Here is a 57671-nt window from a genome sequence, read left to right as displayed (position 1 = left end):
AAATTAAATGCAGCAACAGAAATGCTACCTTTAAGTTGGCCAAATTGGGGAGTTATGCATCCTTTTGTTCCAATCGAACAAGCACAAGGCTACCAAGAGGTTTTTAAAGAAACAGAAGCTGCTTTAAATGAAATTACAGGTTTTTACGCTACTTCATTACAGCCAAATTCTGGTGCACAAGGTGAATATACAGGTTTAATGGTTATAAAAGCATTCCACGATTCTCAAAATAATCATCATAGAAATATTTGTTTAATTCCTGCTTCAGCACACGGAACCAATCCTGCTTCAGCAGTAATGGCTGGTATGGAAGTAATAGTAACTAAATCTACTGATGAAGGAAATATTGATGTAGATGATTTAAGAGAAAAAGCTGAATTGCATAAAGATAATTTGGCAGCTTTAATGGTTACGTATCCATCAACTCACGGAGTTTTTGAAAGTACCATAAAAGAAATTACAGAAATTATTCATGAAAGAGGTGGGCAAGTGTATATGGATGGCGCAAATATGAATGCCCAAGTGGGATTAACAAACCCAGCAACAATTGGTGCAGATGTTTGTCATTTAAATCTTCATAAAACTTTTGCCATTCCGCATGGTGGAGGTGGTCCTGGAGTTGGTCCTATTTGTGTAGCTAAACATTTAGCACCTTTTTTACCATCTAATCCAATAATTCCAACTGGTGGAGAAAATGCTATTACTGCTGTTTCCTCGGCTCCTTGGGGTTCTGCATTGGTTATTCTAATCTCGTACGGATATATAAAAATGTTAGGCACAAATGGCTTAAAACAAGCTACAATTAATGCTATTTTAAATGCAAACTATATTAAAGCGCGTTTAGAAAAAGAATACAAAATTTTATATAGTGGTGAAAACGGATTTGCAGCCCATGAAATGATTGTTGACTTTAGAGAATTTAAAGCTAAAGGTATTGAAGTTACCGATGTTGCAAAACGTTTAATGGATTATGGTTACCATGCGCCAACAGTTTCATTTCCTGTTGCTGGTACTTTAATGATTGAACCTACCGAAAGTGAAAACAAGGCTGAACTAGATCGTTTTTGTACTGCTTTATTAAGTATTAAAAATGAAATAGACACAATGGAAGATGGTGATACAAACTCACCCTTAAAAAACGCTCCTCACACTCAGGAAATGTTAACTTCTGATAATTGGGAGTTACCATATTCAAGAGAAAAAGCTGCTTTTCCATTGCCATATATTAAAGAAAATAAATTTTGGCCTTCTGTTAGAAGAGTGGATGACGCTTATGGTGATCGTAATTTAATATGCTCTTGTAATCCTATTGAAGATTATATGAATTAAAAGTTCTATAAAAAATAATTAAATTAAATAAGGCCTTTAAGAAATCATCTTAAAGGCCTTTTCTAATTTTTAACTTCAATAAAAGTAATAATATTTTCGTCCCCACAACGGTAGTATATTATTGTATACTCTTTTATAACATTTGAAATTAGAACCTATTAACTATAATAAATTAAAGGTATAGTCGTCCCTAAACTGTAGTATAAACTTTAATTATTAGCAATTATAACCAACAGATATTCAAAAATATTAAATTTTTTTCACACAAAAACACTTTATGTAAAAAAAAACAGTTGATATTTTTTAAATATATAGCAATATAGTACTTTTGCAGACGAATTAAAAACTAATCTTTTTTAATAAATGAAAAAAATAACAAAAGAAACCTACATCAACTGGTATAAGGATATGCTTTTTTGGAGGAAATTTGAAGACAAATTGGCGGCCTTATATATCCAACAAAAAGTTAGAGGATTTCTACATTTATATAATGGACAAGAAGCCGTGTTAGCTGGTGCATTGCACGTTATGGGTAAAAATGACAAAATGATTACAGCGTACCGTAATCACGTTCAACCAATTGGTTTAGGCGTTGATCCTAAAAGAATTATGGCTGAATTATTAGGGAAAGATACTGGTACTTCTCGAGGAATGGGTGGATCAATGCATATATTTTCTCCTGAACACAACTTTTATGGAGGACATGGTATTGTTGGAGGTCAAATTCCATTAGGTGCTGGTTTAGCTTTTGCAGATAAATATTTTAATAGAGATGGTGTAACATTAACCTATTTTGGGGATGGTGCTGCTAGACAAGGTTCTTTACACGAAACTTTTAACATGGCAATTAACTGGAAATTACCAGTAGTATTCATTTGTGAAAATAATGGTTACGCAATGGGAACATCTGTAAAAAGAACTTCTAACCATGAAGATATTTGGAAGCTTGGTTTAGGGTACGAAATGCCTTGTGGGCCTGTTGATGGTATGAATCCTGTTAAAGTTGCAGAAGCCATGGAAGAAGCAATTGAAAGAGCTCGTAGAGGAGATGGACCAACGTTATTAGATATTAAAACATACAGATATAGAGGACACTCCATGAGTGATGCTCAACACTATAGAACCAAAGATGAAGTTGATGAATACAAAAAAATTGATCCAATTTCACAGGTTTTAAAAATTATAAAAGATAAAAAATATGCAACTGATGCCGAAGTGAAAGCTTGGGATAATGAAGTAAAAAATAAAGTTGAAGAATGTCAAAAATTCGCTGAAGAATCTCCATTCCCAGACAAACAACTTTTATATGATATAGTATACGATCAAGAAGATTATCCGTTTTTAAAACATAGATAAATGGCAGAAATAATTACAATGCCACGTTTAAGTGATACAATGACTGAAGGAGTTGTAGCACAGTGGTTAAAAAAAGTAGGTGACAAAATTTCAGAAGGCGATATATTAGCCGAAATTGAAACAGATAAAGCCACCATGGAATTTGAATCTTTTAATGAAGGTACATTACTTTTTATCGGTTTAAAAGACGGTGAAAGTGCCCCTGTAGATTCATTGTTAGCAATTATTGGCGAAGAAGGCGAAGATATTGATTCCTTAATAAAAGGTTTTAAGGTTGAAGGCGCTAAAAGCAATACTTCTGAACCAAAAAAAGAAACTAAAGTTGAAAATCCAGCTCCTTTAGTAAAGGAAACTGTTGTTGATATTAAAGCCTCAGCCCCATTTGCAGCTCCTGCTCCATTAGCAAATACTACAGGAAGAATTGTAGCATCTCCATTAGCTAAAAAAATAGCTGAAGATAAAGGAATTAATATTGCAAATGTTCCTGGTTCTGGTGAAAATGGTAGAGTTATAAAAAGAGACATTGAAAATTATGTTCCTGTTGTTGCAAGTGCAACTAACTCAATGCCTGCTATAGCTTTAGGTGAAGAAAGTTTTGAAGAAATTTCAAACTCTCAAATGCGCAAAACTATTGCTAAAAGATTAGGTGAATCTAAATTCACCGCTCCACATTATTATTTAATGTTGGAGATCCATATGGATAGCGCAATGGAAAGCCGTAGAGTTATAAATGAATTACCTGATACAAAGGTTTCATTTAACGACATGGTTGTAAAAGCGTGTGCAATGGCATTGAAAAAACATCCACAAGTAAACTCACAATGGTTTGATGATAAAATTAGAATTAACCACCACGTTAATATTGGTGTTGCTGTTGCCGTTGAAGATGGTTTATTAGTACCTGTTATTCCTTTTACAGATCAAAAGAGTTTAACTCAAATTGGAGTTGAAGTGAAAGATAAAGCAGTTAAAGCTAAAACCAAAAAGTTAACTCCTGCTGAAATGCAAGGAAGTACTTTTACTGTTTCTAACTTAGGTATGTTTGGTATTTCAGAATTTACTTCTATTATTAATCAACCTAACTCAGCAATTTTATCAGTTGGTGCAATTATTCAAAAGCCAGTTGTAAAAAACGGTGAAATTGTTGTTGGAAATACAATGAAAGTAACTCTAGCTTGTGATCATAGAACTGTTGATGGTGCTACTGGTGCAGCATTTTTACAAACGTTGAAAAATTATATAGAAAATCCTGTTACAATGTTAGCGTAACATTTTTATACCTATTTAAAAAGCCTATTATTTAAACATAATAGGCTTTTTTTATACATTTAAACTGAGTTTTATTGGTTTTATTTGTTTGTTTGCACACTTCGCCTAACGCTCAAGACAATGAAGCTATAGAGAATTTTTAGTTAAAAAAGAGGTTTCGAATGCGCTAAACTTGACAACTTTACTACACTATATTTTTGATAAAACATAACTACCGACCTCTAGCATTCTATAAACTTTTGAGTTGTTTTTAAATATCCAACAAAGCTATATTGAAAAACTACGTATTTAAAGCGTTAAGGATTGAAGCAAGCTACCGTGTAGCGCATAAAGCCTGACCCGCAGGGTAACGCCCAAATAGTAAAGCGTATAAAAAAACCTTCAAAAGATTTGAAGGTTTTAAATATTTTTAAATTATAGAAATCTAACTATTTTTTGAATTTAGCATATTTAGATTTGAACTTATCAATACGTCCTGCAGTGTCAATTAACTTAGACTTACCTGTGTAAAATGGATGTGATGTTCTTGAAATCTCTAATTTTACTAAAGGATACTCAACACCATCTACATCTAGAGTTTCCTTTGTATTCACTGTAGAACGAGTCAAAAACACGTCTTCATTAGACATATCTTTAAATGCTACTAATCTATAATTTTCTGGGTGTATACCTTTTTTCATCGTGAACTCGTTTTAAATCTATTTTTATTTTTCAGACTGCAAATTTAACTATATTTTTGAAACTTCAAACAAATTATTTATTTTATTTACATAAATATTCTATTAATCTATGTTTAAAGCTATGTTATACAGATCAATTCTAGGAATTTTCATTATTTCACTACTAATTTCCTGTAAAAGTGAGTACAAATTTATACTAAATTCTCCAACTAAAATTCAAATTAACGAAGAATTAACCTTCTCGGTGACTGAAAAAGAGAACAAACCAATTGATTCTGTTCAATTTTCAATTGATAATATTAAAATTAAAGGAAATAGTAATTCCGCTTCTACAGCAATTAAAAACTTTAAATTAGGTAAACATACCATAACTGCTGTTCTATTTTTTGAAAATAAAACAGAAAAAGTAACAAGTACCATTTATTTTATGGCTGATACCGCACCAGAAATTTATACTTTTAAAATAATAAATACGTATCCACACGATAAAAACGCGTATACACAAGGATTAGAATATTATAATGGTTATTTATATGAAGGAACTGGTAGAAAAGGAACCTCATCTATTAGAAAAGTAGAATTAACAACCGGAAAAGTTGTACAACAAGAAGATTTAGATGCAGCATATTTTGGTGAAGGAATTACTATTTTTAACAATCAATTACACCAATTAACTTGGCAAGATGGTATTGGAATTGTTTATAATTTAGAAACTTTTAAAAAAGAAAAAGAATTTAAATATACTAAAAGTAGAGAAGGTTGGGGATTAACCCATAATGGAGAAAAACTAATTAAATCTGATGGAACGGAACGTATTTGGTTTTTAAATCCGGAAACACATATTGAAGAAAGTTTTATAGAAGCCTATACAAATCAACAAAAAGTTGAAAAACTAAATGAACTAGAATATGTAAATGCTAAAATTTACGCAAACATTTGGCAAAAAAATTCTATTTTAATTGTTGACCCAACATCTGGTAAAGTTTTAGGAGTTGCTGATTTAAATGGTTTAAAAGAGGAAGTTTTAAAAACGCAACAATTAGAAGATCAAGATGAAGTATTAAATGGCATTGCTTTTGACAAGGAAAACAACAGACTTTTTGTAACTGGTAAAAATTGGGGTAAATTATTTGAGATTGAATTGATAAAAAAATAATTGTAAATAATTTATTTTTAAATTTACAGAAAACTAATAAATGCGCTATTTATCGTTATTTCTAATTGCTATACTAATTTTAATTACTAGTTCTTGTAGAAAAGATTTTTCTTCAGAATTTAGTACTGGTAAATTACAGTTTTCAAAAGATACTGTATTTTTAGATACCGTTTTTACTAATATAGGTTCTAGCACCTATAATTTAAAAGTATATAATAAAAGTAATAACGCCATTAATATTCCATCAGTAAAATTGGGAAGAGGAGAAAACTCAATGTATCGTTTAAATATTGATGGAAAACCTGGTAAAGTATTTGAAAATATTGAAATTTTAGCGAAAGACAGTATTTATATTTTTATTGAAACAACCATTAATTATAACACCGTAACAAACCCTATTTATACCGATTCTATTGTTTTTGATAGCGACAGTTATTTACAAGATGTTAAATTGGTTACTTTGGTTAAAGATGCGTACTTTCTATTTCCTTCAAAAAATTCCCAAGGAATAATTGAAACTATTAAAATTGGCGTTGATGGAACTGGTGAAAACATGAATGTAAATGGCTTCTATTTAAATGAAAACACCACATTTACCAACGAAAAACCTTACGTAATATATGGTTATTGCGCTGTGCCATCTGCAAAAATTTTAACTATTGAAGCTGGTGCAAACATATTTTTTCATTCAAATTCTGGACTTATAATTTCTAAAAATGCCACTTTAAATATTGAAGGCGAATTAAGCAATGAAGTAATTATTGAAGGTGACAGACTAGAACCACAGTTTAGTAACATTCCCGGTCAATGGGGCGCCATATGGTTACGCGCTGGAAGCAAAAATAATTCTATAAAAAATACTATTATAAAAAATGCTTCGGTTGGTATTATTTCAGACTCTATTGGAAGTGCCTCCTCTCCTACTTTAACAATTAAAAACACACAAATTTATAACAGTGCTAACTTTGGAATTTTAGGTAGAGAAACCAATATTAATGGTGAAAATTTAGTAATAAACAATAGTGGTCAATCCTCTTTAGCATGCACTATTGGTGGAATCTATAATTTTACACACTCAACATTTGCAAATTTTTGGAATAATAGTTTTAGAGAATTTCCAACAGTTATCATAAATAATTATTATACTTATTCAGATAACAACAATCAAATTATAGTTGCAAAAGATTTATTTGATGCAAATTTTACAAATTGTATTATTGACGGAAGTAATAACATTGAATTAATAATTGATAAAGCTGAAGGTGCTGCTTTTAATTTTTCATTTAAAAATAACTTGCTAAAATTTAACGATTATAACAACAACTATGCTGAAGTAGCTGAATACGATTTTACAAATACAACGTATTATCAAGACAATATTTTAAATGGCAATTCTCATTTTAAAGCAACACAAAATAACCAATTAATAATTGGTGAAACATCTGATGCCATTGGGAAAGCAAATTTACAAGGCGCACAATTGGTTCCAAAAGATATTTTAGGAATTTTAAGATCATCTCCGGCAGATATTGGTGCTTACCAACATATAACTTTTGACAACTAACAATGAAAAATATAATTATTACAGGAACAAGTAGAGGAATTGGGTTTGAATTGGCTCAACTTTTTGCAAAAAATAATTACAACGTTTTAGCTATTTCTAGAAACGTTCAGCCTTTAGAAAAACTGAATTTAAAAAATATAAATACTTTATCAGTAGATTTATCTAACGAAAACGATTTTAAAAAAGTAACTGATTTTGTTTCAAAAAACTGGCAAAAAGTGGATGTTTTAATTCATAATGCTGGAAAATTAATAAACAAACCTTTTAGTAAACTTTCATCAAAAGATTTTTTTGAAGTTTATAATGTAAATGTTTTTGCTGTAGCTGAATTAACACGTGTTTTAATTCCATATTTATCAAAAGGAAGTCATGTAGTCACAATTAGTAGTATTGGGGGCGTGCAAGGAAGCATGAAGTTTCCTGGTTTAGCAGCCTATAGCTCATCAAAAGGTGCTGTAATTACACTTTCTGAATTACTTGCCGAAGAATACAAAGAACATGAAATTTCGTTTAATGTATTAGCCTTAGGTGCCGTTCAAACAGAAATGCTAGAAGAAGCATTTCCTGGTTATAAAGCCCCAATTTCAGCTGAAGAAATGGCAGATTATGTTTTTAATTTCGCTTTAACTGGCAACAAATTTTATAACGGTAAAATATTGGAAGTTTCTTCAACTACGCCATAATTTATGATACAAAAACTTTCAAAATATATTCCAAAAAACGCTATAAATTTAGTTGAAGAAATTTTAGAAGAGCATCATATTAAAATTAAAATAGTTAATAAAAGAACCAGTAAACATGGTGATTTTAAAAGGTTTCCAAATGGGTCTTTTCAAATAACTATAAATAATAGCTTAAATGAATATCAATTTTTACTAACTTTAATTCATGAAATTGCTCATTTTGTAACCTATAAGCAAAGTAAAAGAGTGAAACCTCATGGAATAGAGTGGAAACGTAATTTTCAACATTTAATGTTGCCTTTTGTGCAACCAACAATTTATCCTGAATCGGTTTTACCCTTTTTAGCCAATTATTTAAAAAATCCAAAAGCGAGCACCGGATCTGATGTAAAATTAACATATGCCTTAAAACAATATGATGAATTGTCTGGAAAGAATTTTATCTTTGAACTAAATGAAGGTAGTTTTTTTAGTTTTAATGGTAAAACATATAAAAAAGGAAGTACAAGAAGAACCCGAATTGAATGTTTAGAAACAAGTAGTAATAAAATTTACCTATTTAATCAAAACGCAGAAGTAGAAATTTAATACAAAATCTATGAATAAAAATTATTATGCTGTTATTATGGCCGGTGGTATTGGGTCTCGTTTTTGGCCTATGAGTACAAAACAATATCCAAAACAATTTCATGATATTTTAGGAACAGGAAGTTCTTTAATTCAACAAACATGCAAAAGGTTTGAAAAAATAATTCCATCAGATAATATTTTAATTGCCACAAATAAAGATTACCAAGCTTTGGTACAAAAACATTTACCAAATATTCCAGTAGGTAATATTTTACTAGAACCAGCTATGCGTAATACCGCTCCATGTATTTTATATAGTGCATTGAAAATTTACGATCAAAATCCGGATGGAATTATGATTGTAGCACCTTCTGATCATTTAATTGAAAATGAGACTGCTTTTATAAATAATATTGAAACTTCCCTAAACTTTTGTTCTAATAATGACGTTTTAGTTACCTTAGGAATAAAACCTACATTTCCAAATACAGGTTATGGCTACATAAAATATGTTAATTCTGAAAAAAATATTAAACAAGTTGATTCATTTACTGAAAAACCTAATTTAGAAAAAGCAAATGAATTTTTTAATGATGGAAGATACCTTTGGAATGCAGGAATATTTGTTTGGAGTGTAAAAGCTATTATCAAACAATTTCAACTTAATTTACCCAAAATGTTTGCGCTTTTTAATTCAGGAAATAGTGATTACAACACTACTAATGAAGCTAATTTTATAAATTCAATTTATGAAACTTCTGAAAATATTTCAATAGATTTTGGAATTATGGAAAAAGCAACCAACGTTTTTGTTATACCAGCTACATTTAATTGGAATGATTTGGGAACATGGCTATCGCTCTATGAAAATTTAGACAAAGATGAAAGCGAAAATGCAACGGTTGGAGGACAAGTAATTTACAATAATTCCAACAATAATATGGTAAGAACGCAAACTCATAAAAAGGTTGTAATTGAAGGCTTAAGTGACTTTATAGTTATAGAAGAAAATGATGTTTTATTAATTTGTCCAAAAAGTAAAGAGCAGGAAATTAAAGAAATTAGAAACCAAGTAAAAAATAAATTTGGTAATGATTTTGTTTAAAAACAACTAGAAATGGAAATTACTAATAACTCAGAAAAAGAACAGGGAAATTTACCACCTGTTAATAATACAGACATACTTAAAAGCATTAAATTATTTTTACATGATATTTTAGATATTAGAAAAGATACAAATGCTAAAGGTACCATTGAAGATATTAAAGGAAATATCTCCATGAAAGGTCATACTGCTTGGGTGTTGGTTTTTTCAATTTTAATTGCATCAATAGGATTAAATGTTAGCTCTACTGCTGTTGTAATTGGAGCTATGTTAATTTCGCCTTTAATGGGTCCAATTTTAGGTGTTGGACTATCTATTGGAATTAATGATTTAGATACTTTAAAACGTTCCTTAATAAATTTAGGCGTTATGGTATCTTTAAGCTTAGCTACTTCATTTTTATTCTTTTTAATTCCTTTATTTAGAAATGAAACACCTGAATTATTAGCAAGAACCGCGCCGGACGTTCGTGATGTTTTTATTGCAATGGCAGGTGGTTTGGCATTAATTATAGCTTTAAGTAGAAGAAGCCAACAAACAAATACCATAGCTGGTGTTGCAATTGCTACAGCCTTAATGCCTCCTTTATGTACCGCCGGATATGGATTAGCAGTAGCAAATTTAAGTTACTTTGCTGGCGCTATGTTTTTGTTTACCATAAATACCATTTTTATTGCCTTAGCAACTTTTGTAATTGTTAAGTTTTTAAAATTTCCAATGGTAAAATATATTAATTCTGAAAAAAGAAAAAGAGTTTCTAGAATAGCTTCTTTTGTAGCATTATTAGTGTTTGCAGGTAGTATTTTTATGTTTTTTAACTTATATAAAGAAAATAGATTTAAACAGCACGCCCAAGATCTTATTAATGATATAAAGAAAAGTGGCATTAGTATCATTGATGAAGTTGCTGAAAATATTAATTACTCAGAAAAAAGTATTCAGGTTTTTATTTATGGGAATAAACTATCTCCTGATGAAATAGAAAAATGGAAATCTAAATTACCAGATTACAACCTAGATGGCACTCAACTTATTTTAAAACAAGGAGTTGACGACTCTGATTTAAGACATGAAGTAAAAAACTTAACCGATCTTTATAGTCAAAATCAAAAAATAATTTCATCTAGAGATGAATCCATCAAAGAAAAAGAAGAAAAAATACAACTTTTAGAAACAGAACTCTCTAAATATTACAAATCACAAATTCCTTTTATTCAAATAAGTGAAGAAGCTAAGGCTAATTATAACGGATTAAAACAAATTAGTTATGGTAACATTATACAAACTAACTTTAATAAAATAGATACATTAACCGTTTTTAACACCCAATGGTACGATTCTATTCCAAAATCTAAGGAACAACACGTTTTGTTAAAAAAATGGCTTAAAATCCGATTAAATAAAGATAATATTCAGGTAAATTAAAAATCTATTATCACTCCAAAACGAGGTAAAACAGTTCCTGAAGAATTATCAATTTCTTCTAAAACATATTTTGAACTATCATTTGCATCAATAATTCTAGTTCCATTTGCATCAACAGATGGAATTAAATAGGATTGTTGTGTGCTTTCACTTCCATAAATATTTTGAATATCAAAATAAAAATTCAACGAAAAATGCTCCCAATACCACGTTTTATCAACTCTAACATCTAGCTGATGATAATTGCTATAACGTTCCGTATTTAATGCATTGTAATTTAAAATTCCACTGTTTGAAATATTATAATTTTCAATAGTTGATGATGCAGCCAAATCATATGGTGTAAATGGACTTCCTCCCACAAAACGAAACTTACCTCCTATTTCCCAATTTTTCTGTAATTTTTTTCCTCCAGTAATTGTTAATAAGTGCTTATTATCCCAAGATGAAGGAATACAACTGTCGTTTTTATCTTTAAATTCACTAACAACAAACGTGTAAGAAACTAAACCATACAAACCATTATACGATTTTTTTTGAGCAAAAATTTCAAAACCATAAGATCTTCCTTTTGAAGTTGAAGTAACTTCTTCATTCCCAATAACACCAAAATCTGAACCTAAATTTGCCAAACTTATTTGATCTCTCAAAGAAAATGGATAGTTGTTATAAGATTTATAAAATCCTTCTAATGAGATTCTTGCATCTTGCGAAGGTTTCAATTCTAAACCTGTAACCAAATGTTTGGCATTTATATATTTTAAATTATTATTTTTATTAACCAACGTGTTTGACGCTTCTCTATAACCCAAAATTGTGTAGGCAGGAAGTTGATTGTAACTACCCGCAGAAGCATTTAACAACAATTTAGAAGATAATTCATAAGATAATGAAATTCTTGGTGAAAACTGATTAAAAATATTCTTCATTTCATCATTGTAATCAATGCCATCAAACCGAACTCCAAATGATGTTCCTAATTTTGAATTTAAATGTTTTTTTGAAATTTGTCCAAACAAACTGTATTTCATCAACGACAAATCAGAAGAAAAATCAATTTCTGATACACCATTTGAATTGGCTATTTTCTGAAAAGTGGCATTACTATATGCTGCATTTTGCAACCCAACACCCATATTAATTTTATAACTATTTTTAGAATTTATGGTGTTTTCAAACCTTATTTTATTTTCTGTTTCTCTAGATTTATAATTCAATAATAAATCACTTGCATTTGCGGTGTTGTTAAAATACTTTTTAGCATTGTTTTCCCATTCATTTCTACTAATCACCAACTGTTGTGTAGAATTTTCAGAAAAGTGCTTGTAAGATGCTCCAACGGTGTAATTCCATTGTTCCTGCACTGGAATAGTACTTAAAATATAATTGTTTCGTTTAATCACATCAATATCCGTAACATCGTTATTAACAGATTTGTTTAATTTAAATTTATCAATAGCGCCTAAACCAATAAGGCTAATTTCACTTTTTGACGATAATTGATGCTTTACTTTAAATTGAAAATCATTATAAGTGGGTAAAAAAGGCAATTTTATCAACTTAAATAAAAATTGTAAATACGATTGACGCGCAGAAACTATAAATGTTGTTTTATCATTTATCGGTCCATCTAACGTAATACCAGCATCCGATGTTCCCAAAGTTGCTCTTGTATTTAATTTATCTGGATTTCCATCTTTTTGCGTAAATTCAATTATGGAACTTAATGCATTTCCTTTATTCGCTTGAAAAGAACTTGTGTAAAAATCTACATTACGAATTAAATCGGCGTTCATAATCCCAACGGGACCTCCGGTTGAACCTTGTGTTTGAAAATGATTTATAACAGGAACTTCAATTCCATCTAAATAAAATTTATTTTCAACTGGTGAACCTCCACGAATAATAATATCATTTCTAAATCCTGGGTTTGAAGCTACTCCTGGCAACGATTGAATCACTTTTAAAACATCTCTATTTCCACCAGGATTTCTTTCAATTTCTGCAATACCTAAAGATTGTTTAGATAATGGAGTTTCAATAGTTTTTCTAAAGGGACTACTTACAATGGTAACTTCGTTTAAAACCTCGTTATTTTGAGTTAATTCAATTATAATAAATGGTGTTTTTTCATTTGTTACTAAATAATCTTCAGAATACGCTGTTAAATACCCTAAATAAGAAACTTGTATAGAATTATACCCTAAAGGTATTTTACTCACCTCAAACTCTCCATTTTCATTAGAAACCGACCCTATAGTTGTTCCTGTAACCAACACATTAACATATGGCAATACTTCTCTTGTTTTAGCATCTATTATTTTCCCTTTTATGATTCCTGAATTTTGAGAAAACATTATAGTAAAGAAAAACACAAAAATTAAAGGTAGATATTTTTTTATCATAACATATTTTATTCTAATACTGCAAATATAATTATTTTGTTTAACTTTTTAACTTTTTAGTTGAACATTTTAATTTTATATATAAAAAAAACCTCAAACATAAAATGTTTGAGGTTTTAGTGGTGAGAGAAGGATTCGAACCTTCGAAGCTTGCGCAGCAGATTTACAGTCTGCCCTCGTTGGCCACTTGAGTATCTCACCGCTTTAAAAAATTAAAAAACTTCTCTAATATTTTGAGAAGTTTTTTGTGACCGGGCTGGGGCTCGAACCCAGGACCACCTCCTTAAAAGGGAGGTGCTCTACCAACTGAGCTACCAGGTCATTCTTTTCCTTTTTAGCGGCTGCAAATATAAGGGTATATTTTAAAAAAACAAACAACTTTGCTATTTAGTTTCATTTAAATATGCTTCTCTAACTTTCTTAAATAAATTTGAAGAATATACAAAGTTCACAATTGCTTCATTTTCAGTTTTAAAGATCTCTTTATTTGTCCCTTCCCACGCTTTTACACCATTTTTTAAAAAAACAATTTTTTCTCCAATTTCCATCACAGAATTCATATCATGTGAATTAATAATGGTAATTATTTGATATTCTTGTGTAATTTCTTGTATTAAATTATCTATTACGGTTGCAGTATTTGGATCAAGTCCTGAGTTTGGTTCATCACAAAATAAATATTTTGGATTCATAACAATTGCTCTTGCAATGGCTACACGTTTTTGCATTCCTCCTGATAATTCTGCTGGAAACTTTTTATTTGCATCGGTTAAATTAACCCGTTTTAAAACAAAATTAACACGATCTAACATTTCAGTCATGGGTTGATCGGCAAACATTTTTAATGGAAACATAATATTTTCTTCAACAGTTAAAGAATCGTATAATGCACCTCCCTGAAATACCATTCCAATTTCTTGGCGTAATTGTCGTTGCGTTTTAATATCAAGTTCGGTATGTTTTCTTCCATCAAAAGAAATAATGCCACTATCTGGCTTATGCAAACCCAATAAACACTTTAAAAAAACGGTTTTACCTGATCCACTTTGACCAATTATCATGTTTGTTTTGCCTTTTTCAAAAGAGGTTGAAATTCCTTTTAAAACTGGCGCTCCATTAAATTCTTTATATAAATCGGTAACTTCAATCATTATCCTAAAAGCATTTGAGTTAAGAAATAGTTCAATAAAATAATTACAACACTTGTCCAAACTACCGCTTGCGTGCTTGCTCTACCAACTTCTAACGAACCACCTTTTACATAATAGCCGTGATATGCTGGAATTGTTGCAATTACAAAGGCAAATACCAAGGTTTTAGTTAAGGCGTATTTTACAAAATACGGATTAAAATCTAATTGAATTCCGTAAATATAATCTTCTGTATAAAATAAATCCGTTAAAATTCCAGCAACATAGCCACCAAAAATACCCAAAAACATAGCTAACGAAATTAGTAAAGGATAAAAAAACAAGGTGGCAATAATTTTAGGTAATACTAAATAGTTTAAAGAGTTAATCCCCATAACTTCTAAAGCATCTATTTGCTCTGTAACACGCATTGTTCCAATACTTGAAGAAATATACGAACCTACTTTACCAGCCAAAATCACACACATAAAAGTTGGCGCAAACTCTAAAATCATGGAGCGCTTTGTTGCAAAACCAATTAAATATTTTGGTATAAAAGGACTGTCTACGTTTAAAGCTGTTTGTATAGCAACAACACCACCAACAAAAAAAGATATAAAAGTAATAATCCCGAGAGACTTCAAACCTAAATCTTCAATTTCTCGAAATAGCATTTCTCTAAAAACAGACCATTTCTGAGGTTTTTTAAAAACCTGTTTTAGCATTAAAAAATATTTACCAATATGCTCTAAATAGTTCATTCAATTTCTTTTTGGCTAAAATATTAAATTAATGTAAGGTAGCTTCTTTTTGTAACATAAAATTCATTGAAAGGTTAAAAAAATAGTACTTTTGAATTCTTATTATTCAACAATTCTTTTAAAATGAAGAAAATTTTATTACTACTACTTGTAGCTATCAGCTTAACCCAATGTATTGCAGTTAAATCAAAAAAAACAACTATTGTATCCAATGAAAAAACGGTAACATCTGAAGTTGATTTTAAACGACCTAAACTAATGGTTGGAGTAGTTGTAGACCAAATGCGCTATGATTATTTGATTAAATTTTACAATAAATATGGCGAAAACGGTTTTAAAAAATTGATGAGAAATGGCTATAACTTAGAAAATGTTCATTATAACTACATTCCAACTTATACAGCCGTTGGCCACACTTCAATTTATACAGGAACTACACCTACCAACCACGGAATAATTTCAAATAATTGGTATGATAAGTATGAAAAAAAATCTATTTATTGTGTTGATGATGATAGATATGAAACTGTTGGTGCAAAAACCGGTGGAAAAAAATCGCCCTATAGAATGCTTACCACTACAATCACCGACCAATTGCGTTTGGCCCAAAATATGAAAGGAAAATCTATTGGAATTTCCATAAAAGATAGATCTGCAATTTTACCGGCTGGCCATACAGCAAATGCTGCGTATTGGTTTGAAGGTGGTAATGAAGGTAAATTTATTTCAAGTACTTTTTACATGAATGAATTACCAAAATGGGTAACTGATTTTAACAACAACGGAAAAGCAAATGATTATTTAAATCAAACTTGGAATACCTATTATGATATAAATTCATATACAGAAACTTTACCAGACAACAACAATTACGAAGGTTTATTTAACGGAAAGGAAACACCAACATTCCCATATAATCTTACTGAATTAAGACAGAAAAATGATAATTATAATTTGCTAAAAGCTATTCCTTTTGGAAACTCAATAGTTACAGATTTTGCTGAAGCAACAATTATTGGCGAAAATTTAGGAAACAGTAATTTTACTGATTTTTTAGCCATCAGCTATTCAAGTACAGATTATGTTGGACATCAATTTGGGGTTGATGCAAAAGAACTTGAAGACACTTATATTAGAATGGATAAAGAAATTGAACGTTTATTATCAATTTTAGACAATAAAGTAGGGATAAATAATTACACCTTATTTTTAACTGCAGATCACGCTGCTGTTGAAGTACCCGCGTATTTAAATTCATTAAAAATTCCTGGCGGATATTTTGATTATGATGAGTTTAAAACAACTCTTAAAAAAATTGCTCTAGATAACTTTAAGTCTGAAGAAATAATTGAAAACGTCTCCAATTATCAAATATATTTAAACAAGGAAAAACTAAAAGAATTAAAACTTGATGCAAACTATGTATCTCAAGTAATTGCCGATGAAATAATAAACATAATGAATGTTTACAAAACGGTCACTGGACACACCTTACAAACCACAAATTTTGATTTAGGAGTTTTACAAACTTTACAAAATGGCTACAATCAAAAGTTTTCTGGCGATATTCTTTTTGTTCCAAATCCATCAACTATAACTTATGACAAAACAGGAACAACACATGGTTCTGGCTATAGTTATGATACTCATGTGCCTTTAATTTTTTATGGCAGTGGAATTAAAAAAGGTCAATCATATAATTATTATCCTATAATTGATATTGCACCTACAATTACCAGTTTTCTTAAAATTACCCAAGCTAATGGCAATTCAGGAAAACCAATTGTGGAAGTTTTAGAATAAAAAAAATCCCCTCAATTGAGGGGATTTTTTTCTATCTTTGGCTCCCCGTAGGGTCTTCTATATCCGATTTGCAACTTGTTTTGCAGAACTCAAAATACATTGCCCAGCTATCGCCTTCAAATCCTTCTCCTTGTCCCCACCCTGTTTCTCTTTGTATTTCATTGCCTTTTTCATCAATTTTAACAACTTCACAATGTGCGGCTATATAAAAGCAATCACTTAAAGCTTCTGCTGGAATTTTATATTCAACTTCAAAATCAGAAATTATATTAGCTTCATAATCCATTCTTTTTTCAAATACACCAGGCTTTGGATTACCTTTTTTTGTTTCAGGAATTCCATCTTTATCTCCAGCGTATAAATGTGTTAATTTAATTATCCAATTTTCATTAGAAATATAAGATATGTAAACAAAATCAATACCATCTTCATTTACAATTTCAACATCAATTCTACCGGCAGTATAATTTTGACCGGCAATTAATGCTGTTGAAAAACAAGCAGTTTCAGAATTTCTAGAAAGTAACTCTGATAAATCTTTAGTATTTACAGTAAACTCATAAGAATTTGTTTTAATTTCACTAAACTGTGAATCTTCAGTCTGACAGCTATTAAGCATTACAATTGCCATAATAGCAAAAAAAGTTTTTTTAATCATAATATTTGTTTTTGAGGGGTTTATGCAAGAAAGATACAAAAAACCTTTTAAAAAAACACTATTTATCAATTAACTTTTGAGCTTAATATCTATAAACAACTGCATTTATATTCATTCCTGCACCTACTGATGCCATTATTACAACATCTCCTTTATTAATTTCTTGATTTTCAATTTTTCTTTGCTTCACTAAATCAAAAAGAGTTGGTACCGTAGCAACAGAGCTATTTCCTAACTTATGAATACTCATTGGCATTACATATTGTGGTACTGGCTTTTTATACAATCTATAAAATCGTTTTAAAATAGCTTCATCCATTTTTTCATTTGCCTGATGAATAAATATTTTCTTAACGTCATCAATACCTACACCACTTTTATCTAAAGCAGCTTTCATAGCTAATGGAACATGATTTAATCCGTATTCATAAATTTTTCTCCCAAGCATTTTTATATAACGAATGTTAGATTTATCTTCCTTATTATATGATTTTCCATAAAACAAATAAAAACATTCATCAACAGTGTTTGTTTGGTTCGCATGACTCAATATACCAGCTTCTCCATTACCCTCAACGGCTTCAATAATACACGCTCCTGCTCCATCTGAATAAATCATAGAATCTCTATCAAAAGGATCTATAACTCGCGATAATGTTTCTGTCCCAATTACTAAACACTTTTTAGCAATTCCGGACTTAATATATGCTTCAGCTTGTATAACTCCTTGAATCCAACCTGGACAACCGAAAAGAATATCATACGCCACACAATTAGGATTATTAATTTTCAAATTATGTTTTACTCTAGAAGCCAAACTAGGTAAAATATTACTTTGAATTGAACCTATTTCTACGTCTCCAAAATTATGCGCTAAAATAATATAATCAATTGTTTCTTTATCAATCCCTGAATCTGCAATAGCTTTTTCAGCTGCAAAAAAACCAAGATCTGAAGATGTTAAATCTGAAGTTGCATATCGTCTTTCTTCTATTCCCGTAATTGACTTAAACTTATCTATTATAATATCATTTTCATATTCAAATGGGGTTCCATCTTCATTTAAAAAAGTATCTTTTAAAAATTCTGAATTTTTTTTAACAAGTGCTGGTATATAGCTCCCTGTTCCTGTAATAACTGAGTTAATTTTCATTCTTTAAAATTAGACAATAAAATTAAATTGTATTACTTATTTAACTCCGATATTTTAATTTCCATTACGATGGCTATCGACAAAGCTCGTGACTTTGCAGCGTGTGCCATTTCACCTTCAAAAAGCTCATCAATTGTTGCGTTAAACATTGATAACCAAGCATTAAAATACTCTTTTGAAATAGGTTTATTTTGATGTAAAACTAGGTGAGGTTGCATTGCATTTTTACGATACCCACCGGAATAAAAAAGGATATTATCCCAAAAATCTACTAACGTTTGAAGATGTTCTTCTAATAAGTCTGGTTTATTGAATTCTAAAAAAAAATGACGCATTAAATCGTCATTCATTAATTTTACATAAAAAGCTTTTACCAATAGATAAATATCTGTTCTATTTTCAATATCTTTTTTCATTTAAAATTTTAAAGAAAAGATTTATCAAAGGCAATTGGTAATAAATTTAATAGTGAATCTGTCATAATAATTTTGCCAATTTCACCCATAAAATACACCTCTATTTTATCTTTTTGTTTTAATTCATATTCAGATAATGTTTGTCTGCAACCACCACAAGGAGCTACTGGCTCATTTAAAATTTGTGATGATGAACTAGCTGATATGGCTAATTTTAATATTTTCTCATTTGGAAATTCAGAAGAAGCTTTCCAAATTGCAACCCTTTCAGCACACATACCAGATGGATATGCAGCATTTTCTTGGTTATTTCCAGTAACTATAGTGCCGTTTTCTAACAATAGTGCTGCACCAACCTTAAATTTAGAATAGGGAGCATACGCATTTTGTTTTGCTTCAATTGCCACATTCATTAAGTTTTTAGCTAAATCTGACAACTCTTGAATGTCATCAAAAACAGTAATTTGAGTTTTTATTTCAACTTTTTTCATTAAAAAATATCCTTATTTAATTAATATACTTCAAAAAGTTCTCCAAAATCAAATGATAAAGAAAACCGAAGTGTATTTTCTAATGGATTATTTATATCAGAAGCATTAAATAAATATGAAATGTCTAACCTTGAACTTTTAAATTTAAATCCTGATCCTATTGTGAAATATTTACGAGCTCCTTTTATATCACTTTCATTAAAATAACCTGCTCGTAATGCAAAAGAGTTATCATATAAGTACTCTGCTCCTAATCCCCACGTAAACTCTTTTAATTCTTCGCTAAAACCACCTGGAGCATCTCCAAATGATTTAAACATTCCACTAACAAATCCTGTTTCTTCTTGTAAATATGGTGGTTCTCCATTTCCATCTCTTGATACACTTGGCGTTGGCACTAACAATTTATTAAATTCTAAATTCACACCAATTTTATTAAAATCATCTAAAATAAAATCAAATCCACCACCAATTTTTAAGTTTGTTGGAATATAGTTTTCTTGCCCATCATTTGAATATGAAACTTTTGGCCCAACATTTGAAATATTAAAACCACCTCTCCAAACACCATTAAAATCGCCATAATTAGCTTCATTTGACTGATAGTATCCAGATATATCAACGGCAAATGTATTTACAGGGTTTATTGTTGAATTAGCAGACTCAATACCCAAATCTGAACGAATATATCTTAATGTAACACCCATGGAATATGTTTCATTCAACTTTAATGAATAAGACCCATCTACAGAAAATTCATTCAATTTTTCGGTCCCCTCTGGAGCTCCGTTTATATCGGTTAAATCTATTTGACCTAAGTTAAAATATTTTAAACTTGCTGCCCAAGCACTTCTATCATCAATTCTATTAGCAAATGAAAATCCACCTAAAAAAACATCATTTGTAAGCTCTCTTAACCACGGTGTATAAATAACTCCTACAGAAAACTGAGATTTCATAAATGCAAATTTTGAAGCATTCCAATGTTGTGAGTTTGCATCTGGTGATGTTGCTACACCAACATCTCCCATTCCTCCAGCTCTTGCATCGGGTGCAATTAAAAGAAACGGTGTTGCTGTTGTAATTGGATTTGGTATATCTTGAGCTGTAATAGTTTTTGTAAAAACAACTAATAAAGCTAGGGTAAAAATTATTTTTTTCATCAAAAGGGTTATTTTAACTTTACAAATATCTTAATTTCTTATTGAAGTATTACTAATTTTTCTATTTTTTCGGAGGAAGCGTTTGAATTTACAGATTTTACTTTTAATTTATAAATATATACACCTTTTCCTATTTTTGAACCAAAATCATCTAATCCATTCCAAATTATTGATTTACATAAATTTCCTTCAGATTGGACTGTTTGATTTATAGTTTTTACTAATTTTCCTGAAACTGTAAAAATTTGAATTTGAACATTTAATAATTCGTTAGGTTTATTGTGATTAAACCAAAATTCTGTATAGTTAATAAAAGGATTCGGATAATTTAATACATTGGTTAAAACTAAATCACTATTACTTACTACAATAAATGTAAACGAAGTTTCTGATAAATTATTGTAAGTATCCCATACTTTCAATTGAATAGTGTGAGCACCTGGTTTTAAATCTCTAAAAGGATAGGTCACTTTTCCTTTTTTATAGTTATTTAATTCTGTTTGATAATAATCATTTAAAATAATTGGATTTGATTGATCACCATCTAAAATGGCAACAATATCGTGATCTACTGCAGTAATTGAAGTGTTTATTCCACTTTCATCTTCAATTACAGCTATAAATAAAGGAGATTCATTTGTATTTCCTCCTTCCACAAAGTTTAAATCATTCATATACAACTGAACAATAGGACCAACTGAATCTTCCGCAGCATTTGTATTTATTCCTCCAACGGTTATATCACTGTTATAACCGAACTTATCAATTAATGTATTATCTGCATAAAAACTTAATTTACCTTTGCCAAAAGCAATTTTAATATCTTTCGGCGCAATAAAATCAAACGAAAAATTACCATTTTCAACTTTAGAACGACCCGTAAATATTTTACTTTCTAAAACATCAAATTCCATTATTTTATTTTTATTGTCGTTATCAAGAGTTGTTTTATTTATTAATTTATCATAAACCGTCACATTAATTTCCCCATTAAAATCTGTAACAACATTCTCCGATAAATCTGTAATTTCACCCTCAAATTTAACATACGACAAAGCCTTTATTGTATCTAAAGATTGAGAAATGTCCTTATTATTCATTTTTGTTAACCTTACATTAGGTTTTGGAACACTTAAATGCATTGCTGGATCTCCAATATTAAATACAAAAAAACGCTGTGTTGTTGAAAATTGATTTTTTGTATACATTAACGCTTCTGAAATTGTATAATTTTCGTTATTAAAATTTAGCAAAGGCTTTATTAATCGTTCATTTAGTGATTGTCCAACACTAATAAAAATTTCTCTTGTTGTTGAAATAAGTGTTGACGCTCCTCCATTTTCGTTCCAAAACAAAAATTCTCCTGCTGTTTTTCTAAGTGGATTATCAAATCTTGTAAATTCACAAGTTACGGTAACAAAAAGGGGCAATTTAAAACTATTACTATATTTTTGAATATCTAACAAACCTAAAATCCCTTCCGATGCCCATCCAACTTCACCTCCGTGCCCAAAATAATCTATTAATAAAGTACCTGATTCCACCTGGTTGGTAATATCTGTATTTACAGCAGGATATTTTTTTCCACCTGATGTGCTTTCTTGTGTGTAGGCATCTAAATAAATTTTCTTCAAGTTAAATTGAGGCTTTCCTTTAAAAATAGTATCTGCAATTCTTTCCATATTTTCTTGCAAAACCTCTTCTCCTGTTGCATCAATATCGTCAGCAATAAGTGTTATACTCGTTCTCCAATTTCCAAATGAATTTTTATGATAATAACTTAATAATTTATCAACCACTTTTTCAGCTTCCAAAACATTTGTAACAGGAATTCTTCCCGTAGCAACATCTTGCTGTTCAAAAGACAACAAGGAGCCTTCGTTAGCATCCATCATTCCATAATAATCATCTGTAACATAGGATGTTGCCAAATTAAAACTATCAAAAGCTTCAAAAACTGGCACAATATTATTATTCCCATTTATTCGGTTTTTATAATCATATGAAGCATCACCAAATAAACAAACGTATTTAATCTTATTGGTTGATGAATTATCGTACAGATGTTTAAAAAAATCTCTAATAGCCGTTAAATCTGGAGAGCCTGAAGCGAACTCATTATATATTTGATTTAATTTTACAACCTCCACTTTTAAATTAGAATTTAATCTATGAAAACTTGCTAGCCTTTCAGCTTGGTCAACAAGATAATCTTGAGTTACAATTATATAATCTATGTTATTTAAACTATGAAGGTTTTGATTTTCAACACTACTTTCTTCAATTATTTTTGGCGTGTAAAAGTCATTGTTATTAATTGCTACAAATTCTTCTAATAAACCTCCATTCACTCTAAATTTAAAATTTGAATCAGAAGATTGATTTGTGATGTTTTGCGGGGTTAAACCATTTGAAACATTCCAAATCATATCAATATTTGAAGCGTTACTAATTGAGTATTCAACAATTCCATTTAAATTTAAAATATCAAAATTCCTAAAAGAAAATTGCTGCCCTTTTGCTATTAAATTTTTAGTACCAATAACTTCTATATAATCTAAAAATGCTTTTGATGAAGGATTCCCCCCATTATTAAAATTGATTTCAACAGTTACACTATTTCCTTCTGCAGAAATGCTTCCTTTATTTTCAATGGCAATGGCTTTTGTTAAACCTCCATTTGCGGGAAAATTTAAATTAAATAAATTTTGATTATTTACTTTTACAGATATTGCTGATGCTAATGAAGACTCTACAACTCCTCTAACTTTTACATATATATTTGAAGCTGGTAATATTTCACCAAAAGGTATTGAATATAATTTTGAGCTATCAACACTCAAATCATCACCAAACCACTGTTGACCTGCTCCATACAAATTCACATCGTCTTTTTCAAAAAAAGTAAAATCATGAAATGTTGTTACTACATTATTTGAAGAAGAAGAAATAATTGGCTGATTAACTATACGCTTTCCTGAAGTAGCTCCAACTGTTAAAAAATAAAAAGATTCATCAGAAAAAATATTAAATGTATGACCAATATTTTCTACCGTAGGATTCAATGTCATATCCCAATTATGAGGCCCTTTTCCATAAAACAATATATAATCATTAGCGTCAAATTTATTATCATTCTCACCACTAACAACTATCGCTGTTTCTTGCAAATCATCATACCTAAATTCACTGTTTTTAAAAGGTAACATAGCTCCACCATTACCAAATATTTGAATGTTTTTAGGATTAATCTCATTTACATTAACACCTAATTTTTGTAAAAATGCTTTATCAATTTTATAAACTCCTGTAGTATCAATTTTAAACTTATACCAAGTTCCAGAACTTAAAACCGAATTTTTAATTTGTGAAGTAGATTTGTTTTGATAGTTCACCTTTTGAGTGGTATACTCTAATTCAAATGAAATTACTTTTTTAAAAATATTATTTAACTTTACTAAAGGCACAAAATCTAAAATTGCTACAGCATTACCACGTTCTTTTGCAACATTCAGTTTAGGATTAATAACTGTTAAAATTGATGAAACATTTACAAAATTATTTGTTGGTACAAGTGCATCTTCAAAAACAATATTTATAATTTTAAAGTTACTGATATTTAAATTATTGTCTATTTTCCAACTTTCATAAAAAATTGGAAGTAAATCATTATTTACCTGACCTCCTTCAATTAAATCTATTTGAATTTGAGTGTTACTATTAACTGTAAATTTTGAGTTTTCTTTCCAATTTATAGTAAACTTCTTAAAATACGTGTTTTGTGCAAAAAGAATATTTCCAATGAAGGAAATGATGAAAAATAGTATTAATTTTGAGGTTTTCATTAAATTTATAATGAGAATTTTTAGTTGCTATTTTTAATATAATACAACATTACATATAATAAAGAACAAAAACAATCGTTAGTAATAAACATAATTAATTTTTTTCTTGTAAAAAAATTTATTTAATGTAAATTGCGACACAAAACCCTAATTGAGTTTAATATGAATTTTAAGAATTTATACAGCATCACAAAAATATTAATAGCACTTGTGTTAATAGTATCTTTGACTAGTTGCCATAATAGAAACCCTAGAAAAAATGTATCCTTAACTGGCTGGTCTTCAAAAGATAAAAAATCTGCAGGCTTCGCAGAAGTTGGAGATTATAGAGGGCAACAAGCGCCTCCAGGAATGGTGCTTATTGAAGGAGGTTCTTTTACAATGGGACATGTACAAGATGATGTTTTATTTGACTGGAATACAACACCTATTAAGCAACAAGTACGTTCATTTTATATGGATGAAACTGAGGTTACCAACGCTGAATATTTATTTTATTTAGATTGGATGGAAAAAGTATTCCCACCAAATGATGTTAATTACGAAAACATTTATTTATCTGCAGTACCTGATACATTGGTTTGGAGAGATGTTTTAGGTTTTAACGAATTACTTACAGAAAATTATTTAAGACATCCTGGCTATGCAGATTACCCAGTAATTGGTGTTAGTTGGCTTCAGGCAAATCAATATTGTAACTGGAGAACTAATAGGGTAAATGAAAAAATATTAATGGACAAAGGGGTTTTAAAAAATATTTACAACCTTGAAGGAACTGAAGTAAATGGTCAAAACAACTTTGATACAGACGCCTATTTAAATAATCCTAATCAAGTTTTTGGAGGAAACAAAGACATTTACAGAAAAGGATTAAGTGATAATGTTAAAAGAAGTAAAAATGATCCAAAACCTGCCAGAGGTGAATTTACAGGTAGACAAGTAAAAGTTTCTGATGGTATTTTAAGTACTAAATTTAGACTTCCAACAGAAGCTGAATGGGAATATGCAGCTAAAGCAATTGTTGAAGATAGAGAATATAATAATACTCGTGGTAGAAAAAAATATGCTTGGAGCGGAAAATATACCAGAAACAAATCTAAAAAATATAAAGGCGATCAATTAGCCAACTTTAAACAAGGTAAAGGAGATTATAGTGGGGTTCCTGGTTGGAGCAATGACGGTGCTGACATAACCATTCAAGTAAAATCTTATGAGCCAAATGCTTTTGGATTGTATGATATGTCGGGAAATGTTGCAGAATGGGTTGCTGATGTTTATAGACCGATTATAGATAATGATGCTAACGATTTCAACTACTTTAGAGGAAACATTTTTACGAAAAAAATGATAGATGCTGAAGGAAATGTGGTAATTACTGATAACGCATCTGTTGAATATGATACTTTAGATAATGGTAAATTAATTGCAAAATCATTACCTGGTAGTGTAAAATATATTCCAGTTACAAAGAGAGATGCTTATATGAGAGATAATTATGAAAAATCATATAATGTTGATGCTCAAGATGGCGATTTAAAATCCACCAAGTTTTATGCACAAGACGAGGAAGAATTAGAGGCGAAACCACGAATGTACAACTCTCCCGTTAAACCTCGTGAAATAGGCGAAAGTGGCTTGTTAATACAACAATATGATGTTGAAAAAAGAAACACCTTAATTAGCGATAAATCTAGAGTTTATAAAGGAGGTTCTTGGAAAGATAGAGAATATTGGTTAGACCCTTCTCAAAGAAGATATTTACCTGAATATATGGCGACAAACTATATTGGTTTTAGATGTGCAACAGATAGAATTGGCCCAATGACCTATAAAAGAAGGTTGCCTACCACTACAAAAATTAGATATTAACTATTATAATTATAAAATTAGTAACCTCACTAAAATTTAGTGAGGTTTTTTTTATCTTTAATTTATGAAAATAGAACAATTACATCAGCTTTTTACTGAAAATTACTTAATAGATACTGACACCCGAAAAATAAGAAAAGAAAGCCTTTTTTTTGCACTTAAAGGTGATAATTTTAATGGAAATACTTTTGCCGTTAAAGCAATTGAAAACGGAGCAAAATACGCTATTATAGATGAAGCTAAATATAATATACATCCTAACACCATTTTGGTATCCAATGTACTTGAAACACTACAAAATTTAGCCAATTTCCATAGAAAAATATTAAAAACAACTATCATTTCTTTAACAGGTAGTAATGGTAAAACAACATCCAAAGAATTGATAAATGCTGTACTTTCAAGAAAGTATAAAACAATAGCAACCAAAGGTAATTTAAATAACCATATTGGTGTTCCATTAACACTCTTATCAATTACTCCAGATACGGAAATTGCAATTGTAGAAATGGGCGCAAATCATTTAAAAGAAATTGAAACGTTATGCAAAATTGCTGAACCCAATTATGGTTTCATTACTAATTTTGGAAAAGCTCACTTAGAAGGTTTTGGAAGTGTTGAAGGTGTTATTAAAGCTAAATCTGAATTGTATGATTTTCTTAGAAAAAATAATGAAATTGCCTTTATAAATACTGATGATAAACTTCAAATTAAACAATCTTTAGGAATAAAAACTATAGAATTTAGTTCAAATGAAATTCAATTTATAGAAGCAAATCCATTTGTAAAAGTAGGTTTTCAGAATTCTGAAATTAGGAGTCAACTAATTGGAAAATATAATTTTAATAATATTGCCGCTGCAATTGCAATTGGAAGTTATTTTAAAGTTTCAATTGAAGAAATAAAAGAGGGTATTGAAAACTACGTTCCAACAAACAATAGATCTCAAATAATTGAAAAAGGAACAAATAAAATTATTTTAGATGCATACAATGCGAATCCAAGTAGTATGAGTGCAGCTCTTGAAAATTTTAATCAATTAAAAGACAATAATAAAATTGTTTTTTTAGGTGATATGTTTGAATTAGGAGATGATAGCGCTTTTGAACACCAAAATATTGCTGATTTAGTTGCTTCATTTAATTTTAACAAAGTGTATTTAATAGGAAAAGCATTTTCTACAACAAGTGCAAAAAATGCTTTTATATATGATAGTTTTGAAGCGTTTAAAACTTCTATAAATAAACTAACTATTGGCAATGCTACTATTCTAATTAAAGGTTCACGAGGAATGGCTTTAGAAAGAATTTTAGATTTGCTCTAATTTAAGTTGCTCTCTGTGATATTCAATTAAGCCATCTATTGGACGTCTAATAATATTCCCAATTTCAATATTATGAAGATTGGCAACATATTTAATTGCATCTTGTCCAAAATAAGCTATAGAACCTACAAAATGTACGGGAAGACTTTTAGCTTCAGGATATGTTAATATTCTATTTTCAAAAAATTCATTCATTCCGGCGCGTAAAACTTCATTAAAGTAATCGTTTCTTTCATTTCTTAAAATGAACTCAACAAACTTTGCCAAATACGCATTTGGATTTTCTTTTTTGTAAACATTCTTTTTAATGACATCTGCATCTAAATCAAATTGCGTTTCAAAATTCTTCGCAAGTTCTTTAGGCATTCGACCATAATAATAATCAAGAATTAATTTTTTCCCGAAATAATTACCACTAGCTTCATCCATTAAAATATAGCCCAATGAAGGTATTCTTGTTTCAACATTTTCACCATCAAAAAAGCTACTATTAGAGCCCGTTCCAAGAATACAAACAATACCTGGTTTTGTTGTTACTGCATACACAGCAGCATACGTATCTTCTCTTACAACAACTTTAGCATTCACAAAAAATGATTCAAATACAGCTTTTAAAAGCAATGCTAACTTTTGAGTTCCGCAACCAGCACCATAAAAATAAACATTTGAAACCTGCTCTTTACAGTCTACCAATTCTTTATTTTCTTGAATTCTATTCACCAATAAACCTTCGATCAATATTTCAGGATTTAAACCATCGGTTCTCGTCTTAAAAACTTGTACGCCGTATTTATCTAATAAAATCCAATCGGCTTTGGTTGAGCCACCATCAGCTATTAAAATCATTTTTTGTGAATTATTTTATATTATTTTACTGAAGCAATATACTCAGCCAAATCAACTAATTTAGTTGAATAACCAAACTCATTATCATACCAAGCAACTAACTTAAAGAAGTTGTCATTTAAAGCGATTGAAGCCTCAGCATCAAATACACTAGTTCTTGGTTCAGATACAAAATCTTGAGAAACAACAGCTTCATCAGTATATCCTAAAACACCTGCTAATTCATTCTCTGAAGCAGCTTTTAAAGCAGCTTTTACTTCATCCCAAGATGCAGCTTTTTTAGTTCTAACAGTTAAATCAACTACAGAAACGTCAGCAGTTGGTATTCTGAAAGACATACCAGTTAATAAACCATTTAATTCAGGAATTACTTTTCCAACAGCTTTAGCAGCTCCAGTTGAAGAAGGTATAATGTTTGTTAAAGCACTTCTACCACCTCTCCAGTCTTTTTTAGACGGACCATCAACAGTTAATTGAGTTGCAGTTGTTGCGTGTACAGTTGTCATTAAACCTTCAATAATACCAAAGTTATCATTAATAACTTTAGCTAAAGGTGCTAAACAGTTAGTTGTACAAGATGCATTAGACACAATTGTGTTTGCTGCAGTAATTTTTTTATTGTTAACACCCATTACAAACATTGGTGCATCAGCCGAAGGTGCAGAAATTGCAACTTTTTTAGCTCCTGCAGTAATGTGTTTTCCAGCGCCTTCTAAACTTGTAAAAATACCTGTACAATCTAAAACAATTTCAGCTTTTACAGCATCCCATTTTAAATCTTCTGGGTTACGTTCTGCAGTAATTCTAATTTCTTTTCCGTTTACAACTAAGTTTCCATTAGCTACTTCAACAGTTCCGTTAAATTTACCGTGAACTGAATCGTATTTTAATAAATAAGCTAAGTGATCTACATCTAATAAATCATTAATTCCTACTACTTCTACATTTGGTCTTGTCATTGCTACTCTAAAAGCAATTCTACCAATTCTACCAAATCCGTTAATTCCAATTTTAATTGTTGACATCTCTATTATTTTAATTTATTATTCAATTATTTTATACTGAAGTTATTTCAGCAACTTTTAGTAATTCTTCGTTAATATCGTGATTCATTTTTATAGCTTTATTGAACCCAACAGAAGTCACTTCGTTGTTGGTAACACCAACCATAACGCCAGAAGTTCTATCTAATATTGCCTCAACTGCTGCAACGCCCAATCTACTTGCTAAAACTCTATCATAACAACTTGGCGAACCACCACGTTGCATATGGCCTAACACAGATACTCTAATATCATAAAAAGGATATTTTTCTTTGATGTAGTCGGCTAATTCAAAAACGTTTTTACCAATTTTATCTCCCTCAGAAACAACAACAATACTTGATGTTTTTCCTTTTTCTCTACTTTTATCAAGTGATTCAACCAATCTATCTAATCCTAAGTTTTTCTCAGGAATTAAAATTTCTTCTGCGCCAGCACCAATTCCTGAATTTAAAGCAATAAAACCAGCATCTCTACCCATTACTTCAATAAAAAATAATCGGTTATGAGAACTTGCTGTATCTCTAATTTTATCAATTACCTCAACAACTGTGTTTAACGCTGTATCATATCCAATGGTATTATCAGTACCATAAATATCATTATCAATAGTTCCTGGAATACCAACTACTGGAAAATTAAATTCTTCAATAAATTTTAATCCTCCTGTAAAAGTACCATCTCCTCCAATAATTACAAGCGCCCCAATACCAGCTTTTTTAAGGTTTTCATAGGCCTTTGCTCTTCCCTCAACTGTTTTAAATTCTTCTGATCTGGCGGACTTTAAGATTGTACCACCTTTGTTAATGATATTACTTACATGGCGAGCGGAAAGTGTTTCAAAATCTCCTTCAATTAAGCCTTGGTATCCTCTATAAACACCAACACAATCAACTCTGTAATACGTGCATGCTCTAACAACTGCTCGTATTGCAGCATTCATACCTGGAGCATCTCCTCCTGAGGTTAAAACTGCTATTTTTTTAATAGGTTCATTCATTACTTAAAATTAATGCTTCAAAGGTACTTTTTAATGGTATTTTTTCCTACAAATCCAGTTAATATTCACTAAAACGATTTCGCTGTTTTTCGTTAAAAAAGGCATCGTTTAAAGATACCTTTTTTTTATTTAAAAAACTTATTTTCAATTTGTTAAAACATTGTTAATCTATAAATATTATATATTCCCAAGGTTTAAAAGTTTGTTTTGATTCTCCCGAAAAAATAACCTTTTCATTTGTAAAATAATTGGTTGATTCCCCTTCCTTTTTAAATGCAAAATTAACCTCCTTGTTTGATAAATTACCCATAAAAGTAATCTTTTGCCCTTCTTTTTCTCTGGTAAATATTAAAATATTATTATCATCTGAAGAATTAATTTTGGTATATGATGCTGCTTTTTTACCTCCGTTTAATGCTTTATTTGAATTTTTAAGTTTTCCTAATTTTTCTAAAACTGGCCAAACTTTTCCTTTTGTTTTATTGATAGTGTCTTTTTCAAAAAACAATAACCTTTTATTCATATCATACTCTTGACCACTATAAATTAAAGGCATTCCTGGTGCGCAATACGATAATGCCAACATTAATTCTGATGCATCTCCCATACGTTCTTTAACAGTTCCACTCCAAGAGTTTTCATCATGATTTGTAACAAAATTCATTAAAATATCATCTTTAGCATACATTGTATCTATTTGAGTCATTCTTGCATCCCAATTTTTTACATTTTCTTCTCCTTTTGCAATATGGTTCATTCTATGATGTGTATCCCAACCATATCCCATATCAAAAGCATTTTTCATTAACTCAGGTTCCCAAGCTTCAGCTAACATAAAAACTGGTTTTATTTTTTTTAATTCTGCAACTGTATTTTCCCAAAAATCTGTTGGTACCATAGCGGCAACATCACATCTAAAGCCATCTACATTAGCTTCTTTTAGCCAATATTTCATATCTTCTAACATTTCACTACGCATTTCTAAATTGTCATAATTTAAATCAGCTACATCTGTCCAATCAGTTCCAACTGTATGAGTAATTTCTCCTTCTTCATTTTTAGTATAATATTCTGGATGCTCTTTTAACCAAACGTGATCCCAACCAGTATGATTTGCAACCCAATCTAAAATTACATAAATTCCATTTTCATGGGCTGTTTTTACCAATGTTTTTACATCGTCTAAATTACCAAATTCAGGATTTACTTTTGTATAATCTGAAATTGCATAATAACTTCCTAAAGTTCCTTTGCTTTTTGTAGTTGAAATTGGATAAATTGGCATTACCCAAATTATTTTAACACCCAATTCTTTTAACTTTGGAATATCTTCGGTGAATTTATTAAATGTTCCTTCTACTGAATATTGACGAATATTTGCTTCATAAATAACCGCATTTTCAATTGCTTCATCTGAAATTGGCGCTATCTCCTGTTTTTCCACTTTCACTGTTTCTTTAGTTTCTGTTTTGCACGATACTATCATGGCTAAAATTAAAATTAAATAAATATTTTTCATTGATTATTATTTTTTTGGTTTTAAACTAATTGCGAAACCTCCTCCCGGAGCTAATTGCATTTTTATAATTGATTGATTTGATATTTCTATTTCTCTGATATTTATAGCTGTTGGGTTTTTATCCCAATCCGCATCTTTTCCATCTTCATAAATAAAAGCTTGATATATTGTATTTGGACTTAAAAAATTGAAATTTAATTCCATTTCACGTGCATTTTCATCGGTAATACCACCAACAAACCAATTTTCTGAAGTTCTTTCCTTTCTTGCAATTGTAACAAAATCGCCAACTTCACCATTTAAAACTTTTGTTTGTTGCCAATCTACACCAACATCTTTTATAAATTCAAACGCAGGATTTCCTTCATATTTTTCAATTAAATCTGCCGCCATTTGTATAGGACTATAAATAACCACATATAAAGCTAATTGTTGAGCTATTGTAGTATTTACCTGATTTTCAGCTTTCCATTTATCAAATTTAATGTCAAAAATACCTGGTGTATAATCTATTGGTCCAGCCAACATTCTTGTAAAAGCCACAATTGGTAAATGTTCTGCTGGGTTTCCACCATCTGTTGCCCAAGCGTTAAACTCTTGTCCGCGTAACCCTTCACGAGAAATGGTATTTGGATATGTTCTTCGTAAACCTGTATCCTTAATAGGTTCATGCGCATTGATGGCCACTTTGTATTTCGCTGCTTTAATCACTGCATTATTATACTGATTTACCATATATTGACCGTGATGATATTCACCTTTAGGTAATATTTTACCAACATAACCTGTTTTTACAGCATGAATTCCTAAACTTTGCATTAATGCATAGGCCGTATCTTGTTGTTTTTCATAGGTTTGTGTTGCAGCTGAAGTTTCGTGGTGCATAATAATTTCAACACCTTTTTCTTTACCATAACGCACAACTTCTTTTAAATCGTAATCTGTATATGGCGTTACAAAATCAAAAACTCCTTCTCTATCTTCAAAACCAATCCAATGTTCCCATCCGGTATTCCAGCCTTCAACCAATACAGCACCAATATTATTTTTTGCTGAAAAATCTATAAATGCTTTCGCGTTTTTAGTGGTTGCACCATGTTTTCCAGAGGCCATATCCCAACTAGATTTTCCTAAATGCATTTCCCACCAAATTCCTGTATATTTTGTTGGTTTTACCCAAGAAGAAACATCGCCTAATTTATTAGGTTCGTTTAAGTTTACAATTAGTTTAGATTCTATTAAATCTCCAGCTTTTTCTGCAATTTGAATAGTTCTCCAAGGAGTTTCAAAAGGAACCGTTCTAACTACTTTATAATCGTTATTTGCAGAACCAACCAATCCACTTGTCATTGTAAAATTAGTAGTATCAACTTTTAAAGTCATATCCGCATAATCAACCAAAGCAGCTTCATGAAAACTTACATGTAAACCACTTGCTGTTTTCATTGTAACTGGTGTATTTACAGCGTTTAAAGGAATATATGTTTGACCTAAATTTGGATGATTTGCTTTTGATAACGCATCAATTTTAGAAAATTTTGTGGTGTTAAATAAATGCTCATAAATATCCCAATCCCCTGGAGTCCACCAAACTTGATGATCTCCGGTTAAATTAAATTGCGTATTTTCATCGGTAATAAAAACCTCTTTCAAGTTTTCTTGTTCAGGAAATTCATATCTAAATCCGATACCATCATTAAAAACTCTAAAAATTATGTTTAGTTTTCTTTTTAATTCTGATGTTTCTTGCAATTCAATTTTCAACTCATTATAATTATTTACAACGTCTAATTGCTCTCCCCAAGGCATTTGCCAAGTTTCGTTAAAACTACTTGTTGCACTATTAATAATTTTAAAATCTTCTTTTAAAGAAGGAAGTTCTTTTAAATTAAAACCCAAAGTTGAAGATTTTATAACTTCTTTGTTTTTGTAATTCACCAGATAAATTGGCTCACCCTTTTCTGATAAATTAAATTTAATTTCAATTGAATTATCAGGTGAAGCAATTACAATTTCTTGTGATTGTTTTTCTGTACAAGAAGCCATAATTACAGCAAATAATAGTACACTTAATTGAATATATTTCATTTTATTTAGATTATTTTTCAAGTAAAACCACCGAAAATGGTGTGTTAATATGCACTTTACCGTTTTTTACAATTGCCTTAGTTTTAGAATACGTGTCTATTACTTCATCCCCATCTTTAAAAATAGTACCAACAGTTAATTCTTTATCTCCTTCTGGAACATCTAAACCAATAACAACTGCATCAGTGTAGGCGCCCTTTGTAAAAACTCTTTCAAAAACATATGGATTTTTACTCAACATTTTATGAACTCCTGCACCAATTGCTGGATGGTTATTTCTAAACTGTCCTAATTTTTGCCAATGTGTAAGAATGTGTTGGGTTTTTTCGTTACTGGCAATTTCATCCCAATTCATATTTGAGCGTAAAGTTGCATCTCCAACAGTACCTTCAATTATTAAAGATCGTGCAGATTCATCTCCATAATATACTTGTGCTGCACCGGGACACAACAATAATTTAGTTGCAGATTCGTATGGTTTTGTTCTGTCTTTATCAAACGGACTTCCATCATCATGAGAACTCACGTAATTTAAAACTCCAAATCCTTTTAATTGGTTATTCAAAATATTAGAATATCTTGAAAATAATTCTTCATAGGAATTTTGAGCTGCGTTCCATTTAAATTCAAAATTGATTAAACTATTAAATCCATTCTGAAAATAGTTCACTTTTTTATCACCAAAATCATACAATTGTGCGCCTCCAATTCCATAATTGTACACTTCACCAACCATATAAAACGCATTATCATCTAATACTTTATCTGGATTATTTTTCTTCCATTCGGCAAAAGCATACTCGCACTCTTTTTTAAATTCTCCCCAGATTGTTTCTTCAGTATGTTTCACAGTATCAGCTCTATAACCATCAATCCCAAATTCAGTTATATAATCTGTTAACCATTTCATTATATAAAACCTTGGAGCTCTTGGATACCCTGTTCTTGCGAAAAAATCATCTAATTCTTTCATTTCTTGCTCGTATCTTCCTTCAGCTTTCCATTTTTCAGCCAAAACAGTTGGAATTTCTACATTGTCATTACTTTCAGTTTTAATATCTGGTAAATTTTTTACCAACGTACACATTACCGTAGATTCGTAATCTTTATATGAACATTGTACATCTGTTCTCACCCAATCATTTGACCAAACAGGATCTAATTTAGTTACTGGACCTGTGTGATTTATAACGCCATCCAATACAATTCTAATTCCATTTTTATGCGCAGTTTCAACTAACATTTTCAAATCTTCTTTAGTCCCAAAATTAGTATCTAAAGTAGTCCAATCTTTTGCCCAATACCCGTGAAAACCATATGTTGAACCGGTTCCTTCATCAACATCACCGTGAATTTGCTCCACAATTGGTGTTAACCAAATTGCATTTATCCCTAAATCTGTAAAGTAACCCTCTTCAATTTTTTTGGTAATTCCAATAATATCACCGCCTTCAAACCCACGTAATTTTGATGTTTCTTTGGTTCTATTAAAGTTCACATCATTTTCAGGGTTTCCGTTATTAAATCTATCTGTTAATAAAAAATAGATGTTTGCATTTTCCCAAATAAAAGGAACTTCACTGGTTTCTTTTGATGAAGTCATTTCTTGCTTTTTTGTGTTACAACTTGCTAAAGTAATAGTTAGCAACATTAATATTAAATATTCTTTCATTCTTTTTAGAATTTAATTTTAAGTGTTTTTTCTGATATTTTATGCATTGAAACTGGAATTGTAAGTGTTGATTTTTCTTCGTTCCAAGTAAACTTATAACCTTTTACTTTTTTCGGTTTTTTTGAAATATTATGAATTATTAAAGTTATTTCTTTTGAAGAAAATGTATAGTTTTTACCTAATTCTGTTTCAAATTCAACAGTCAAATAATTCTTTTTGTATTCACTTTCAAAATTGATAATTTCAAAATTTTCTTTTTCAAAAGCATTTGGTGTTTCACCATCATCATTATATAATTTCCCTTCACTTTCTATAACAGTTTCATCGAAATAAAAATGTAAGTCGAAATTATTTAAACTGTATTTTGAAGTATTTTGAATTGTTTTAATCATTGGAATAAAAGCACCTCCACGAATATATGTTGGAATGCTTTCTGTTGATAATTGAACAGTTTTTGTTTGTCCGCCTTCAACTTTTTCATCAGTGTAAAAATTGAACCAATTTGAGCCTTTTGGAAAAGTTACTTCTTGCGCTTGTAATCCTGATTTCACAACCGGACTTACCAAAATATCATTTCCCCACAAATACGTTTTATCGTTAATAAACAACTGATTATCTGATGTGTTTTCAAAAAATAAAGGACGCATTAAAGGCGTTCCTTTTTGATTATTTTCAAAGGAAAGTGTGTAATTATAAGGCAACAAACTATAGCGTAATTCTATAGATTTTTTGGCTAACGCTTTTGTTTTTTGCTCTCTAAAAATAGGCTCAGAAGGTACTTCTTCTTGTGCGTGTGGACGATAAATTGGTTGAAAAACGCCATACTGAAGCCAACGCGTATACAATTCATCATCTAAATTATCACCTGCAAAACCACCTAAATCTGAGTGCATATAACCTAAACCTTGCATTCCCATTTGCAACGCTATTTCAACTTGCGATTGCAATCCTCCCCAAGTTCTGTTGACATCTCCAGACCAAGGAATCATTCCATAATGCTGAGAACCTGAATAACCTGCGCGCATTAAAATAAACGGGCGCTGGTTTGGAAAGTCCTTTTGGTAGCCTTCAAAAATTAATTTAGCCCAATTGTGGCCGTAAATATTATGAACTTCATCTGCAGTTCCCGTTGCGTGTAATAAATCTGACGGATGCACTTCAGGCTCTCCTAAATCTCCCCACCAACCAGCAACACCAATATTGTTTAAACTTTTATAAATATCCCAAAACCATTGTTTTCCTTCAGGTTTAAAAATGTCTATAATTCCCGTATTTCCAAAGTAAAAATCGTAGGTGTATGGTTTTCCATCTTTGGTTTTTCCTAAAATATCCTTTTTAACAGCTTCATCCCATTTGTTAGATGTTGTTAACACAAAAGGTTCCGTTATTAAAATTGTTTTAACTCCTTTTGCTTTTAAATTAGCCATCATTTTTTCAGGATTAGGAAACGAATCTTTATGAAATTCTAAATTTCCCATTGTTCCTTTCATCTCTTTCCCAAACCAAAATAAATCTAAAATAATAGCATCAACAGGAATTTTTTCTTCTGAAAATTTTGCAATGGTATTTTCAACTTCTTGTTGAGAATGATATCCAAATCTGCTTGAAAAATTACCCAAAGCCCAACGTGGAATTAATGGTTGAAATCCTGTTAAACTCACATAATTTTCCACCAATTCTTCCCAATCATCACCAGCTATTATTTGGTAGGTTTTTCTACCAGATATTGTTTGATATGTAAGAGTATTGTTTTTTTTGCTATCCAAATCTAACCAGCCAATTGGCGCATTATCAAAATGAATGGCATACATTTTTGAAGAATACACTAACGGAATGGTAAAATTCATTAATTCCGAATGCGTTTCATACCCGTAATGTGCTCTATTATATAATTGCAAACGATTGCCTCTTCGGTTCATTCCTAAAGCACGAGCGCCACCACCGTATAAAATTTCATCGTTGGTTAAATTAAAATCTAACGCTTCAAATTCATCATTTTTTGAATAACCATTTTTTTCTGAAGTCAATAAATTTCCTTCATAATAATATGATATTTGGAATGGAGCATGAGTTATTTTTACAGAAATATCCAACATTTTAATTTCGGTCACATTGGAAGTTTCAATAATTTCCATTTTAACCGATTTTGGCTTTAGAACTACTGCGTGAGAATTTTCAGAAAAACTTTCACCATTTGGAATAAATGAAGTTTCAATTATTTCATTTCCGTATGGTTGAAATCTGTACAACCCATCATTTGTTTTAATTTCTACAAAAGTATGATGCTTTGTAACTCCTTCAAATTTTCTTTCAGAATTTTGAGCATTCAGAAAAAAACTGAACGATACAAAAAGGAATATCAATTTTAAATTTTTCATTTAGAATTATTTTTTTAATAAAAATTCAACTGGTATTTGAAATCGCTGACTCCAAGAGTTTTCAGAATGATCGTGCCCTTCAAATTTTAAATTTTTTGAATTGGAACTGTCAAAACCTTTTAAAGTTAGCACCTCATTTACCCGATGTTGATATGGTAAATAAAATTTATCCAAGGTTTCTGATCCATAATCAAAATAAATTTTATGTGTTTTGGGTGAAGGTAAATTTAACTCTAAATACTTAAAAAATGATTCAGGAACTACCGAATTTTCTTGAGGCATAAAACCTATCCAATGTGTAGACAAGCAAGCTGCTCCGCCAAAAACTTTTGGATATTCACAAACTGCGTACATTGAAATTAATCCGCCCATACTTGAACCTGCAATAGTTGTATTTTCTGGGTTTTTATAAACTGAAAAGTTTGAATCTATAAATGGTTTTACCTCTTCAACAATAAATTTTAAATAATTATCCGATTGCAATCCTTTAAAAGCAGTTCCAAACTGTTTTTGACTTTCGGAAAAAATAGAATCTTTAAATTTTTGCGGCAATAAATCAAAAGGTTTTTGAGGATAATAATCGGAATGTCTAATATCCGGATGATTCCAAATTGCTACAACAATGGCATTTTTAATTTTGTTAGAATTTACCAAATCAGTAAAAATCTCATCTACTTTCCATTCTTGTTTGTTCCAAGTAGTTGCTGCATCAAACAACATTTGTCCATCGTGCATATACATTACTGCATATTTTTCATTTACAGAATATCCGTTTGGCAACCAAACGGCAACAGTTCTAGGACGCACAAATTTTGAAGGAAAACTATCTATAAGTTTTAAGGTTCCAGAAGCCAATTTCCCATTAAATTTGGAAAATTTAACTGCAGTACTTACGGCTGTTATTTGTTGTTTTTCTTTACAAGAAAATAACACCAACAAAATACTTAGTACTAATATTTCTTTAAAAAAACGCATCATTTATAGTTTTGTAGTTAAAATATAAATTCCTTTGTCATTAAGTTTTAAAGAGTTGTTCCAAGTAAATTCTTCTGAAGTATTTATATTTTTAACTTTTTTACCATTCAAACCAATTTCAATAAATCGAGTTAAATCTAAGTTTATTTCTTTTTGATTTTTATTTAAAATAACCGTTACAATTTCATCATTTTTAATTCTAAACAATACATAAACACCTTTTTCCGGCCCAAAATGAATCGTTTTTCCGTTATGAATGGCTTCACTATTTTTTCTATAATTTAATACATTCTTTAGGAAAGATTGCATTTCAGCCTGATTTTTACTTAATCCTTCACCAGTAAATGCATTTACTTTATCACCTTTCCAACCTCCAGGAAAATCTGTTCTAATTAAGCCGTGATCACCTGGTTTTGCAGCATCACTAATTAAAACTTCGGTTCCATAATAAATTTGAGAAATTCTTGGTAAAGTCAATAAATATCCCAATGCCATTTTAGTTTTTGAAGCATCTTCACCTAGTTGCGTATAAATACGACTCATATCATGATTGTCTGGAAAAATCATTATATTTTCTGGATCAGCATATGAAAAATCATTTGCCAAACCTTCATATATTTTTACCAAGCCAGTACCCCAAGTTTCGTCTTCATTTAAACCATCTACAATCGCTTTTTGCATTGGAAAATCCATGGATGAAGTTAAGTTAGAACGATATCCGTCTTTATTTTCAGCATCTTTTTGCCAATAGGCAACCAATAATGGATTTGTGCTCCACTCCTCACCTACAATACTAAAATTTGGGTATTCAGCCATAATTGCTCCTGCCCAATTACTCATAAATTCCTTATCAGGATACGGATAAGTATCTTGACGTATTCCTCCTAAATCCAAAGTTTCAATCCACCAAATACTATTTTGAATTAAATACTTTGCTAACAATGGATTTTTTTGATTTAAATCTGGCATTGAAGAAACAAACCAACCTTCATTCATTAATTTACTATCAGCTTTTGAAGCATAAGAATCTTGATTGATTGTACGTCTGTGGTTTGTAATTACGGTGTTTCCTTCTACATATTCTTTTTGATAATTTACCCAATTACTAGATGGTAAATCTTTCATCCACCAATGCTCACCACCAATATGATTTTCAACCTGATCCATAATTAATTTAATGCCTTTTTCATTGGCTTTTTTTGATAAAGTAATATAATCTTCCAAGGTTCCAAATCGAGGGTCTACTTCATATAAATCTGTCATCGCATATCCATGATATGAACTATTTTTCATATCATTTGTTAAAACTGGAGTTGGCCAAATAGCCGTAAAACCCATTTCATTTATATAGTTTAAATGATTTGTAATACCTTTTAAATCACCTCCATGACGACCATAGTCATCTTTTCTGTTTACTTTAGTTTCGCGTAATCCTTTTACCACATCATTTGAAGTGTCAGCATTTGCAAAACGATCTGGCGTAATTAAATAAATTACATCTGAGCTATCAAAACCTTTTCTGTTTTTCGAATTTTCTTTTCGTTGTTTTAACTCGTAATTATAAGAGAAATTATTTCTTTTTCCTGCTCTAGCAAAATCAATTGTAAAATTGCCTACTGTTGCTTTTGAAAGATCTACCGTTAAAAATAAATAATTATCATTTTCAGTGTTTTTTACCTCAACAAGTTGAATTGTTTCATTTGCAATTGTTGGTTTATATTTAGCAATATCTTTTCCATAAATCATAATTTCTAATTGATTATGATTCATATCTACCCACCAATATGGAGGTTCAATTTTATCTATTTTCTGTGCGTAAATATTTAATCCTAAAAACATTAAGATTAAAAAGAATTTAATTTCTTTCATTTAATTTGCTGTTTTAAAACAAAATCCTGCAACTTTTTACAATGATAAAAATTACAGGATTGTTTGATTAAACTGTTAAAAGTTGGTTTGAAGGAATTATAACTTCCTTATTATTAAGCATCAATTTAAGTTCTTTTTCAGATTCATTGTAAAATTTACAATCGGTTTGACTTTTGTAAACTTTTAATACACTTCCTCTAAAATTAATTGTAAACGAGTACGATTTCCATTCTGCTGGAATTTGTGGATTAAATGATAATACACCATCTTCCCAAACACGCATTCCTCCAAAACCTTGCACTACACTCATCCAAGTTCCTGCCATACTTGTAATGTGGCAACCTTCGTGAACTTCGTGGTTATAATCATCTAAATCTAAACGTGCAGTACGTAAATATTGCTCGTAGGCTTTTGGCATTCTATCTATTGAAGCTGCTAAAATTGAATGTACACAAGGTGATAATGACGATTCATGAACAGTTAATGGTTCATAAAAATCGAAATGACGTTCAATTTCTTCTAATTTAAATTTATCTTCAAATAAGAACATTCCTTGTAAAACATCGGCTTGTTTTATATAACAAGAACGCAGAATTCTATCCCAAGACCATTTTTGATTAATTGGACGTTCAGATTTTGGTAAATCTTTAACCGGAATTAATTCTTTATCTAAAAATCCATCTTGTTGCAAGAATACATTATGCTCTTCACTAAAAGGAAAATACATATTGTCTGCAACTTTTATCCATTTATAGGTTTCTTCACCTAACAAATTTGTTTTGGCAACAATTCGTTTAAAATCTTGTGGATATTTTTCTTCAATTTTATTTAAACATTCAACTGTATATTCAATACACCATTTTGCTAAATAATTGGTATAGAAGTTGTTATTTATATTGTTTTCGTATTCATTTGGACCTGTTACACCTAAAATTACAAATTGCTTTTTAGCTTCTGACCAATTAGCCCTTTGATGCCAAAAACGAGAAATAGCAATCATAACTTCTATGCCGTTTTTTACAACGTAATCAAAATCTTGCGTAAAATTAACATAGTTGTAAATTCCATAGACCATTGCTCCATTACGGTGAATTTCTTCAAAAGTAATTTCCCATTCGTTATGGCATTCTTCACCATTCATGGTAACCATTGGATACAACGCAGCTCCGTTTTTAAAACCTAATTTTTGTGCGTTTTCAATAGCTTTCCCCAATTGATTGTAACGGTACATTAATAAGTTTTTAGCAACACTTGCATCTTTAGTTGCCATATAAAATGGTATGCAATATGCTTCGGTATCCCAATAAGTACTTCCTCCATATTTTTCGCCAGTAAACCCTTTTGGACCAATGTTTAAACGTGCATCGGTTCCCATATAAGTTTGATTTAATTGAAAAATATTAAATCGAATTCCTTGTTGAGCTTTAATATCTCCTTCAATTATAATATCGGCAGTTTCCCATATAGTTCCCCAAGATTGCTTTTGATCTTCAAATAATTGATTGAAACCTAAAGATTTTGCTTCAGAAACATTTTTTAAACCAGCATTAACCAATTCACTTTTTTCATAATTTAAAGAACTTACATATGATGCGAATTTATAAATTGTAGCTGTTTCTCCTTGAGATACTTTTAATTTATAAGTATAGGTTAACGATTTTTCTTCAATAGTTGTAACTTGATTTGAAGAAACTTGTTTACCATTTATTGCAAAATCAACTTCCATTGCTGTTGCAACATTAAATTCTGTTTTTAATGTTTTTGCTAAAATGCAACCATTATTTGTGCCTTCAACAATTTTTAAAGTTTCCCAAAAATATTCGTTGTAATTAGAATCTTCGTTTTCAATACCAGCATCTAAATATGGTGAAAACGTAATTTCTCCAGAAAAATTTACAGCTTTTATTGAATATTCAATAGCTCCAACTTCGTTATATTTTACACTAATAAAACGTTTTGCATTTACTTGAATTTGTTCACCTGTTGGAAGCGTTGCATTAAAAGAACGACCTAACCAGCCTTCTTTCATATTTAGCTCTCTTCTGAAATTTGAAATTTCGCAAACATTTAAATCAAATTTAGTTGCGTTAATTTGAATGTGAATTCCAATCCAATTTGGTGCATTTAAAACTTTAGCAAAATATTCTGGATAGCCGTTTTTCCACCAACCAACACGTGTTTTATCTGGATAATAAATTCCTCCAATATAACTTCCTTGAAAGGTTTTCCCTGAGTAATCTTCTTCAAAATTAGCTCGTTGTCCCATGGACCCATTTCCTATACTAAATAAACTTTCTGAAGCTTCAACATTTTCAACATCAAAACCTTCTTCAATAATGGCCCATTCATTAGGAATAATATAATTCTTGTTCATTTTTCTAATTGATTAGATTTTTTAAAAAATCGTTTGTAAAACCAGTAGTATCTTTTAGTATATAAGTAGCTTCCTTTAATAATTCAGCATCACCAATTCCAATACTAACCATATTTGCTGCATTTGCAGCTTCAACTCCTGCAATGGCATCTTCAACCACAATACAATTTTCTGGTTTCATATGTAATTTTTGAGCGCCTATTAAAAATACTTCCGGATCTGGTTTTGCTTTTGAAACATCGTTTCCATCCACCAAAGCTGTAAATCTATTTAAAAGCCCCACTTTTTCTAATATTAAGGGAGCATTTTTACTTGCTGAACCCAATGCGTATTTAATCTTTTTGGCGTCCAAATAATCCAATAAATCACTTATACCTGGAAGAATTTCATCGGCGGTCATTTTATTAACATATTCTAAATACTCTGTATTTTTTTGAATTAATAAAGGCTGTTTTTCCTCTTCTGTTAATGCTACTTTTCCAATTTCTAATAAAATTTCTAGAGAACGAACTCTACTGACTCCTTTTAACAATTCATTATGTTCTTCGGTAAATTCAAAACCCAATGAATTTGCTAAATTTCTCCAAGCTAAAAAGTGATACTTTGCGGTATCTACTATTACACCATCTAAATCAAATATAAATGCTATTTCTTTTTTCATTTTTATAATTTTATTACTACTTCGTCATCAACATCTTTTACTTTTACTACTAATGCTGCTGCAATTAAAAGTGAAACGCCACTTAAAACTAATGCATAAATTGGATTACCTCTATATAAATATTCTACCATTGGACCACCAATTAAAGCATTAATAATTTGTGGCAACACAATAAAAAAGTTGAAAATTCCCATATAAACACCCATTTTTTTAGCAGGAATAGAACCAGCTAAAATGGCATAAGGCATTGCTAAAATACTTGCCCAAGCAATACCAATACCAAACATAGATAAGAACAACCAGTTTTCATTTGGTACAAAATAAATTGAAATTAAGCCCAATCCACCTAAAACCAATGAAACCGCATGTGTTAATTTTCTTCCTATTTTTTTTGCTATGGCAGGTAAAAAGAATGCATATACCGCTGATACTGCGTTATAAACTCCAAACAAGATTCCAACCCAATCTCCTGCAATTTGATATTGAGTTCCGTGATCATCTAATGATAAGCCATAAATATGGTGTGCAATAGCTGGAGTAGAAAATACCCACATGCCAAATAAACCAAACCAAGAGAAAAATTGAACAGAACTCAATTGTCTCATTGTTAATGGCATTTTCTTAAAATCCGTAAAAATATCAAATATGCTAGATTCTTTTTCTTCAATTTCTTCCTCTTCAGTTTGAAATTGAGCCATTTCTTCAGGAGAATATTCTTTTGTTGTAAATACCGTAACTAATATACTGGTAACTAAAACAACAGCTCCAATTATGAATGATAATAATAAGTTTGTTGGAACTTCTCCAGGTTGAGATTCATTTAAAACACCAAACCAGTTTGTTAAAACATATGGTAACCAAGAACCTATTACAGCTCCAATACCAATAAGAATTGTTTGGACACTGAAACCTAAAGTTCTTTGATCTGATGGTAAAATATCTGCAACTAAAGCTCTAAACGGCTCCATTGCAACGTTAAACGAAGCATCCATAATCATTAACATTCCTGCACCAACCCATAAAGCTGGCATAAATGCTGTAAACATATCGGCATTTGGCATTAAAATTAATCCCATTGAAGCCAATAAAGCACCTGTTAAAAAAAAAGGACGTCTTCTTCCTAACCTCGTCCAAGTTCTATCGCTATAATATCCAATTATGGGCTGAACAATTAGTCCTGTTAAAGGAGCTACAATCCAAAACCATGATAATTCATGAACATCTGCACCAAATATTTGTAATATTCTACTGGCATTGGCATTTTGCAAAGCAAAACCCATTTGAATTCCTAAGAACCCGAAACTCATGTTCCAGATATCCCAGAAACTTAGTTTCTGTTTTTTCATTAATAATAGTCTAAAATATTAATATGATTTAAAGCGAAATGCTTTAAACATTATTTTGTGTGAAGTGTGAAAAATAGTAGTTGTAAAATTACTTTTACCAGACAAATATATAAATTTATATTTAACTTTTATTTTTTTGAGTTGAGTTTTTATTCCTAAAAAATCTAATATTCAGTACTATAACCTTTGAGTTATTCAAAAAAAAATTATAAAAATTACCGTACTAAGGCAATATTCACTGATTTATTTGTAGGATTTTCTTTAATTAAGCGTAGATTTTCTAATTTTTAAATTTGTAGAAATCACTTCTTTTTGAAAATCTTCAGGTCCTGTATGCTCTATTCTATTAATTAGGAGTTCCGCAGCATGTTGCCCCATTAAAAAACCATGTTGCACAACTGAAGTTAAAGGAGGTGATGTAAATTCTGAAATTAAACCACTTGTAAAACCAATAATAGCAATATCATTAGGTATTTCTAACCCTCTTTCCTTGGCTACTTTTAACGCATTTGCGGCATATATTTCATTAACAGCTAAAATTGCATCGGGTGAATTAGACGCATTTATTAATAGTTCAATTTGATCGTATAAATTTTTAGAATCATCAATTTTATATATCAAAGACTCATCAATAGTAACACCATTGGCCACCAAAGCTTTTAAATATCCTTCTTTTCTTAAAGCACCCACCGAAACATAATCCTGAGTAGTCAATAATGCTATTTTTTTACATCCTATTTCAATTAAATGTTCAGTTGCTTTATAAGCACCTCCAACATCATCAATAATTACTTTATCACATTGTAAGTCTTCAATAATTCTATCGAATAAAACTAAAGGAAAATCATCTTTAATTAAATCCTCAAAATGCTTAAAATTTTGAGTTTCCTGTGTTTCTCTTGCTATGGAAATAATTAACCCATCAACACTTCCATTGGTTAAAACGCTAATGTTTGACACCTCTTTATTATAGCTTTCATTAGAAATACACACCATTACATTATACCCTTTTTGGTTTGCGTATTTTTCAACACCATCAATAACTTCTGAAAAAAAGTGATGTACTATCTCTGGAACAATAACACCAATTACAGATGTTTTTTGATTTCTTAATTGAAGTGCTAAACTATTTGGCTTGTAGTTGTAAAAATCTGCAAAAGCTTTTATTCGCTCTCTTACATCTTCACTAATTTCATGACTGTCTTTCAATGCCTTAGAAACCGTTGATATTGATACTCCAAATTCTTTTGCTATTTTCTTTAAAGTTATTCTGGGCTTCATATTTTATTTTAAGACTTTTTGTGTGCTACAAATATAATATTATAAATTATAGAAACCGAAATTAATAGGTCAATACCTTTTATTTCAATTCTAAATTATCACTATTATACGCTTAATTGATAAATTTTAAAAAAAAAGTTAAAAAAAAGTTAAACAACTCTAACGTTAGAGTTAAAAAGTTATAAACACGAAAACGTTTGCGTAACTTTATAAATAGTGTGAATTATATGTTAAATACTTAACTTCACAGTGTGAAATGTAATAAAATAGTACAATTTTTTAAACAAACCTTAATTATTAATTAACTTAAAATAGATGAAAAATTTTAGAATTTTTTTGTTTAACGTCATACTTCTCGTTCCTATTATTATGTTTGGTCAACAAACTATTACTGGAAAAGTTACAGAAGCAACAGGAAATACAGCATTACCTGGAGTTGGCGTTATAATTAAAGGAACTGCTAGAGGTTCAGCAACTGATTTTGACGGAAACTATTCAATAGACAATGTTAAAGCAGGAGACGTATTAGTGTTTTCCTTTGTAGGATTCAACACTAAAGAAATAACTGTTGGAAACAACAAAACTATTAATGTTGCTTTAACAGAAAGCACTGAAACATTAAATGAAATTGTTTTAATTGGTTATGGTAGTACTACCATAAAAGATGCAACAGGTTCTGTATCTGCCGTTACTGAAAAAGACTTTAACAAAGGTAATATTGTAACTCCAGCTAGTTTAATTACTGGTAGAGTTGCCGGTGTTAATGTTACTAGTGATGGTGCTCCTGGTGGAGGAAGTACAATTAGAATTAGAGGTGGCTCATCTTTAGGTGCATCCAATGATCCTTTAATTGTAATTGATGGATTACCTATTTCAAATACAACTGTAGGTGGATCAACTTCTATTCTTGCTTCAATAAACCCAAATGATATTGAGTCATTCTCTGTATTAAAAGATGCGTCTTCTACTGCAATTTATGGTTCTAGAGCGTCAAACGGTGTAATAATTATAACAACTAAAAAAGGGAAACAAACTTTTCAGGTTGATGTAAACTTTAAAACAAGTTACCAAACATTAGCAAATAAAATTGATGTATTTAGTGCAGATGAATTTAGATCACTAGTTGCTGATAGAGTTGCTGCTGGTCAATCTGGAGTAAGCATTGATCAATTAGGTAATGCAAATACTGATTGGCAAGATGAAATTTATCAAGAAAAATTTACATTTGACCAAAACATATCTTTAAGCGGTGCTTTACTAGAAAATATGCCTGCAAGGTTATCTTTTGGTAATACACAACAACCAGGTTTACGTAAAACATCAAAATTTGAAAGAACCTCAGTAACTTTAAACTTAAATCCAACTTTTTTTGATGAAAGTTTAAAAGTGAATTTTAACGCAAATGTAAGTTCTGAGAAAAACAGATTTGCAGATGGTGTTGAAGGTTCAGCTTTATATTTTGACCCAACACAACCAGTATATGATGCTACTTCTCCTTTTGGCGGTTTCTTTGAATACCATACAGCAGGTGAGCCAAACAACGCTCCAAGAAACCCTGTTGCTAGTTTAATGCAAAGAAATAATTCTGGTATTGCCGATAGATTATTTGGAAATCTTGAATTTGATTACAAATTTAATTTCTTACCTGAGTTAAGAGCTGTTTTAAACTTAGGTTATGACAGATCGACAGGAAATGGTTCAAATATTTTATCTGACCAAAGTATTAATGGTTTTAGAACTGCAATTAACACACCATTCTTAGGTTCAGCCTCATATTATACAAGTGAAAGAAAAAACACGTTGTTAGATGCTTATTTTGTATATAATAAAGAATTAGGAAATGTAAATGTTGAAGCTACTGCAGGTTATTCTTACCAAAAATTTCAAGGAGAAGACTTTAATACTGGAAATACCATAGATCCAGATGCAGTTTCTGATGTTTATACACATCCAGATGTTGTATTAATTGGTTTCTTTGGAAGAACTAACTTAAGTTTCTTTGATAAATACCTTTTAACATTATCTTATAGAAGAGATGGAACTTCAAGATTTAGCAAGGACAACCGTTGGGGTAATTTCCCAGCTGCTGCAATTGCGTGGAAAATTAATGAAGAAGATTTCTTAAAAAATTCTAAGGTTATTTCTACACTTAAATTAAGATTAGGTTGGGGTATTACAGGACAGCAAGATATTCCTGCTTCATACGCTTATTTAAGCAGACAAGTAACTGGTGATGCTGTTTCACAATATATATTTGGAAACACTCCTATTATAGTTGGAATTCCTCAATCTCGTTTTGAAGATATTAAATGGGAAGAAACTACAACATACAACGCCGCATTTGATTTTGGATTATTTAATGACAAAATTGATGGTTCGTTAGAAGTTTATTTAAAAGAATCTAAAGATTTATTAGCAAATGTTGCTGTAGCAGATGGTTCTAACTTTAGTAATGCTGGTTGGCAAAATATTGGTCAATTCACCTCAAAAGGTGTTGAATTTTCAATTGGAGCAGATGTTGTTTCAAATGACAATTTTAATTGGAACTTAAATTACAACGTGAACCTTAACCGCACAGAAATTGATCAACTTGCTTTTGGTCAAGATATTGAAGTTGGTGGAATTGCTGGTGGTACTGGATCTAGAATTCAATTACACAGAGAAGGTTTCTCTCCTTATTCATATTATGTTTACAAACAATTGTATGATGCTAGTGGGTTACCAATTGAAGGTGCTTATGCAGATATCAACCAAGATGGTTTAATTAATTCTAGCGATAGATATATTTACAAAAAACCGAATGCAGACTTTACAATGGGATTACAATCAAGTATGAATTATAAAAACTTTGATTTGTCATTTAATTTAAGAGCAAGTATTGGAAACTATATGTATAACAACGTAAATTCAGATAGAGCTCAGTACAACGATTTACAAGCTGTAACTGCTTTAGGAAACTTACCTACTTCTGTTTTAGAATCTAATTTTGTTGAAACAAGTAATGTACTTCTTTCAGATTATTTTATTGAAAATGCATCTTTCTTAAAAATGGACAACATTACATTTGGATACACTTTTAATAAATTTAATAAAGATTTATCAAGTATTAACTTATGGGGTGGTGTTCAAAATGTATTTACAATTACTAATTATAGTGGTTTAGATCCTGAAATTTTTGGTGGAATTGATAACACAATTTATCCAAGAGCAAGAACTTTCATGATGGGAGCTAACATTAAATTTTAATAAAAAACACGAAAATGAAAACAAAATATATACATAAATTTTATTTCTTTTTGGGATTTCTTTTCATTCTTAGTGCTTGTACTAATGATTTGGATGTAATACCAAAAGATGATGACGAATTTTTATCTGAAGATTTTTATGCTAATCCTACTTCTTATAAGCAAGCTTTAGCTGGAATTTACGGTAATCTTTCTTTAACAGGAACTAGCGGTTCAGGATCTTCAAACTTACAAGGTATTGATGCCGGAACTAGCCAATATGCCAGAACATTATGGTATTTACAAGATTTAGCTGCAGATGAACCAATTTGGTCATATGAAAATGATGAAGGTGGTGCTGTAAAAGAAATTCAACGTAATACTTGGGGACCAAACAATACAATTTTATTAGGTTTCTTTAGTAGAGCAATGTTTACTGTTGCTTTAACAAATGATTTTTTAAGACAATCTTCACCTGAAGCATTAGAAGCTAGAGGTCATACTTCAAAAGTTGGAACTGACATAGTTGCTTATAGAGCCGAAGCAAGATTATTAAGAGCATTAGCTTATTATAATTTAATGGATTTATTCGGAAAAGCTGCATTTGTGACTGAAAATGATCCTGTTGGAGTTTATCAAGGTCCTCAATATGACAGAGCTCAATTATTTCAATTTGTTGAATCAGAATTATTAGCTATTGAAGGAGATTTAGTTGCTCCTAGACAAAATGAATATGCAAGAGCAGACAAAGCTGTTGCTTGGACAATATTAGCTAAAATTTACTTAAACGCTAAAGTTTATATTGGTCAAGAAAAAAATACAGAATGTATTACGTATACTAAAAAAGTAATTGATGCTGGATTTCAATTAGCATCTAATTATAGTTATAACTTTTTAGCCGATAATGATTTTAACGAAGCTGGTCAAAATGAAATAATTTTCCCACTTGTTTGTGATGGTATTGTAACTCAAAACTACGGTGCAACTACAGTAATTATAAATGGTGAAGTTGGAAGTTTAGAAAGTAACACTGCTGAATTAGGAGCAACCGGTTGGGGTGGAGCTTTAAGAGTTAGAAAACAATTTGCCAATAAATTTTTAAATGGAGATGTTCCTTTAACTGATAAAAGAAATACTATATTAACTGCTGGAAGAACTGCTGATATTGTTGATGTTGGAGATAGAGATTCTGGGTTTATTATTACTAAATTTAAGAATGTAACTTCTACTGGAGAAGCTGGACCTGACCCAACATTTGTTGATACAGATTTCCCAATGTTCAGATTGGCAGACATCTATTTAATGTATGCTGAAGCTGTTGTAAGAGGTGGAGCAGGTGGATCAATGACAGATGCAGTAAATTATGTAAACTTATTAAGAAACAGAGCTAGTTCTGCTACAATTTCTTCTTCAAACTTAACATTACCTTTCTTAATTGATGAAAGATCAAGAGAGCTATATTGGGAAGGACACAGAAGACAAGATTTAATAAGATTTGGATTATACACAGGTGGAAATTATAATTGGGCATTTAAAGGTGGTAGCGCAAGCGGAATTGCATTACCTAGTCATTTAAATGTGTATCCAATTCCTGCTAACAACATGGCAGCGAACCCTAATTTAACTCAAAACCCTGGTTATTAACATTTAATTAAATTTAAGATGAAAAACATATTTAAATTTTTGTTGTTTACAATCTTTGCTTTCACGGTAATTTCATGTGATAACGAAGATCAAGAACAACTTACAATAACACCAATAGGTGCTGGTGAAATTACTTCACCAGAAACAGGATCTAATTATATATTAAATCCTGAAGAAAGTCAAACAAATCCTATTTTAACAATTACTTGGAATTCTGCAGATTATGGAATTCCTACAGGAATCAGTTATAAAATAGAATTTGCAAAAACAGGAACAAGTTTCTCTGAACCAATCACTATTAGTTCAACAACAAATACATTTTTAACATTAAATGTAGGTGAATTAAATGGTGCTGCAGTAGGAAGCGGTTTAGCTCCTTTTACTCAAGATGGAATTGATATTAGAATTACTTCTACAATTGGTTCTTTAGGAAGTACTCCACAAGTTTCTAATCCTATAACTATTTATGTAACTCCATTTACAACAGATTTACCAACAATTGCTGTACCTGGAAACCATCAAGGATGGGATCCTGCAAGTGCACCTTTATTAGCATCTTCAGGTTTTGGAAAAACTGATTATGCTGGATATGTATGGTTAGATGGTGGACATAAATTTATTGCGCCAAATGAAACTGGAGGTTTCTTCTGGGGAAATACTGACTGGGGTTGGGACGGAACTACCGCAGGCGTTCTTGTAGAAACTGACGAAAAAGACCTTGTAGCAACAGCTGGTTATTATTATATTGAAGCTGATACTGCAAAATTAACGTATAAAGAATCAGCCGTTAATTGGGGAATAATTGGTGAAGCTACACCTACAGGTTGGGATAGTGATACTGATTTAGTATATGACGCTGCTACAAAAACACTTTCTGTAAATATAAATATGGTGAATGGAAAAGGTTGGAAGTTTAGAGGAAACAATGAATGGGGTAGATTTGAATTTGGTTCTTTAAATGCTGATGGCTTCTTACAAGCTGGAGGAGATTTTACATTTGATCAACCATCTGGAAACTATCATATCGTATTAGATCTAAGCAAACCAAGAGAGTATACATATACAGCAACTCCTAATTAGTAAATTTAAACTGAAAAAATATGAAATATTTATATAAAATAGTATTGCTTTCATTTGTTATCATTGGACTTGCATCTTGTGACAAAAATGAAAACTTTGAGATATTACCTCCTCAAGAAGGCATTACTTTAAATAGTCCAATTGATGGATCATCAATTGCACTTGTTGATACAAATGAACAAAACCCAGGGTTAACAGTAAGTTGGACTTCTGCTAACTTAAAGGGTTCTGGCGCTACTTTTAATGTTGAAGTTGCTTTAACAGGAACAGATTTTTCTGCTCCAACTGTTATTGGCTCAACAACAGATATGACATTACATTTAACAGTTGAAGAATTAAATACTTTAGCGTTAGACGTTTTACAAATACCTGCAGAAAGTGAAGCTTCTATTGAAATTAGAATTACTTCAAATGATTTTATTTCAAATAAAGTATCTGTGCTACTTACTCCGTACAAAATTGAGTATACAGAACTATTTTTAGTAGGAAATTTAACAAACTGGACACCTGCAGAAGCTTTACCAATGACAAGAACTGCTTTTAACGAGTTCTTAATAACTATTGATTTAGCTGATGGTGATGAATTTAAATTTTTACCTCAAAACACTGGTTGGGACAAAGATTTAGGTGAAGATCCAAGCAATCCTGGAAAACTAATAGAAGAAGGAGAACAAAATATTGCTGGATATCCTGCTGGAAAATATGAAGTTAGTGTAAATTTAAACGACTTTACATTTAATATGAAACCTATTTTGGCACCTGCAAATTTATTTTTAGTAGGCTCAATAAATGGTTGGAATAATGCAACTGCTTTACCTTTATTTAAAAGCGGAGAAAATACATTTTCTATTGTTGTAGATTTACCAAGTGGCGCTGAATTTAAATTTTTACCAACACAAGGAAGTTGGGATGGTGATTGGGGTGCAGACAAAAATAATGCAGGTTCAATTGTTCAGGATGATGAAGATAATATTAAAGGATATACCGGTAAATATTTGGTAACTGTAGATTACAATAACTTAACCTATAAGTTAACACCTGTTGGAAGTTTATTTGTTGTTGGGTCTATAAATGGATGGGACAATACTGCTGCTTTACCAATGGCTGAAGCTAGTTTAGGTATATTTTCAATAGTTTTAGATTTACCTGATGGAGCTGAATTCAAATTTTTACCTAACAATGGAAGTTGGGATGGAGACTGGGGTGCAAGTAAAACCAATGTAGGTAGAATAGTTCAAGATGATGAAGATAACTTAAAAGGTTATGCAGCTGGAAAATATGTGGTAGCAGTTAATTATAACACCTTATCATATACAGTTTCAAAAATTAATGCTGTTCCAGCTAACTTATATTTAGTAGGTGGATTTAACGGATGGAGCAACACTGCTGGAAATCCTAAATTTACACAAATATCAGCTGGTGTATTTGAAATTACACAAGCTTTAAGTGCTAATGACGAATTTAAATTTGTACCTGTAGCTGGAAACTGGGGAGATGATTTTGGTGAAAGCAAAGTTGCAACTAAAGTTTTGGAACAAAATGATGAAAATAACTTAAAAGTAACTACTGGTGGTAATTTTAAAATTACAGTAAACTTTAACAAAGGAAACATTTCCGTTGTAAGTTTATAGAACATATAAAAGGTTGTCTTTTAAAATGATAACCTTTTATAAATTTTTAAAAGCCAGAATTACATTCTGGCTTTTATTTATATAAAAAAATAAATACAAAAAGATGAAACTTAAATTATTACTGCTACTTATTATTCCATTTCTTACTTTTTCACAAGTAACTACTAGTCCAAGTATTCCTGTTACTACTAGTTCTATAAAACTGACATTGAATACATCTGGAACTGCTTTAGAAGGATTTACCGGTGATATTTATGCGCATACTGGCGTTACTATTGATAACCAAAAGTGGCAAAATGTGATTGCTGATTGGAGTGTAAATACCTCAAAGGCTAAACTTACCAAAAGTACAACAAATGCAAATATTTATACGTTAGATATTACACCTGACGTGTACACTTTTTATAACGTAGCATCTTCAAATAAAATAACTGAAATTTGTGTTGTTTTTAGATCTGCAGATGGATCAAAACAAACTAGCCCTGATATTTTTATCCCTTTATACGAAGCAGGTTTAAATGTTACATTTACCAATCCATTAAATGGAAGTGTATTTAATTTAAACTCAGCAACAACAATTACTGCAGAGTCTTCAATAAATTCTTCTCTTGAAATTTTTGTAAACGGTGTATCAAAAAAAACAGCAACTAATAGTAAAACTATTTCAACTTCATATACCTTTTCAACTTCTGGAAACTATACATTAAAAGTTAAAGCAACTGCAGGTTTAGAAACAAAAGAAACTGAAATTTCTGTATATGTTAAATCACCAACCCAAGTTGCTGCAATTCCTTTAAATGCAAAAAAAGGAGTAACTATCAATAATGATAATTCGGTGACATTTGTTTTAGAAGCCCCAAATAAATCTGATGTATTTTTAATTGGAGATTTTAATAATTGGCAAAACAATGCACTATATCAACTAAAAAAAGATATTTCAAATCCAGATTTATTTTGGATTACTATAAACTCATTAGACCCTAACACAGAATATGCGTATCAATATTTGGTAGATTACACTATTAAAATTGCGGATCCTTACTCTGAAAAAATATTAGACCCTTGGTCAGACCAATATATAAAAACGGGTAATTATCCAAATTTAAAACCCTACCCTACTAATTTAACTGAAGGTTATGTTTCTACCTTTTTAATAAATGAAACTCCTTATACTTGGAATATTTCAAATTTCACAAAACCATCACAAAACAACTTAATAATTTATGAATTACTTGTGAGGGATTTTACTGAATCTGATTCTTATACTGAAGCTTTAACTAAACTTGATTATTTGAAAAATTTAGGTGTAAACGCTATTGAATTAATGCCTATAAATGAATTTGAAGGCGCCGAGAGTTGGGGTTATAATCCCGCTCTGTATATGGCTTTAGATAAATCTTACGGTACTAAAAACGATTTCAAAAAATTTGTTGATGCCTGTCATGAAAAAGGAATTGCCGTTTTGGCCGATGTTGTTTTTAATCATTCTTATGGTCAATCTCCTTTATTACAAATGTATTGGGATGCAATAAATAATAAACCAGCTGCAAATAATCCATGGTATAATCAAAATTCTAATTTAGTGGATAATACAAGTGCACACTGGGGTTACGACTTTAATCACGAATCTACTTATACAAAAGCTTTCTTTAAAGATGTGTTAAGCTATTGGATGAATGAATATAAAATTGATGGTTTTAGATTTGATTTTACAAAAGGCTTCTCTAATACTTTATATTACGGAGCAGACAATTGGGCAAGTGCTTATGATGCATCTAGAATAACAATTTTAAAAAATTACGCAAGCCATGTTTGGAGCAATAACCCAGCAAACAAACCATATGTAATTTTTGAACATCTTTCTGAAAATACTGAAGAAAAAGAATTAGCTGACTTTGGAATTATGCTTTGGGGAAATATGAACCATAACTATAACCAAAACACCATGGGTTTTTCAACTGATGCTGATATTAATTGGATTTCATATAAGCAAAGAGGATGGAATTTGCCAAATTTAGTCGGCTATATGGAAAGTCATGATGAAGAACGTTTAATGTATAAAAACCTTCAATATGGAAATAGCAATTCCACATACAATGTTAAAGATTTAAACACGGCCCTTTCACGTCAAGAATTAGCTGGTTTATTCTTTTTAACAATTCCTGGTCCAAAAATGATTTGGCAATTTGGAGAATTGGGTTACGATGTAAGTATAAATGATCCAGGTAGAGTTGATAGAAAACCAGTTCGATGGGAATATTTTGACAATATTAATAGAAAACAAATTTATAATACTTGGGCAACTTTAAATGAGTTTAAAAAGCAGCAGCCTGTTTTTAGTTCTACTAATTTTACTTTAAATGTTGGAACATTAACGAAATCCATTTTATTAAGACATACTTCAATGGATGTGGTTTTTGTTGGTAATTTTGATATCACATCAAAATCAATTGCTACCCAATTTTCAAAAACAGGTACTTGGTATGAATATTTTACGGGGGAAGAAAAAAACATAGTTAATACAACTGCTGCAATTACATTAAACCCAGGAGAATATAAAATGTATTCTACAGTGAAATTGTTAGATCCACGTGGAGGAACAGCTGCTGATGATAGCGATGGTGATGGTGTTGCCGATACCAATGATTTATGTCCAAACACACCGTTAGGGATAAATGTAAACGCTTCTGGCTGCCCTATTTTCAGTTTACCTGCATCCAACTTTTCAGTTACAGCTATAAGTGAAACCTGTCCAAACAAAAACAATGGTCAGATAGTTATTACAGGCCAAGCATCACATCCGTATGCGGCAACTATAAATGGAACTAATTATAATTTTACCAACAATAGTTTAACAGTTTCAAATTTACAACCAGGAACTTATA

At 30.5% G+C, this 57671-nt stretch carries 40 protein-coding genes and 2 tRNA genes (1 of these 42 running past the window's edge); 17 read left to right on the top strand and 25 right to left on the bottom strand.

All coding sequences use genetic code 11. From position 1 onward, the window contains the following. The 3 genes from gcvP to JEY78_RS14325 all read left to right on the top strand — a co-directional run. Positions 1-1329 carry the 3' end of an aminomethyl-transferring glycine dehydrogenase gene (gene gcvP, locus JEY78_RS14335; protein WP_291852856.1) on the top strand. It extends 1518 nt beyond the left edge of the window, so only the last 1329 of its 2847 coding nucleotides appear in the window; the start codon falls outside the window, past its left edge; it ends in the stop codon at positions 1327-1329. Positions 1330-1692: 363 nt separating this feature from the next. Further along, complete coding sequence (gene pdhA / locus JEY78_RS14330) at positions 1693-2685, top strand: pyruvate dehydrogenase (acetyl-transferring) E1 component subunit alpha (RefSeq protein WP_291852854.1); 993 nt, start codon at positions 1693-1695, stop codon at positions 2683-2685. Then, positions 2686-3954, top strand: coding sequence for a pyruvate dehydrogenase complex dihydrolipoamide acetyltransferase (locus JEY78_RS14325; protein WP_291852851.1), 1269 nt, complete (start codon positions 2686-2688; stop codon positions 3952-3954). It abuts the gene before it with no gap. 428 nt (positions 3955-4382) lie between these two features. On the opposite strand, the gene JEY78_RS14320 is transcribed toward JEY78_RS14325, so the two are convergent. Next, on the bottom strand, positions 4383-4634 hold the full coding sequence (locus JEY78_RS14320) for a type B 50S ribosomal protein L31 (RefSeq protein WP_090228404.1): 252 nt from the start codon (positions 4632-4634) through the stop codon (positions 4383-4385). 121 nt (positions 4635-4755) lie between these two features. Between JEY78_RS14320 and JEY78_RS14315 the strand changes: the two genes are divergently transcribed. Genes JEY78_RS14315 through JEY78_RS14290 form a run of 6 tightly spaced genes read left to right on the top strand, consistent with a single transcriptional unit; the run spans position 4756 to position 11137 of the window. Next, the gene (locus tag JEY78_RS14315) at positions 4756-5790 is read left to right on the top strand and encodes a glutaminyl-peptide cyclotransferase (protein ID WP_291852845.1); all 1035 of its coding nucleotides are present in this window, start codon (positions 4756-4758) and stop codon (positions 5788-5790) included. Between the two features lie 40 nt (positions 5791-5830). Beyond that, a complete protein-coding gene (locus tag JEY78_RS14310; RefSeq protein ID WP_291852842.1) occupies positions 5831-7354 on the top strand; it encodes a hypothetical protein in 1524 nt (507 codons plus the stop codon). Between the two features lie 2 nt (positions 7355-7356). After that, positions 7357-8037: an SDR family oxidoreductase gene (locus JEY78_RS14305; protein ID WP_291852839.1), complete on the top strand. Its 681-nt coding sequence runs from the start codon at positions 7357-7359 to the stop codon at positions 8035-8037. Between the two features lie 3 nt (positions 8038-8040). After that, positions 8041-8625, top strand: coding sequence for a SprT-like domain-containing protein (locus JEY78_RS14300; RefSeq protein WP_291852837.1), 585 nt, complete (start codon positions 8041-8043; stop codon positions 8623-8625). A gap of 10 nt (positions 8626-8635) precedes the next feature. Continuing rightward, a complete protein-coding gene (locus JEY78_RS14295; protein WP_291852834.1) occupies positions 8636-9712 on the top strand; it encodes a mannose-1-phosphate guanylyltransferase in 1077 nt (358 codons plus the stop codon). Positions 9713-9724: 12 nt separating this feature from the next. Further along, positions 9725-11137 (top strand): DUF389 domain-containing protein, encoded by a 1413-nt coding sequence (locus tag JEY78_RS14290; RefSeq protein WP_291852832.1) that lies wholly within the window; start codon positions 9725-9727, stop codon positions 11135-11137. Here JEY78_RS14290 and JEY78_RS14285 read toward each other — a convergent pair. From JEY78_RS14285 to JEY78_RS14265, 5 genes are all read right to left on the bottom strand, one after another. Beyond that, positions 11134-13542 (bottom strand): TonB-dependent receptor, encoded by a 2409-nt coding sequence (locus JEY78_RS14285; protein WP_291852830.1) that lies wholly within the window; start codon positions 13540-13542, stop codon positions 11134-11136. The genes JEY78_RS14290 and JEY78_RS14285 overlap by 4 nt on opposite strands. Positions 13543-13662: 120 nt before the next feature. Next, positions 13663-13743, bottom strand: a tRNA-Tyr gene (locus JEY78_RS14280). A 47-nt stretch (positions 13744-13790) separates the two neighbouring features. After that, positions 13791-13863 (bottom strand) — tRNA-Lys (locus JEY78_RS14275). Positions 13864-13925: 62 nt separating this feature from the next. Next, the gene (locus JEY78_RS14270) at positions 13926-14693 is read right to left on the bottom strand and encodes an ABC transporter ATP-binding protein (protein WP_291852827.1); all 768 of its coding nucleotides are present in this window, start codon (positions 14691-14693) and stop codon (positions 13926-13928) included. Then, positions 14693-15433, bottom strand: coding sequence for an ABC transporter permease (locus JEY78_RS14265; protein WP_291852824.1), 741 nt, complete (start codon positions 15431-15433; stop codon positions 14693-14695). Before JEY78_RS14265 ends, JEY78_RS14270 begins: the two co-directional genes overlap by 1 nt. Positions 15434-15556: 123 nt before the next feature. Here JEY78_RS14265 and pafA point away from each other — a divergent pair, with 123 nt between their 5' ends. Continuing rightward, positions 15557-17236, top strand: a complete 1680-nt coding sequence (pafA, locus tag JEY78_RS14260; RefSeq protein ID WP_291852822.1) for an alkaline phosphatase PafA — start codon at positions 15557-15559, stop codon at positions 17234-17236. A 31-nt stretch (positions 17237-17267) separates the two neighbouring features. Here the strand turns inward: pafA and JEY78_RS14255 are convergent, their stop codons facing one another. The 6 genes from JEY78_RS14255 to porU form a co-directional block, all read right to left on the bottom strand. Continuing rightward, entirely contained in the window at positions 17268-17894 is a 627-nt protein-coding gene (locus JEY78_RS14255; RefSeq protein ID WP_291852819.1) for a hypothetical protein, read from the bottom strand. An 82-nt stretch (positions 17895-17976) separates the two neighbouring features. After that, positions 17977-19047, bottom strand: coding sequence for a 3-oxoacyl-ACP synthase III family protein (locus JEY78_RS14250; RefSeq protein ID WP_291852816.1), 1071 nt, complete (start codon positions 19045-19047; stop codon positions 17977-17979). 32 nt (positions 19048-19079) lie between these two features. After that, complete coding sequence (locus JEY78_RS14245) at positions 19080-19463, bottom strand: group III truncated hemoglobin (RefSeq protein WP_291852813.1); 384 nt, start codon at positions 19461-19463, stop codon at positions 19080-19082. Between the two features lie 8 nt (positions 19464-19471). Then, positions 19472-19954, bottom strand: a complete 483-nt coding sequence (gene cdd, locus JEY78_RS14240) for a cytidine deaminase (protein ID WP_291852811.1) — start codon at positions 19952-19954, stop codon at positions 19472-19474. Positions 19955-19974: 20 nt separating this feature from the next. Beyond that, on the bottom strand, positions 19975-21117 hold the full coding sequence (gene porV / locus JEY78_RS14235; RefSeq protein WP_291852808.1) for a type IX secretion system outer membrane channel protein PorV: 1143 nt from the start codon (positions 21115-21117) through the stop codon (positions 19975-19977). Between the two features lie 38 nt (positions 21118-21155). Next, positions 21156-24962, bottom strand: coding sequence for a type IX secretion system sortase PorU (gene porU, locus JEY78_RS14230; RefSeq protein WP_291852805.1), 3807 nt, complete (start codon positions 24960-24962; stop codon positions 21156-21158). 162 nt (positions 24963-25124) lie between these two features. Here porU and gldJ point away from each other — a divergent pair, with 162 nt between their 5' ends. Together gldJ and murF are read left to right on the top strand one after the other, a co-directional pair. Beyond that, positions 25125-26831, top strand: a complete 1707-nt coding sequence (gene gldJ, locus JEY78_RS14225; RefSeq protein ID WP_291852802.1) for a gliding motility lipoprotein GldJ — start codon at positions 25125-25127, stop codon at positions 26829-26831. Between the two features lie 64 nt (positions 26832-26895). Continuing rightward, a complete protein-coding gene (gene murF / locus JEY78_RS14220; RefSeq protein ID WP_291852799.1) occupies positions 26896-28155 on the top strand; it encodes a UDP-N-acetylmuramoyl-tripeptide--D-alanyl-D-alanine ligase in 1260 nt (419 codons plus the stop codon). On the opposite strand, the gene JEY78_RS14215 is transcribed toward murF, so the two are convergent. The 13 genes from JEY78_RS14215 to JEY78_RS14155 all read right to left on the bottom strand — a co-directional run bounded on the left by JEY78_RS14215 (position 28141) and on the right by JEY78_RS14155 (position 47207). Then, positions 28141-29001 carry an N-acetylglucosamine kinase gene (locus JEY78_RS14215; protein WP_291852796.1) on the bottom strand — a complete coding sequence of 287 codons (861 nt, stop codon included), beginning with the start codon at positions 28999-29001 and terminating at the stop codon, positions 28141-28143. The two genes, murF and JEY78_RS14215, sit on opposite strands and share 15 nt — an antisense overlap. 20 nt (positions 29002-29021) lie before the next feature. After that, positions 29022-30026 (bottom strand): type I glyceraldehyde-3-phosphate dehydrogenase, encoded by a 1005-nt coding sequence (gene gap / locus JEY78_RS14210; protein WP_291852793.1) that lies wholly within the window; start codon positions 30024-30026, stop codon positions 29022-29024. A 31-nt stretch (positions 30027-30057) separates the two neighbouring features. Then, positions 30058-31044 (bottom strand): 6-phosphofructokinase, encoded by a 987-nt coding sequence (pfkA, locus tag JEY78_RS14205; protein WP_291852790.1) that lies wholly within the window; start codon positions 31042-31044, stop codon positions 30058-30060. 163 nt (positions 31045-31207) lie between these two features. Next, positions 31208-32563, bottom strand: coding sequence for an alpha-amylase family glycosyl hydrolase (locus tag JEY78_RS14200; protein WP_291852786.1), 1356 nt, complete (start codon positions 32561-32563; stop codon positions 31208-31210). Positions 32564-32569: 6 nt separating this feature from the next. Continuing rightward, the gene (locus JEY78_RS14195; RefSeq protein ID WP_291852783.1) at positions 32570-34651 is read right to left on the bottom strand and encodes a glycoside hydrolase family 97 protein; all 2082 of its coding nucleotides are present in this window, start codon (positions 34649-34651) and stop codon (positions 32570-32572) included. Positions 34652-34661: 10 nt separating this feature from the next. Further along, positions 34662-36323, bottom strand: a complete 1662-nt coding sequence (locus JEY78_RS14190) for an alpha-amylase family glycosyl hydrolase (RefSeq protein WP_291852780.1) — start codon at positions 36321-36323, stop codon at positions 34662-34664. A 5-nt stretch (positions 36324-36328) separates the two neighbouring features. Then, the gene (locus tag JEY78_RS14185) at positions 36329-38701 is read right to left on the bottom strand and encodes a TIM-barrel domain-containing protein (RefSeq protein WP_291852777.1); all 2373 of its coding nucleotides are present in this window, start codon (positions 38699-38701) and stop codon (positions 36329-36331) included. Between the two features lie 6 nt (positions 38702-38707). Beyond that, positions 38708-39679, bottom strand: a complete 972-nt coding sequence (locus JEY78_RS14180) for an alpha/beta hydrolase-fold protein (protein WP_291852774.1) — start codon at positions 39677-39679, stop codon at positions 38708-38710. Beyond that, on the bottom strand, positions 39680-41545 hold the full coding sequence (locus JEY78_RS14175) for a glycoside hydrolase family 13 protein (protein WP_291852771.1): 1866 nt from the start codon (positions 41543-41545) through the stop codon (positions 39680-39682). It abuts the gene before it with no gap. Between the two features lie 67 nt (positions 41546-41612). Next, on the bottom strand, positions 41613-43919 hold the full coding sequence (locus JEY78_RS14170) for a family 65 glycosyl hydrolase domain-containing protein (RefSeq protein ID WP_291852768.1): 2307 nt from the start codon (positions 43917-43919) through the stop codon (positions 41613-41615). 4 nt (positions 43920-43923) lie between these two features. Further along, a complete protein-coding gene (gene pgmB / locus JEY78_RS14165; protein ID WP_291852765.1) occupies positions 43924-44580 on the bottom strand; it encodes a beta-phosphoglucomutase in 657 nt (218 codons plus the stop codon). 2 nt (positions 44581-44582) lie between these two features. Then, positions 44583-45926 carry an MFS transporter gene (locus JEY78_RS14160; RefSeq protein ID WP_291852762.1) on the bottom strand — a complete coding sequence of 448 codons (1344 nt, stop codon included), beginning with the start codon at positions 45924-45926 and terminating at the stop codon, positions 44583-44585. 261 nt (positions 45927-46187) lie between these two features. Continuing rightward, on the bottom strand, positions 46188-47207 hold the full coding sequence (locus JEY78_RS14155; protein ID WP_291852759.1) for a LacI family DNA-binding transcriptional regulator: 1020 nt from the start codon (positions 47205-47207) through the stop codon (positions 46188-46190). Positions 47208-47522: 315 nt separating this feature from the next. On the opposite strand from JEY78_RS14155, the gene JEY78_RS14150 reads away from it, so the two are divergent. From JEY78_RS14150 to JEY78_RS14130, 5 genes are all read left to right on the top strand, one after another. Further along, the gene (locus JEY78_RS14150; RefSeq protein WP_291852755.1) at positions 47523-50453 is read left to right on the top strand and encodes a SusC/RagA family TonB-linked outer membrane protein; all 2931 of its coding nucleotides are present in this window, start codon (positions 47523-47525) and stop codon (positions 50451-50453) included. A 14-nt stretch (positions 50454-50467) separates the two neighbouring features. Then, positions 50468-52075, top strand: a complete 1608-nt coding sequence (locus JEY78_RS14145) for a RagB/SusD family nutrient uptake outer membrane protein (protein ID WP_291852752.1) — start codon at positions 50468-50470, stop codon at positions 52073-52075. A gap of 18 nt (positions 52076-52093) precedes the next feature. Beyond that, a complete protein-coding gene (locus JEY78_RS14140) occupies positions 52094-53155 on the top strand; it encodes a SusE domain-containing protein (protein WP_291852749.1) in 1062 nt (353 codons plus the stop codon). 20 nt (positions 53156-53175) lie between these two features. Next, a complete protein-coding gene (locus JEY78_RS14135) occupies positions 53176-54786 on the top strand; it encodes a SusF/SusE family outer membrane protein (protein WP_291852747.1) in 1611 nt (536 codons plus the stop codon). A gap of 103 nt (positions 54787-54889) precedes the next feature. Next, positions 54890-57671: alpha-amylase family glycosyl hydrolase (locus JEY78_RS14130; protein WP_291852744.1), on the top strand; the 2782-nt coding region annotated here is incomplete at its 3' end.

It is taken from the genome of Lutibacter sp., assembly GCF_016342705.1.
In the GTDB taxonomy this organism is placed as follows: Bacteria; Bacteroidota; Bacteroidia; order Flavobacteriales; family Flavobacteriaceae; genus Lutibacter.
Note: the sequence above shows the minus strand (reverse complement) of the source record. Positions and strands in the feature narration are given on the sequence as shown.

Excerpts from the sequence above, each read along its gene's own strand:
- pdhA (WP_291852854.1), top strand. The coding sequence starts at position 1,693 with ATGAAAAAAATAACAAAAGAAACCTACATCAACTGGTATAAGGATATG.
- JEY78_RS14325 (WP_291852851.1), top strand. The coding sequence starts at position 2,686 with ATGGCAGAAATAATTACAATGCCACGTTTAAGTGATACAATGACTGAA.
- JEY78_RS14320 (WP_090228404.1), bottom strand. The coding sequence starts at position 4,634 with ATGAAAAAAGGTATACACCCAGAAAATTATAGATTAGTAGCATTTAAA.
- JEY78_RS14315 (WP_291852845.1), top strand. The coding sequence starts at position 4,756 with ATGTTATACAGATCAATTCTAGGAATTTTCATTATTTCACTACTAATT.
- JEY78_RS14310 (WP_291852842.1), top strand. The coding sequence starts at position 5,831 with ATGCGCTATTTATCGTTATTTCTAATTGCTATACTAATTTTAATTACT.
- JEY78_RS14305 (WP_291852839.1), top strand. The coding sequence starts at position 7,357 with ATGAAAAATATAATTATTACAGGAACAAGTAGAGGAATTGGGTTTGAA.
- JEY78_RS14300 (WP_291852837.1), top strand. The coding sequence starts at position 8,041 with ATGATACAAAAACTTTCAAAATATATTCCAAAAAACGCTATAAATTTA.
- JEY78_RS14295 (WP_291852834.1), top strand. The coding sequence starts at position 8,636 with ATGAATAAAAATTATTATGCTGTTATTATGGCCGGTGGTATTGGGTCT.
- JEY78_RS14290 (WP_291852832.1), top strand. The coding sequence starts at position 9,725 with ATGGAAATTACTAATAACTCAGAAAAAGAACAGGGAAATTTACCACCT.
- JEY78_RS14285 (WP_291852830.1), bottom strand. The coding sequence starts at position 13,542 with ATGATAAAAAAATATCTACCTTTAATTTTTGTGTTTTTCTTTACTATA.
- JEY78_RS14270 (WP_291852827.1), bottom strand. The coding sequence starts at position 14,693 with ATGATTGAAGTTACCGATTTATATAAAGAATTTAATGGAGCGCCAGTT.
- JEY78_RS14265 (WP_291852824.1), bottom strand. The coding sequence starts at position 15,433 with ATGAACTATTTAGAGCATATTGGTAAATATTTTTTAATGCTAAAACAG.
- pafA (WP_291852822.1), top strand. The coding sequence starts at position 15,557 with ATGAAGAAAATTTTATTACTACTACTTGTAGCTATCAGCTTAACCCAA.
- JEY78_RS14255 (WP_291852819.1), bottom strand. The coding sequence starts at position 17,894 with ATGATTAAAAAAACTTTTTTTGCTATTATGGCAATTGTAATGCTTAAT.
- JEY78_RS14250 (WP_291852816.1), bottom strand. The coding sequence starts at position 19,047 with ATGAAAATTAACTCAGTTATTACAGGAACAGGGAGCTATATACCAGCA.
- JEY78_RS14245 (WP_291852813.1), bottom strand. The coding sequence starts at position 19,463 with ATGAAAAAAGATATTGAAAATAGAACAGATATTTATCTATTGGTAAAA.
- cdd (WP_291852811.1), bottom strand. The coding sequence starts at position 19,954 with ATGAAAAAAGTTGAAATAAAAACTCAAATTACTGTTTTTGATGACATT.
- porV (WP_291852808.1), bottom strand. The coding sequence starts at position 21,117 with ATGAAAAAAATAATTTTTACCCTAGCTTTATTAGTTGTTTTTACAAAA.
- porU (WP_291852805.1), bottom strand. The coding sequence starts at position 24,962 with ATGAAAACCTCAAAATTAATACTATTTTTCATCATTTCCTTCATTGGA.
- gldJ (WP_291852802.1), top strand. The coding sequence starts at position 25,125 with ATGAATTTTAAGAATTTATACAGCATCACAAAAATATTAATAGCACTT.
- murF (WP_291852799.1), top strand. The coding sequence starts at position 26,896 with ATGAAAATAGAACAATTACATCAGCTTTTTACTGAAAATTACTTAATA.
- JEY78_RS14215 (WP_291852796.1), bottom strand. The coding sequence starts at position 29,001 with ATGATTTTAATAGCTGATGGTGGCTCAACCAAAGCCGATTGGATTTTA.
- gap (WP_291852793.1), bottom strand. The coding sequence starts at position 30,026 with ATGTCAACAATTAAAATTGGAATTAACGGATTTGGTAGAATTGGTAGA.
- pfkA (WP_291852790.1), bottom strand. The coding sequence starts at position 31,044 with ATGAATGAACCTATTAAAAAAATAGCAGTTTTAACCTCAGGAGGAGAT.
- JEY78_RS14200 (WP_291852786.1), bottom strand. The coding sequence starts at position 32,563 with ATGAAAAATATTTATTTAATTTTAATTTTAGCCATGATAGTATCGTGC.
- JEY78_RS14195 (WP_291852783.1), bottom strand. The coding sequence starts at position 34,651 with ATGAAATATATTCAATTAAGTGTACTATTATTTGCTGTAATTATGGCT.
- JEY78_RS14190 (WP_291852780.1), bottom strand. The coding sequence starts at position 36,323 with ATGAAAGAATATTTAATATTAATGTTGCTAACTATTACTTTAGCAAGT.
- JEY78_RS14185 (WP_291852777.1), bottom strand. The coding sequence starts at position 38,701 with ATGAAAAATTTAAAATTGATATTCCTTTTTGTATCGTTCAGTTTTTTT.
- JEY78_RS14180 (WP_291852774.1), bottom strand. The coding sequence starts at position 39,679 with ATGATGCGTTTTTTTAAAGAAATATTAGTACTAAGTATTTTGTTGGTG.
- JEY78_RS14175 (WP_291852771.1), bottom strand. The coding sequence starts at position 41,545 with ATGAAAGAAATTAAATTCTTTTTAATCTTAATGTTTTTAGGATTAAAT.
- JEY78_RS14170 (WP_291852768.1), bottom strand. The coding sequence starts at position 43,919 with ATGAACAAGAATTATATTATTCCTAATGAATGGGCCATTATTGAAGAA.
- pgmB (WP_291852765.1), bottom strand. The coding sequence starts at position 44,580 with ATGAAAAAAGAAATAGCATTTATATTTGATTTAGATGGTGTAATAGTA.
- JEY78_RS14160 (WP_291852762.1), bottom strand. The coding sequence starts at position 45,926 with ATGAAAAAACAGAAACTAAGTTTCTGGGATATCTGGAACATGAGTTTC.
- JEY78_RS14155 (WP_291852759.1), bottom strand. The coding sequence starts at position 47,207 with ATGAAGCCCAGAATAACTTTAAAGAAAATAGCAAAAGAATTTGGAGTA.
- JEY78_RS14150 (WP_291852755.1), top strand. The coding sequence starts at position 47,523 with ATGAAAAATTTTAGAATTTTTTTGTTTAACGTCATACTTCTCGTTCCT.
- JEY78_RS14145 (WP_291852752.1), top strand. The coding sequence starts at position 50,468 with ATGAAAACAAAATATATACATAAATTTTATTTCTTTTTGGGATTTCTT.
- JEY78_RS14140 (WP_291852749.1), top strand. The coding sequence starts at position 52,094 with ATGAAAAACATATTTAAATTTTTGTTGTTTACAATCTTTGCTTTCACG.
- JEY78_RS14135 (WP_291852747.1), top strand. The coding sequence starts at position 53,176 with ATGAAATATTTATATAAAATAGTATTGCTTTCATTTGTTATCATTGGA.